The organism is Amycolatopsis sp. MEPSY49, assembly GCF_051337345.1.
Classification (GTDB): domain Bacteria; phylum Actinomycetota; class Actinomycetes; order Mycobacteriales; family Pseudonocardiaceae; genus Amycolatopsis.
Genome location: NZ_JBDLYJ010000009.1, coordinates 338,426 through 391,850, shown reverse-complemented (window position 1 = coordinate 391,850; position 53,425 = coordinate 338,426). Strand labels below are relative to the sequence as shown.

The following is a 53,425-nucleotide window of genomic DNA, read 5'->3' as shown; positions in this document are numbered from 1 at the left end:
GGCCGCCGGCGGCAACAGCGCGTTCACCGCCGGCGTCGACTACCGCGCGCTGCTGGCCGGCAGCAGCCACGCCCGCCAGGTCCGGCCCCTCTACCGCGCGGCCGGCCTCGACCTCGACGCCGACCTCGCGACGCTCACCCGCGACGCCGACATCCGGCCGGACCCGCAAGCCGTGCGCACCCTCGCGCGCACGTCCGCGGTGACCGGCCGGCTGCGCGTCCCGACGCTGGACATCCACACGATCGCCGACCAGCTCGTGCCGGTGGAGCAGGAAGACTGGTACGGCAAGCAGGTGCACCGCGCGGGCGCCGGTGCCCTGCTGCGCCAGGCCTACGTCGGCGCGACCGGGCACTGCGCGTTCCGGACGTCGGAGACGGTCGCGGCCTTGCACGCGCTCGAGTCGCGGATCGAGACCGGGCGGTGGGGCGATGCCACGGAGCCGCGCCGCCTCAACGAAGCCGCCGGCGGCACCGGCCGGTACGTGCGGTTCGAGCCGCCGTCGCTGACCGGTGCCCGCCGGTAGGGCTACGACCGCAGGACGACCGCGGCGACGTCGAGGCCGAGCTGCCGGCCGGCTTCGTGGTCGAGCCGGGTGTGGACGCCGGCGACGATCCGGCTGAGCGCGGCTTCGTCGGCGGCGTCCTGGAACGTGGCGAACCGCCGGACCACCCCGGGCAGCGCTTCGGACGTGACGGACAGGGGCCACCGCGGCCCGAACTCCTGGCGCAGCACCAACGCGCCCGCCTGCGAGACGACGCTGTGCGCGCCCGGGTACGCCGGGTCGGCCGGGGTGGTGGCGAGGCTCGACCAGTCCGGAATGCCGTCCGTCGCGGGGTTCCCGTCGGCGCCGGCGAGGCGGATCGCGGTGATCGGCCGCCAGATCCGGTAGTGGTACTTGGCTTCGTAGAACGCGATCACGGCGTCGGCGAAGGCCAGGTTCAGCCGCGCGAACACCCGCGCCGCGACGACCAGGCCGCCCCGGGAACCGCCGACGACGGACTGCGCGATCTCGTTCCAGTAATTCCAGATCGGGGCCGCCCAGAACCTCGCTTGCGCGGTCTCGTCGGCGGTGCGGGTGGTGCTGGTGTCCCGTCCGGCCGCGGCCACTTCGCGCAGTGCCTTCGCGTACCGGGTGCCGGTCAGCGCGGGGTAGGGGCCGGGCCGGAACCGGTCGGCGCGGTCGAGCACGAACGGCGTCACGGCGGCCCAATGGGTGAACGCGCCGGGCGCGAACGCGGGCGGTGCCGGCCGGTACTGCCCCGGCGCGGTGCCCGGGGGTATCGCCGGCGGGACCGCGGCCGAGCCGTCGTTCGCCCGCAGGCCCAGCAGCAGGCGGGCGACGAGCCCGCCGGCCCGCGCGCCGGCCGCCCGGCCCGCCGGGTGCACGCGGGCCAGCTGGCCCGCCAGCAGGTTCGCGAACTCGCCCGCGCGACTGGGGTACAGCGCGGCCAGCACGTCATGGGCGGCTTGCGCCGCCGCCGCTTCCGGGTCCGCCGCGCCCGGGACGTCGACGGTGAACAGGTAGGGCCGCCCGGTGCCGGTCGTCGCGACGACGGCGTCGTGCACCGCCGCGTGCAGCAACGCGAAGCTGCGGGTCGGGTGCACGGTCGCGGGTTGCAGGCCCGCGGTGCGGACGGTGGTCAGCAGCTCCCGGTTCCAGGCGAGGACGACGTCCGCGCCGCCCCGCCGGTCCGGGGCCGCGGCGACGGCGGGTGCCGGCAGGCCGGTGGTGGCGAGCACGGCGGCGGCCGCCCCGCCCGTGACGAGCAGGTGCCGTCGCGACATCGATGTGGTCATTTCTCTCCCCGGTTCCAGCGGATGGTCGCTTCCGGATACGGTCACCGGTTACGGCGTAACCCCGGTCCGTATCCCTCAGGTGGCGGGAGAATTCGGTAGGGGAGAAGGCGGGCGGTGCCGGTGGCACAGCGGTTCCGGCGCAAAAGCGCCGAACAGGACGAAGCGGCACCGAGACCGCGGCTGCACGCGGTCGGCGCGGACGGCTACCCGGACTGGGAGGCGGTCTACCGCGACAACGTCGATCGCCTGTACCGGTTGATGTTCTCGAAGGTGGGCAACCGGCCCGACGCGGAAGACCTCACCACCGAGGTGTTCCTGACGGCGCTGCGGCCGCTACGCGTCTCGGCGAGCGTCGGCGAGGTCCGGGCGTACCTGCTGGCCACCGCGCGGACGGTGCTGGCCGGGCACTGGCGGCGCACGCTCGGCCGGGAGATCACGACGCTCGACGAGGAGCGGGACGTCGCGGCGTTCGAAGCCGGTGCCATCGACCCGCGGACGCCGGCGCGCGCCGAGGCGATCCTCGCGCAGCTGCCCGAGCGGTACGGCCGCATCCTGCGGCTGCGGTTCCTGCAGGCGTGCTCGCTCAAGGAGGCGGCGGCCGAGCTGGACATCACCGTCGGCAACGCGAAAGTGCTGCAGCACCGCGCGTTGCGGCAGGCGGCCCAGGTGGCGGAAGGGATGGAGCCGTGACGACTCGAGGTGCCCGCCGGTTCGTCGAGGACCTGCTGCGGCGGCGCCGGCCGCGCCCGTTCACGGCCGGCCCGGGCGACGAGGCCGAGCTGCGGACCGCGGTGCTGCTGCGCGCCGCCCGGCCGGGTGCCGGGGCGGCGAGCGAGGAGTTCGTCGCCGGGCTGCACCGCAAGCTCGCCCAGGAGCTCGGCGACTCCGCACCGGCCGGCAACCGCCGCCGGTTCATCCAGGTGTCGTCGGCTGCCGCGGTGGCCGCCGCGGCGGGCGCGGGCGTGGAACACCTGGTGACGTCCGGGGGCGAACCGGCCGCCGATGACGTGCTCCGCCCGGAAAACGGTGAGTGGCGGACGGTCGCGGCCGCGCACGACCTGCCGGAAGGTGGCGTGCTGCCGTTCGACTTCGGCGCGGTGGCGGGATTCGTCCGGCGCTCGGGGGGCGAGGTGAGCGCGGTGTCGGCGACGTGCACGCATCTCGGCTGCCGGCTCGACCTGGACGCCCCCGCGCGGCGGCTCGACTGCCCGTGCCACCGGACGTCGTTCGCGGTGGACGGCGCGGTCCTCGTGCACCAGCTGCCGGTGACGCCGCCGCCGTTGCCGCACCTGGTGGTGCGCGAGGCCGGGGGAGTGGTCGAGGTGCTGGTCCCGCCCGCGGGGGCGTGACCCTCAGCGCAGGTACGAGGCCCCGTTGACGTCGAGGATCGCGCCCGAACTCCACGCCGCTTCCGGCGAGGCCAGGTGGACGATCGCGGCGGCGACGTCCTCGGCCGTCCCCACCCGGCCGAACGGGCTCTGCTCCCGCAGCTCGTCGCCACCCGGGCCGGCGAGCTTGGTCTCCTGGCGTTCGGTGGCGACGAACCCCGGCGCCACGGACGTCACCGAAATCCCGTGTGGCGCCAGGGCGATCGCCATCGACTGGCCGAACGCCTGCAGCGCCGCCTTGCTCGCGCCGTAGGCCGGGTGCTCGGGTTCGCCGCGGAACGCGCCGCGCGAGCCGACGTTGACGACGCTGCCCGGACGGCCCTGCTCGATCAGGTGCCGGGCCACCGCCCAGGTGACGTTCGCGGCGCCGAGCAGGTTGACCTCGACCGTGCGCCGCCACACCTCGACCCACTGGTCGTAGCCGACTTCGGCGACGGCGTGCCGCGTCTGCTCGGTCGGGGCCTGCGCGGCGTTGTTGACCAGCACGTCGACCCGGCCGAGCGCCGCGACCGCGTCGTCGGCGACCCGCCGCGCCGCCACCCGGTCGCCCAGGTCGCCGGCCAGGCACACGTGCCCGGATCCCTCGAGTTCGCGCAGCGTCGTCTCGGCGTCCTCGCGACGCGTGCCGTAATGGACGGCCACGCGGTAACCGCGGGCGGCGAACGCTTTCGCGGTGGCGCGGCCGATTCCGCGGGACCCGCCGGTCACGAGCACGCCCTTCACTCGCCGTCCTCCGCGATCAGGTCGAGCCGCGGGGTCTCGCCGGGGCCGACCGGGAACTGGGCGAGGAACGTGACGCCGTCGTCCTGCGCGTCGAAGCGGGCGATCCGGGTGGCTTCCGGTTCGTAGAACACGTCTCCGGGCCGCAGCAGCGTCTCGGCCTCGCCTTCGATCTGGTAGACGGCGGACCCGGTCTCGATGCTGCCGAAGACCGGTCCATTGTGGACGTGCAGGCCGGCGCCGAAGCCGGGCGCGATGGTGATCCGGCGGACCTCGACGAGCTCGACCAGCCGCGGCGCCGGCAGCCGCTGTTCCAGCACGAGCGTCCGGGTGACGGGCTCGGCCGGGACGGGCGCGGGTTCACCGCCGGCGACCGGGTCGCCGATCTCGGTAGCGGTGCCGTCGCCGGGGATCTCCTCGATGGCCAAGTGGGTCATCGCGGTCGTGTCGGTGGCGCCGTGCCAGTGCCACTCCCCGGCGGCGACGCGGACCGTGTCCCCGGGCCGGACCAGCTGGGCCGGGCCGCCGCGGCGCTGCACGTACCCGGTGCCTTCGGTGACGACGAGGACCTGGCCGAGCGGGTGCCGGTGCCAGCGGGTGCGGGCCCCGGGCGCGAACTGCACGCGGTCGACCCGCGTGCGCGACGGGCCTTCGGGGACGGCGAGCGACGTGACCCACGCGCTGCCGCTGATCGCGTCGGCGGGTGCGGCAGTGCTGGTCTGCGGGACGGGACGGACGTGCACGAAGGACTCCTCAGTGGACGGTGAGCAGGGCGAGGACACCGGAAACGGCCTGGTCGAAGGGTTCGGGCGCGTTCGCGGCGCGAGCGAGCACGTAACCGCCCTGCAGGACGGCGACGACGGTGGCGGCCAAGGCGGCGGGGTCCAGCCCAGCGGGCAGCTCACCCGCGGCCCGGCCTTCGCCGAGGACCTCGGCCAGCCGCGCGCGCAGGCGGGTGAGCGTCGCGTCGACCGGGGCGCGCAGCTCCGGATCGGCGACGATCTCGGGGTCCTGGGTGAGCCGGCCGATGGGGCAGCCGCGCAGCACTTCGCGCTCGCGACGCAGGTACGCGGTGATCCGCTCGACGGCGGTACCGGGGCCGCCCAGCTGTGCTTCGGCGGCGGCCAGCAGCTCGTCCGCGCTGCGTCGCACGGCTTCCAGCGCGAGCTCGCGCTTGCCGGAGAAGTGGTGGTACATGCTGCCCTGCCCGGCGCCGGCGCGCTGCTGGATGGCCTTCGGGCTGGTGCCGACGTACCCGCGTTCCCACAGCAGCTCGCGGGTGCTGTCGATGAGCTGGTCCCTGGTGTCCACGTCCGGCACTGTACATACTAGTAGGTACAGAAAGCCAGAGACTTCGTTGCCGACGCTGTCGCGGGCGGCTCAGTGGATGGGCCGAAGGAGGGGCCGCGGCTGCGAAAGAATCGCGCTGACCTGGCCGTCTTCCTGGGACGGCGTCAGGCCTGGACCCGGAGTCATCACCGTCTCGATGAGTGCCACGTCCTCGCCGCAGCGCAGGCAGGTCCCGGACTGCGCGACTTCGCCGTCGCAGCCCGCGTGGACGAACACGCGCCGCCGGCCGGACGGCGCGTAGTGCTCGTCGCCCCACGCCGACAGGGCGCGGACGACCGGCCAGAGCCCCCGGCCCTTCGCCGTCAGCTCGTACTCGCTGCGCTTGCCGGAGCCCGGCACGCGCGCCAGCACGCCTTCGCCGATGAGGAACTCCAGCCGTTCGGTCAGCACCGCGCGCGGGATGCCGAGGTGCTCGACGAAATCGCTGAAGCGGCGAACGCCGAACACCGCGTCGCGGACGATCAGCAGCGTCCAGCGCTCGCCGACGATCTCCAGCGCGCGGACCATCGAACAGGCCTGGTTCGTGTACTCGCGGGGCAGCGCCATGCGTCCAGTCTGCCACAGAAGAGTTCGTTCATCGAACCAATCGTGCTAGTCTCCGCGGCGAAAGAGTTCGGTCACTGAATCAACTGTGGGAGTCCGCATGGCCAGCCGCCCCGGAGCCGTCCTCGTCGCCTCCGGCGGCGGCACGCTGCTCGCGCTCTTCGTCTTCACCGCGCCGCTGTCGATCGTCCCGGCGGTGGCGGGCGGGCTCGGGGCCGGCGCGGTCGCGACGTCGTGGATCCTCAGCTCGATGAGCCTCGGGCTGGCCGTCGCGCTGCTGCCGGCCGGCGCGATCGGCGACGACTTCGGCCGGCGGCGTGTCTTCGTCGCCGGTGCCGTCGTGACGGCCGCCGGGTCGGTGCTGTGCGCGGTCGCGCCCGGGCCGCTGACGTTCATCGGCGGCCGCGTGGTCGAAGGCCTCGGCTCGGCCGCGCTGATCGCGTGCGGGCTCGCCGTGCTCGGCCCGGCGTTCCCGGACGCCGCCGGCCGCAGCCGCGCGACCGGCCTGTGGGGAGCCTGCCTGGGCGCGGGCATCGCGATCGGCCCGCTGGCCGGCGCGGCCCTCGACCACGGCTGGCGCGTGCTCTACGTCGTGATCGCGGGGTTGTCGCTCGGTGTCGCCGTGCTCGGCCGGGTCCTGCTGGCGGAGTCGGAGTCGGACCGCGCGCGGACGGTCGACCTGCCGGGCGCGCTGCTGCTCGGCGGCGGCCTCGCGGCGCTGCTGGCCGCGCTGACCGAAGGCCGGCAAGGCTGGACGGACCCCCTGGAACTGGCGTTGATCGCGGCGGCGGTCGGGCTGCTCACGGCGTTCTTCGCGCACCAGAACCGCTCCGGTGGCGGCATGCTCGACCCGGCGCTCTTCCGCCGCCCGGCCCTGGTGTCGGCGACGGCCGGCGCGTTCGTGGCGGGCGCCGGGGTCACCGCCCTCATGGCGTTTCTCTGCACGATGCTCGAAACCGGCCTGGCGCTGAGCCCGCTCGTGTCGGCGCTGGTGGTGCTCGCCTGGTCGGCGACGAGCGTGGTCTCGGCGGTGCTGACGCGCCGGCTCCCGGCGTCGTTCTCCGGCGGCGCGCGGCTGAGCGCCGGCTTGCTCGTGGTCGCGGCAGGGCTGGTGCCGCTCGCGTTCGTCACCCCGGGCTCGGGTCCGGCGTCCCTGCTGCCGGGCCTGGTGGTGGCCGGGTCCGGGACGGGCGTGGTGAACGCGTCCCTGGGGCGCGAAGCGGTGGCGAGTGTGCCGCCGCACCGGACCGGGATGGGCAGCGGCATCAACAACACGAGCCGCTACGTCGGCGCGGCGCTCGGCGTCACGGTGGTCAGCGTGCTGGCCGTCCACCCGTCCCCGGCCGGTCTGACCGCGGGGTGGAACGCCGCGGTCGTGGTCGGCATCGCGGTGTCGCTGGCCGGGGCGGCGGCGATCGCGGCGCTGACGGCCCGGGCGAAGCGCGTCACGCCGGCGGCGGTGTGAAGCGGTCGAGCATGGCGCGCAGCTCGGCCGCACCGACGTTCGCGCCGAAGGCTTCGGCGCCGGGCTCGAGGCGGACGCCTTCGGCCAGCGGGCCGGCGACGACCGGGTCGAAGCCCAAGGTGTCGACCAGGTCCGCCACCCGGGCCACGTCGGCCGGGTCGTCGCCCGCGAGCGCGATCGCCTTGCGGCCCGCGGTGCCCGGAGGCCGGGCTTCGTCTTCGAGGTCGTGGTAACCCATGTGGTTGAACGCCTTCACGACGTGCGCCCCCGCCAGGAAGGCCTGAACCGTTTCGCTGGTCGAGCGGCGCAAGTCGGCGCGGACGCCGTCGACCTCCCACCAGTAGTTCATCGCGTCGACGACGAGCTTGCCGGCGAGCGCCGCCGCCGGGATCGTCCGGTACTTGCCCAGCGGCAGCGCGAGCAGCACGACGTCCGCCTTCGCCGCCGCCTCCCCGGCGGGCACCGCGACCGCGCCGGGCGTGAGGACGTCGACGGTGAGCGCGATCTTCTCCGGTGCCCCGGAGCCGGCGACGAGCACGTCGTACCCGGCCGCGAGGGCGAGGCGCGCCAAGACCGTGCCGACCTTGCCCGCGCCGAGGATGCCGAGGATCATTCCGCCGCCGCGAGGAGGTCGCGCACCATCGGGATCACCTTGGCGCCGTACAGCTCGACCGCGCGCCGGCGCGCGCTCACCGGCTGGGCTCCCGCGGTGTAGATCAGGTCGAACCGGCCGACGCCCAGCTCCGCGACCGCGCGGGCGATCTTGCGGGCGACGGTCTCCGGCGACCCGATGTACAGCGAACCGTGCTCGATCTCGCGGTCGTACTCCTCGCGCCGGATCGGGGCCCAGCCCCGCAGCGCCCCGATCCGGTCGCGGATCACGCGGTAGTGCGGCCAGAACACTTCGCGCGCCTGCTCGTCGGTGTCGGCGACGAAGCCGGGGGAGTGCATGCCGACCGGGTGCGCGGTCGTCCCGAACTGCGCGGCCGCCTTGCGGTAGAGGTCGACGTACGGCGCGAACCGCCCGGGCGGCCCGCCGATGATCGCCAGCATCAGCGGCAGGCCGTGGCGGGCGGTGCGGATGACCGACTGCGGCGAACCACCGACGCCGACCCACGTGCTCAGCCGTCCGCTTTCGGTCTTCGGGTGGACGTCGGCGTCTTCCAGCGGCGGCCGCAGGGTTCCGTGCCAGGTCACCGGCTTCTCGTCGAGCAGCCGCACGAACAGGTCGAGCTTCTCCTCGAACAGCGCGTCGTAGTCGCTCAGGTCGTAGCCGAACAGCGGGAACGACTCGGTGAACGAACCCCGGCCGAGGATGACCTCGGCGCGCCCGTTCGAGAGGGCGTCGACCGTCGCGAAGCGCTGGAACACGCGGACCGGGTCGTCCGAGCTCAGCACCGTGACGCCCGACGACAGCCGGATCCGCGACGTGCGCGTGGCGATGCCGGCCAGCACGGTCTCGGGCGTGGAGATCGCGTACTCGGGCCGGTGGTGCTCGCCGAGCGCGAGCACGTCGACGCCGAGTTCGTCGGCGAGCACGGCCTCCTCGACCACCTGCCGGATGGCCGCGGCGGGGGAGAGCGGGCGCCCGGCGTCGTCCTCCGGGACGTCGCCGAAGGTGTCGAGCCCGAATTCCACATCAGTCACGAGAACTCCTTTGATTGACACGTCAATCATCCGCTCGATATGATTGACGTGTCAACCAGGAGGTGTGGTGACCCAGCCGACACGACGGCGGCGCGTGCTGCCGACCACGGAGGAGCTGCGCGTCTGGCGCGGGTTCATCGAGACCGCCGAGGCGCTGCGTGCCGAGCTCGGCGCGCGCCTGCAGGCCGAGTCCGGGCTATCGCCCGGCGACTATGCGGTCCTGCTCGCCCTCAGCGAGGCTCCGGAGCGGCGGCTGCGGTCCTCGCAGCTCGCCGACGACGTCGGCTGGGAGCGCAGCCGCCTGTCGCACCACCTCGGCCGGATGGAGAAGCGCGGCCTGATCCGGCGGGAGGAGTGCCGGACGGACAACCGGGGCGCCGAGGTCGTGCTGACACCGGAAGGCGACGCGGCGTTCCGCGCGTCGACGGTCCCGCACCTGACCGCGGTGCGCGAGCTGTTCGTGGACGCGCTGACCCCGGAGCAGCTCGCCGCGGCCGGCGAGGTCGCGGCGGCGCTCCGGGCCAACCTCGGCTAGAGCCCGTAGCTCTTGCCGATGATGTCGCGCTGGATCTCGCTCGTCCCGCCGTACACAGTGGACACCACGGTCGACCGCAGCAGGCGTTCCATGCCGTACTCGGTCGCGTACCCGTAGCCGCCCAGCATCTGCATGCCGTCGAGGGCCATCGCCTTCGCGAACTCCGTCGCCTTGAGCTTCGCCATGGACGCCTCGCGCGGCAGCGGTTTGCCGGCCGCCGCGTCGATCTTGCGGGCGACGTCGTGCACCAGCAGGCGGGTGCACTCGAGTTCGGTGGCGTGGTCGGCGATCCGGTGCCGCAGCGCCTGGAACGAGCCGACCGGACGCCCGAACTGCCGCCGCTCCTTGACGTAGGACACCGTGTCGTCGAACGCGCGGCGCGCGGTGCCGAGCATCAGGGCCGCCAGGATCATCCGTTCCAGGTTGAGCCCCGCCATCAGCTGGCGCCAGCCCTGCCCGACCTCGCCGACCACCGCGTCCCCGGGCAGCGCGCAGCCGGTGAAGTAGAGGTCGTTCACCTCGCGCCCGCCCATCGTGTCGATGCCGTGCACCGCCAGGCCGTCGACGCCCGCGGGCACCGAGAACATCGTCAGGCCGTCGTGCTTGCCGCCGTCGGCGGACGTGCGCGCGACCAGCAGGATGTGCTGGGCGATGTGGGCGTTGGAGCACCACGTCTTCTGGCCGTCGACGACCCAGCCGTCGTCGTGGCGGACCGCCTTGCACGCCAGCGCCCCGACGTCGGAGCCGGCGCCGGGCTCGGACATCGAAACGGCGAGAACGTCACCGCGGAGGAAGGCGCCGAGCACCTCGTGCTTGCGCTCCTCGGCGGCGAACTTCTCGTAGGACGCCGCGGTGATCACCGACGTCGCGAACCCGCCGATCGGCGCCTGGTGGTAGGCCGTGGTCTCCAGGAACAGGACCAGGTCGAGCATGCCCTGGCCGGCGCCGCCGTACTCGGCCGGCACGGCGACGCCGAGCCAGCCCAGGCCGGCCATCTTGCGGTACAGCGCGTCGTTGTGCGGGTTCCGGCCGTCTTCGGTGAGCTCCAGCCACTTCTCGCGGGTGCCCACCTCCCGGCGGCAGAAGTCGTCGACGGCGGCGACGAAGTCGCGCTGTTCGGTGGTCAGGCTCACGGACGCTCCCGGCGGTCGGAGAGATACAAAGCAACCTGCTTTGTATCTTCATATCCGGGGGTGGCTCAGGTGTCCAGCATCGGGACCAGGTAGCGGCGGGCCAGGTCGGCCAATTGCGCGTCGTCGTCGAGGTCGACGACGTGGCTCGGGATCGCGAGGAAGGACGCGGACACCCGGACCATCAGCTCGGCCACGACCTCGACGTCGAGCTCGGCGGACACGGTCCCGGCGTGCTGCTCCCGCCGCAGCTGGCCGGCCACGAACCGCTGCACGGTGGCCAGTGTCCGGCCGCCGTCGGTGATCATGGACGAGGCGAGCAGCCCCGGTTCGGCGGCGATCAGCCCGCCGATCAGCGGGTTGCCGCGGATGGCGCGCAGCGAGCTGACGAAACCGAGGACGACCCGGTCGGCGACGGTCTCGGCCTGCGTGATCTCGGCGAGGAACCGGTCGAAGTAGCGGCGGTACTCCCGGCGCACGACGTGCTCGACCAGCGTGTCCTTCGTGGCGAAGCGCCGGTAGACGGTGATGCGCGACAACCCGGCCCGCTTGGCGACGTCCTCCATGGTGGACCGCTGGATGCCCAGTCGGCAGAACTGCTCGTAGGCCGCGTCGAGCACGCGGACGCGGATCTCGTCGGCGTCGCCGACCTGCTCGAGTGCGTCGGTGTAGGCGCGCTCCAGGAGCGACTCCGCGCCCGGCGCGGAGGTGAACGGCGACACCACGGGTTCCACGGCCACCTCCTGATCCTTCCAGCCTAGGTCTTGTGGGTCGCGGCACGACATGCTCTGATACAGAGTGCCAGTTCGCGTATCTGAGTATCACTTCTGATCTCGACTCCTGAGGAGCAGCGATGGCCGAATTGACCCGCCGAACCGCGTTGAAGCGAGGCGGAGCACTGGGAGTGGTGGGCGCGGCGATGTGGACGTGGCCGGCCGAGGCGTCGGTCGCCCGCACCGGGACGGGCGCGGATCCCCGCTGGGTGTGGGACCCGGAGGCCGACGCGCTGCTCGCGTCGGTGATCGACCGCGGCGACGTGCCGGCGGTGAACGCGGCGCTGCGGACGTGGCAGAAGAACGACCAGCCCCTGCCCGGCGGCCTGCCCGCGGACGTGCGCGACTTCGTCGAGCGGGCGCGGCAGCTGCCGTCGTGGGCAGACCACGGCAAGCTCGCGACGTCGTTCGCGTTCACCGAGAAGCGCGGGCTCTACCTGGGCGTGCTGTACGGCCTGGCGAGCGGGATGATCAGCACGGTCATCCCGCACGAGGCCCGCGCGGTGTACTACTCCAAGGGCGGCGCGGCGATGAAGGACCGCATCTCCAAGACCGCCAAGCTCGGCTACGACATCATGACGCGCAACGCCTTCGAGCCCACCGGCGAGATGATCGTGACGTGCGTGAAGACCCGGCTGGTCCACGCGGCGGTGCGCCACCTGCTGCCGCGGTCCCCGCAGTGGACGGGCACGGCCGACCAGACGATCCCGATCAGCCAGCGCGACCTGCTGGTGACGTGGCACAGCCTCCCGACGACCGTGATGAAGAAGCTGGTCGAGTGGCAGGTCCCGATCCCGCGCGCGGAGTCCGAGGGGTACCTGCATTCATGGCAGCTCACCGGGCACCTGCTCGGCATCATGGACGAGTACCTCCCGGCGTCCTGGGCGGAGGCGAACTCCCAGGCCGACCAGGTGCTGACGCCGGTACTGGCCCCGACGGACGAGGGCATCGAGCTGGCGGAAATCCTGCTGAACCTCGGGTCCACGGTGGACGGTGGCCTGCTGAGCACGCACGTCCTGGGCGCGTTCACGAGGTTCATGCTGGGCGACCGGATAGCGAACTGGCTGCACATCCCCCGCGAGCCGGTGTGGGACCCGCTGCTGAACGTGGCATGGGGTCCGTTCATCGCGGTCCGCGAGGGGCTGCTGCCGTTCCCCCTGGCCCCGGCGGCGTACTGGACGTTGGACGAGTTCCTCCGCCAGGCGGCGCTGCTGTTCCTGTCGGAGGGACGGCCGATCAGCATCGAGATCCCGGAGACCAACCGGCCGTCCTGACCGGTTCCGCTCAGAGGCCGCAGGCTTTCGTGAGCGCGGAGACCCGGTCGGTCTTCTGCCGCACCCAGTCGGCCGGGCCCGTGACGAGGTCGTCGACCGTCGTGTGCCGGAGGGTTTCCGACAGGGAGCCGATCGCGTCGGCGACGGTGGTGTTCGCCGCGCGCTCGGCCAGGCCGGCCAGTTCGTCGCCCGCCGCGTGGGCGCGGTCGGCCGCCGCCTGCGGGTCGGTGAGGTCCGGGGGCACCGTGGCGATCCGCACGGCTTCGGTGCACACGCTCACCGTCGAGGCGGCGTCGCCGACGCGGCCCGCCGTTTCGGCGGCCGCGCCGCACGCGGTGAGGCTCAGTACCAGGCCGGTGCCGATGGCGGCCGCCGTCAGTCGTTTCGTCGAACGCATTGCGAGGATTCCTTTCGTCAGGACGAGCGGACCGCGGCGCGGGTCCGAACCAAACTGGCGACGACGGCCGTCGCGAGGATCGCGCCCACCACCGCCAACGACAGGCCCGTCGGGATCTTCCAGACCTCCAGCAGCAGCATCTTCGCGCCCACCCAGACCAGCACCAGCGCCAAGCCGAGCTTCAGGTAGACGAACCGGTGCATCAGGTCCGCCAGCAGGAAGTACAACGCGCGCAGGCCCAGGATCGCGAACGCGTTGGACGTGAACACCAGGAACGGCTCCTGCGTCACCGCGAAGATCGCCGGGATCGAGTCGACCGCGAACACCACGTCGGTCACCTCGATCAGCACCAGCACGGCCAGCAGCGGCGTCGCCACCCAGCGGCCGGCTTCGCGGACCAGGAACCTGCCGCCGTGGTGGACGTCCGTCGACGGGACGAGCCGGCGGAACACGCGCAGGACCACGTTCTGCTCGTAGTCCGCGGGTCCCGCGCGGTGCAGCGCCATCCGGATGCCGGTCAGGACCAGGAAAGCGCCGAACACGTAAAGGATCCAGGCGAAACTCGCCAGCAGCGCGGAGCCGGCCGCGATGAACACCGCCCGGAACACCAATGCGCCGAGGACGCCGTAGAACAGGATCCGGTGCTGGTGTTCGCGCGGCACGGCGAAGTAGCCGAAGATGATCGCGAACACGAAGACGTTGTCCACCGCCAGGGACTTTTCGATCACGTACCCGGCGAAGTACTGGCCCGCGAACTCCGCGCCCCAGACCCACCAGACGACGGCGCCGAACGCGACGCCCAGCGCCACCCACACGCCCGACCACGTCAGCGCTTCGCGGACGCCGACGACGTGCGCCTTGCGGTGGGCGAACAGGTCGACCGCGAGCATGAGCAGGATGACGCCCAGCACGGCGGCCCAGGCCCAGAAGGGGACGGTCACGGCACACTCCTCCGGTTCGGTGCGAACCGGAGGTCTTCCCGGCCACCGCGAGGTGGCGCCGGCACCGGGTCTGCGCCGGGGCAGCCGTACTGACGATGCCGGACCGGGGCGGGTACTCCCCTCCGTCCACTCCAGAATGACGAACTGGGCTTCGTCTGTCAAGTTTGGACGGCTAAACTGCCGTATGGCTTCGTGGACGTTCCTGAGCAACCACGCGCACGTCCTGCTGTGCCTGGCCGAGGACCCGGACCACCGGCTGCACGACATCGCCGAGCGCGTCGGCATCACCGAACGCGGCGTGCAGCTGATCCTCGCGGACCTGATCGCGGACGGCTACGTCGAACGCGAGCGCGTCGGCCGCCGCAACCACTACACGATCCACCCCGAAGGCCGCCTGCGGCACCCGCTGGAGGCCCACCACCGGGTGGCCGAGCTGGTGGCGGCGCTGGGGCACCCGCCCCCGCCGGTTGACCGCTGATCGCCCGCGGGTCCACGCTGGCCGGCGGGAAGGTGATGCCGATGCCGGAAACCCACGACGACCCGCCGCGGCCGGTCGAACCCCAGGGCCGCGCGGCCGGCCTCCCGTACGACTGGCGGCGCCCGACCGCCGCGCGGATCCGGGCCCGGATCTGGAACCCCGGCGATCGGCGGCTCTGGACGCCGAAGACGTTCGGCTGGGGCTACGACCTCAACTTCTACTGGGTCGCCCACCCTCGACGCTACCTGCGGGCCCGCCGGCGCTGAACCCTCAGCTCAGCAACGGCAACGAGAGCCGGAAACACGCGCCTTCGCCGACCGCCGTCTCCAGTTCGACGTCGCCGCCGTGGGCGCGGGCGAGCGACCGGGCGATCGACAGCCCCAGGCCCGCGTCCGCGCCGCCGGAGCGGGTGCGGGACCGGTCGGCGCGGTAGAAGCGGTTGAACGCCTTTTCCGCCTGCGCGGCCGTCATGCCCGGACCCTCGTCGGCCACCTCCAGGACCGCGCGGCCCGCCGCCGTGCCGACGCCGATGCGGACGCTCGTGCCCGGTGGCGTGTGCGCGGCCGCGTTGCCCACCAGGTTCGTGACCACCTGCCGGAGCCGGGCTTCGTCCGCGTCGACCGGGGCCGGGCCCGGCGGTCCGTCGCCGCCCGGACCGGTGAGGGTGACCGTGCGGGACGGGTCGAGCGCGCGCAGGTCGTGGCGCGCGTCGCCGGCGAGGGTGCGCAGGTCCATCGGGGCCCGGTCGAGCTGTTCCTCGGGTGCTCCGTCGAGCTGGGCGAGCAGCAGCAGATCCTCGGTGAGCGCGGTGAGCCGGGTGGCTTCCCGGTCGATCCGGCGCATCGCTTCGTCCACATCGGACGGTCCGGGCAGCGCGCCCATCCGGTAGAGCTCGGTGGACCCCTTGATGCCGAACAGCGGCGTGCGCAGCTCGTGGCTGACGTCCGCGACGAACGCGCGCATCCGCGCCTCCGACGCCGCCCGGGCGGCGAACGCGTCCTCGAGCTGGCCGAGCATGGTGTTGAGCGATGCCGCGAGGTGCCCGATCTCCGTGCCGGGCGGCGCGAGGACCGGGACGCGGCGGGTGAGGTCGCCGCCGGCGATCGCGGCCGCCGTGTGCTCGATCCGGCGCAGCGGGCGCAGGCCCCGGCCCAGGGCGAACCAGCCGGCCGCGGTCAGCACGACGAGCAGTGCGGCCCCGGTGACCAGGCTGCTCACCCGCAGCTGGGCGATCGTGGCGTCGGCTTCGGCGAGCGGGGCGGCCGAAACCACCGTCCCGCCCCAGCGGACGGCCGGGCGCGCGACGGCCCGCCAGCGTTCCGAGCCGTCGGCGGCGCGCAGGTCGACGCCGCTCCCGTCGGTGGGGACCGTGCGCAGCGCGTCGAGCGGCGGCAACGCCGACCCCGGTACTCGGGAGGAGTGCAGGCCGCCCACCACCGCGCCACCGGCGTCCAGGTAGACGACGTACGGCGTGCCGAACAGGTCGAGCGCGGGGTCGAGGAGATCCGGCCGGACGGCGGGGTTCCCGGCCGGGGGCGGGCTCGCCGCGAGGGAGATGAGCTCGGTCATCGAGCGCAGCTGGCCGTCGAGGCGGTCGAGCTGGAAGCGTTCCAGCCGGTCGGCGACGAGCGCGCTGACGAGGGTCAGGCCGGCCAGCAGCAGACCCGTGGTGAGCAGCAGCAGCCGCGCCCGCAGCGACAGCCGCTTCACCGCCGGGGCTCGCGCAGCACGTAGCCCACGCCGTGCACGGTGTGGATCAGCTTGGGTTCCTCGGTGTTGACCTTGCGCCGCAGGTAGGAGATGTAGGTGTCGACGATGCTGGCGTCGCCGCCGAAGTCCTCGCGCCACACGCGGTCGAGGATCTGCGCCTTGGACACGACCCGGCCGGCGTTCTCCATCAGGTAGCGCAGCAGCCGGAACTCGGTGTCGGACACGCGGACGGGCCGGCCCGCGCGCGTCACCTGCCGGCCGTCGGCGTCGAGGGCGAGGGTGCCCACGGTCAGCACGGCGGCCGGGTGCCCGGCGGTCCGGCGGAGGATCGCCCGGATCCGCGCGATCAGCTCCGCCAGGTCGAAGGGCTTGGTGACGTAGTCGTCGGCGCCGAGGGACAGGCCGGTGACCTTGTCGGCCTGTCCGTCGCGCGCGGTGAGGAAGAGGACGGGCACCGGCCGGTGCTGCTCGCGCAGCCGCCGGACCACTTCGAAGCCGTCCGTGTCCGGCAGCATGACGTCGAGCAGCACCAGGTCGGGCGGTTCTGCGGTGGCCGCGGCGACGGCTTCGCCCGCCGTCGCCGCGGAGGTCACCCGGAAACCGGCGAACCGGAGCGCGGCGGAGAGCAGCTCGCGGACGGTGGGCTCGTCGTCCACCACCAGCAGCCGGGTCATCTCGTCCATGCCCGCGAGGATACGGAGACCGCGGACGAGCAGGTTGCCCGCGAACCCGGCGACGGCCCCGCCCGCGGCCCCGGCGGCGAGGGCGAGGAGCGGGTTGGCGGCGAGTTGCGCGCCGAGGACGGGGACCGAGAAGCCGAACGCGGTCACCGAGAGGTCGACGGAGAACCGCGAGAGGAGGGCTGTGACGCCGAGGACGACCCCGACGACCGCGGCGAGCTCCGCGGCCTGACGCAGGGGTGGGCGGGGCCGGCGGACGGCGACGGCGATGCCGCAGCCGAGCAGCACCGCGCCGGCGATCCAGTGGGTGGCCGGGAAGCTGGTGTCCGGGGCGCAGGAGAGCAGGCCGGTGGTGTCGAGGTGCCAGGGGACGCCGAGGCCGGTCAGCACGGCGGCGGGGATCAGCTGGGGGAGGAGGAGCAGGACGGCGCCGGCCGCGGCGGCACCGCCGAGCGCGCCCGCGGCGATCAGGCAGACCGCGGTGATCCCGGCCAGCGGCCAGCGCAGGGCGCGCAGGGTTGTTGCCACGGAAGGGAAACGCGCGATCAGCCAGCAGGCCGCGACGACCACGAGGGCAAAGACCAGGGCGCCGGCGACGGTGGGCCCGACGGCCACGGAGAACGCGGCTTCCAGGTGGGCGGGGGAGGGTGGGCCGCCTTGGGTGGGAAGGCCGGAGCCAAGGCCGCTCGGCCAGGGCTGGCTCACCCCGGTGGAAGGCCCGGCGCCAACCCCACCCGGCAAGATCTGGCTCACGGCCGAGGAAGAGCTGGCGCCAAGCCCGCCCGGCCAGGGCTGGTTCACCCCTCCGGAAAGGCCGGAGCCAAACCCACCCGGCAACGCATCACGCACTCCCGCCGAAGAGCCCGGAAACGGCAGCCGCGTCGAAGCGCAGCCTCGCGCCGCGCCGACCCCACCCGGCAAACCCACCTTTCCCCCTGCCCACAACGCAATCCCGCCCAACACCCCCGCAAAAGCCACCCCCGCCACCGCACCGCGCACGAGCAACCCCTCACGACGCCGCAGCACCAGCCACCCCAGAACCACCGCCCCCGCAAGGGAAACCCCGAGCGGAATCCCGCGCAGCCCACCCTCCACCCCGACCGGCAGCCCACCGACCGTCGCCCCTTGGAGGTCGACCGACCCACCCGCGGCCAACGCGACCACCGCGGCCGTCACGGAACGATCCACCCCGAGCAGCAGCAACCCCGCCGCCGCCACACCGGCCATCGCGAGCAGCGCCGCGGCCGCCGCCACCAGACCGCGGACCACCTCTCGCATCACACGTCCCGGCGGCGGAAGACCACGAACGCCACCGCCAGCACCGCGGCCACCCCGACGCACATCCCGCCCAGGTTCAGCCACGGGTGCGGGAAGTCCGGGTCGGGCACCGTCTTCAGGACCGCGGACGCCCCGAGCGTCGGCCAGTAGAAGAACAACCCGCGGACCCACGCCGGGAACAGGCCCGCGAGCGCCGGGACCAGGAAGACGATCCCGACGAGCGTCGCCAGCGCGCCCGCCGTCGCCCGCATCATCGTGCCGAGCCCGACCGCCAGCAGGGCGATTGCCGCCAGGTAGAGCCCGCCGCCCGTCACGGCGGACAGCGCGCCGGGGTCGCCGAGCGACGCCCGCGGCAGGTCCTGCGCACCCAACACAGCCTGGCCCAGGAAGAAGGCGGCGAACATCAGCACCTGCCCCGCAAGCACGGCGACGGCGACGGCCACCACGACCTTGGCCGCCAGCAGCCGGTTGCGGCGGGGCGTGGCGATCAGGGACGTCCCGATCAGCCCGGTCGCGTGCTCGCCGGTGACGACCAGGATGCCCAGCACCCCGATGATCAGCTGCGCCACGATGTACGACGTCAGGCTGCGGTTGGTCGGGTCCCAGGCCTGCGGATCCTCGGCGTACGCCTTGCCGGCGGCGTTCATCGCCAGCGCCGTGATGCCGAGCCCGGCCGCGAACAGGCACGCCAGCGTGTACCAGGTCGACCGCAGGCTGCGGAGCTTGATCCACTCGGCGTGGACGGACTGGGCGAAGCTCACGCGCTCGCTCCTTCGTACTCGACGCTGTCGCGGGTCAAATCCATGAAGGCGTCTTCGAGCGAGACGCGCTGCGGGGTGAGTTCGGCGAGCGCGACGCCGTGGTATGCCGCGAGCTTGCCGATCTCCCCGCTCGTCAGGCCGGAGACCACGAGCGAGGCTTCGGCGCCTTCCCGCACGCTGGCCCCGGCGGTGGCGAGCAGCCGCGCGAAACCGGCGTCGGGCGTGCGGACGAGCACGGTTCCTTCGCCGCGCACGAGTTCGCTGACGGCGGTGTCGGCGACGAGCCGGCCGCGGCCGATCACGACCAGGTGGTCGGCGGTCTGCGCCATCTCGCTCATCAGGTGGCTGGACACCAGCACGGCCCGGCCCTCGCGGGCCAGGGAACGCATGAAGTCGCGGATCCACCGGATGCCCTCGGGGTCGAGCCCGTTCACCGGCTCGTCGAAGATCAGCACGCGCGGGTCGCCGAGCAGCGCCGCCGCGATGCCGAGACGCTGCCGCATGCCGAGGGAGAACCCGGCGGTGCGCTTGCCCGCCACGCTCTCCAGCCCGGTCCGGGCGAGCACTTCGCCGACCCGGCGCCGCGGGAGGCCGTTGCTCACCGCGAGGGCCAGCAGGTGGTCGTATGCTTTCCGGCCGCCGTGGACGGCGCCCGCGTCGAGCAGCGCCCCGACTTCGGTCAGCGGCACGGGGAGGTCGTGGTAGCGGCGCCCGCCGATCGTGGCGGACCCGCGCGTCGGCGCCGCGAGGCCGAGGATCAGCTTCATGGTCGTGGACTTGCCCGCGCCGTTCGGGCCGAGGAATCCGGTGACCTGCCCGGGTTCGACGGTGAACGACAGGTCGTCCACGACGGTGTCGGGGCCGTACCGCTTGGTCAGGCCGCGCACTTCGATGGTGGTCATGACGGCGAGCCTGGCCCGGCCGCCTGGCCGGTTCCTGGGAGGTTCTGGGAAAACCCTGGGAGTTCGCGCGGCCGGGAGCGGGTTCGCCCGCCGCTTCCCCGGAAATCGATCCCGGCCGGGTCAGTCCCGGGTGGCGCGGGCCCGCAGGTGCGCCCGTTCGCCGTGCCGGCCGAAGAGGATGAGCAGCTCGACGGCCTGCCCGTCGGCACTGCCGAGCCAGTGGGGGAGCGTCGTGTCGAACTCCGCGGCCTCGCCCGCCGGCAGCACCAGGTCGTGCTCGCCGAGGACCAGCCGCAGCTTCCCGTGGAGCACGTAGAGCCACTCGTGGCCGTCGTGGGTCTGGTGCACCGGCTCCGGTGGTCGGTCGCTGCTGGGGATGAGCATCTTGTACGCCTGCATGCCGCCCGGCCGCCGGGACAGCGGCACGAACGTCATGCCGTAGCGGTGGATCGGCGCGAGGTGCACGCGCGGGTCGCCGGTGCGGGGCGCGCCGACGAGGTCGTCGAGCGGGACGCGGTAGGCGCGGGCCAGCGGCAGCAGCAGTTCCAGGCTGGCCCGCCGCTGCCCGCTCTCCAGCCGCGACAGCGTGCTCTCCGACACCCCGGTGGTGCCGGCGACCTCGGCCAGCGTCAGCCCGCGGGTGCGGCGCAGGGCCCGCAGCCGGGGGCCGACCGCGTGCAGGACGTCCTCGATGTCGTCACTCACCCGGCCATCTTGCCGAAACCGCAAGAAAGCCTGCCACTCCGGCACGGCCACGCCACGGTGGAGCCATGACCGCCACGGAATTCTGGGACGCCCACTACGCGACCCCGCGCGCCGCACCCCGCCCGAACGTCCGGCTCACCGAAGCCGTCGCCGACCTGACGCCCGGCACCGCGCTCGACCTCGGCAGCGGCGCCGGCGGCGACACGCTGTGGCTCGCCCGCCGCGGCTGGCACGTGACGGCGGCCGACATCTCCGGCGTCGCGACCGGCCGCCTGGCCGAGCGCGCCGGCGAACTCGGGCTCGGGGACCGGGTCACCGCCGAGCGGCACGACCTGGCCGAAACGTTCCCCGCGGGCCGCTTCGACCTCGTCTCGGCGCACTACCTGCACACGTCCTTCGCGTTCCCGCGCGCCCGCGTGCTACGTCAGGCCGCGCACGCGCTGGCGCCGGGCGGCCGGCTGCTGGTCGTCGACCACGGGTCCGTCGCGCCGTGGTCGTGGGACCAGGAGGCCCGGTTCACCTCCCCGCGCGAAGTGGCCGAATCGCTCGAGCTCGACGCCGGCGAGTGGACCGTCGAGCGCGCCGAAGCCCTGTCCCGCCAAGCCACCGGACCCGGCGGCCAGATCGCCGAAGTCGTCGACCACCTGCTGCTGATCCGCCGAACCCGCTGACCGTCCGAGGAGGACACTCCATGCCCCGCCGACGCGACACCCCGCCCCCGCGGACCGGACCCGCCGAGAAGGACGTGCTGCGCGGGTTCCTCGACCAACTGCGCGCCGCCGTGGCGGCCAAGGCCGAGGGCGTACCGGAACCGCAGGTCCGGACGCCCGGCGTGCCGTCGGGCACGTCCTTGCTGGGCTTGGTCCGGCACCTGACCCACGTCGAACGCTTCACGTTCCTCGGCGAGCGCACGGCCGACTGGCCGGCCACGTTCCGGCCGCGTCCGGACGAGACGGCCGCCGCGCTCCTGGCGGGCTACCGCGCGGCGGTCGCCGAGTCCAACGCGGTGATCGACGCGTGCGCCGACCTGACCGAGCCGGTGGCGCGGCCCAAGGGGACACCGCCGTCGATGCGCTGGGCCCTGGTCCACATGATCGAGGAGACCGGCCGCCACGCCGGCCACGCCGACATCCTGCGCGAGCTGATCGACGGGTCGACGGGCCGGTGACCGGGTTCGCGCCGCCCGATGTGCGACAGTGGCGGGATGAGCGGCCCGAACCACCACCGGCCGGCCTCGGTCGCGGAGCTCGCGCGGAGTCCCGCGTGGACGGTGACCGGGTCACGCGGACGCTGGAGCACCGCCGAGCGCGTCCTCGCCCTCGGCGGCAACCGCTGGGTCGTCGGGCTGACCCCGACGGCGCACGGCGCGACGGCCCTGATGCTGTGGTGCGACGACGACGTGGTCGCCCACCGGCGTGGTCCGGAGGCGGCGCTGTGCGAGACCGCGCTGCGGTGGGTGGCCAACCTGCTGGCCGGCCGCCCGTGGGACGGGCGCTGAACTTCACGCTCCTTCGCGGCGGGCGGCGCGTTCGATGGCGGGGACGGCGATGTCGTCGACGATCGCGGCCAGGTCATCGTCGGTCGGCCGGTGGTGGCGCACCACCAGGTCGTGGCGCAGCAGCGCGGCCGGCGCGTCCACCACGTGCGCCGGGACCGCCCCCGGGCCGATCTCGCCGCGTTTCGCGGCCCGCTCGACGATCGTGGCGAGCAGGTCCGGGACGACCTCGAGGTCTTCGGTGGGCAGGTGGTCCAGCTCGCCGGCCAGGCCGTTCATGATCGACGCGCCCACCAGGTCGTAGCGGTCGCGCCACCAGCGCAGCGCGGCGATCAGGTCGTCGCGGAGGCGGCCGGTGTCCGGCGGGGCGTCCACCGGGGGCAGGTGCGCGCGCACCGCGGCGAGGACGAGCCGCGCCCGGCTCGGCCACCGCCGGTACAGCACCGGCCGGCTGGTCCCCGCGCGCTGCGCGACCGCGTCGACCGTGAAGCCCGCGTAGCCGACGCTGTGGAGTTCTTCCCAGGCCGCGTCGAGCAACGCCCGCTCCAGCTCGGGACCCCGGCGTCTCCGCCGCACGGCGTCATCGGTCATCGGCACCCCCTAGACACATTGTGTATCTTATCCTAGCCTCGATAATAAGATGCACACTGTTTCTTACTGGAGGGCGCATGGTCCGGCTCGCCCTGGTGCTCGTGCTCGGCGCGATCGCGCCGCTGCTCGACGCGACGATCGCCGGCGTCGCGCTGCCGACGCTCGCCCGCGAGTTCGCGGCCGGTACCGCCGCCGTCGGCTGGGTCAGCACCGCCTACCTGCTCGCGGCGGCCGTCACCATCGCGGCGAGCGGGTGGCTGAGCGAGCGGTTCGGGACGAAACGGGTCTGGCTGACCGCGCTGGCCGTCTTCGCCGCCGGGTCCGCGGGCGCCGGCGTGGCCGGGGATCTCGGCAGCCTGATCGCGTTCCGCGCGGTGCAGGGCGTGGGCGCCGGGCTCGTCCAGCCGGTGATCTTGACGATCCTGGTGCGGACGGCCGGACCGGAGCAGCTGGGCCGGGTGCTGGCGATCGTCACGGCCGTGACCGTGCTCGTGCCGATCCTCGGGCCGGTCGCCGGCGGCCTGATCCTGGCCGGCGGGGACTGGCGGTGGATCTTCTTCGTCAACGTCCCGCTGTGCGTGCTCGCCGTCGTCGCCGCGGGATTCGTCGTCCCGGCCGAGGCGCCGTCCCGCCCGCCGCGGTTCGACGCGCCGGGGCTCGCGCTCCTGGCCCCGGCGCTGGCCGGCGTGCTGTACGGGCTTTCGCGGGCCGCGACCACGGCCGGGTTCGCGGACGCGCGGGTGCTCGTCCCGCTGGCGGGTGGCCTGCTGCTGCTCGGCGTGTACGTCGTGCGCGCGCTTCGCGGTGATCACCCGCTGGTCGATCTCCGGCTGTTCCGGATCCCGTCGTTCGCCGCCGCGGGCGGGGTGCAGTTCCTCGCCGGATTGTCCTTATACGGCGCGATGTTCCTGCTGCCGTTGTACTACCAGCAGGTCCGCGGGCAGGACGCGCTGGCCGCGGGCCTGCTCCTCGCGCCGCAAGGGCTGGGGTCCCTGCTGGTGCGGCCCCTGGGCGGCGTCGTCGACCGCGCCGGCGCCGCGCGCGTGGCCGTCACCGGCGTGCTGGTGTGCGCGCTGGCCACGGTGCCGTTCGCCGCGGCCGGGCCGCGCACGAGTCCGCTGCTGCTCGGCGGCGCGCTGCTCGTGCGGGGCGCCGGGCTGAGCGCGGCCAACATCGCCGTCATGGCCGGGGCTTTCCGGGACGTCCCGCGCGCCGCGGTGTCCGGCGCCAGCACCGTGACGCGGGTGCTGCAGCAGACCGGCGGCTCCCTCGGCACGGCGGTGCTCGCGGTCGTCCTGGCGGCGCACGCGGGCTCGGTGACGTCGGCGTTCCACGCGGCGTTCGCGTGGTCGGTCGCGTTGACCGCCCTCGCGCTGCTCCCGGCGTTCCTGGTGGGTGGCCGGGGTGTCCGCGCGGACGCGAAGGGGTAGTCCCCTCGCGAACGTGCTGTCGGTGGAAGGTGGCTTGCGTGCCGGAATGGGTGGAAGCGGGACTGTGGGGTCTCGTCGGCGGGATCGCGCTGGTGCTGGGCGCCGCCGTCGCGTGGTGGGTGCGCGTGTCGCGGCGCGTCGTCGCCGGGATCATGGCCTTCGGGGCCGGGGTGCTCATCTCCGCGCTGGCCTTCGACCTCGTCGACGAGGCCCAGCGGGCCGGCGGGCTCGGGCCGACCGCGGGCGGTTTCCTCGGCGGCGCGGTCGTGTACGTCGCGATCAACGTCGTCCTCGCGCGCCGCGGAGCCCGGCACCGCAAGCGCTCCGGTGCCCAGCAACCGTCCGAACAGGACAGTTCCGGCAGCGGTGCGGCGATTGCCGTGGGCGCCCTGCTCGACGGCGTGCCGGAGTCGGTCGTGCTGGGCGTGTCCCTGCTCGGCGGCGGGGGAGTCGGGCTGACGGTGCTGGCGGCGGTGTTCATCTCGAACGTCCCGGAAGGACTGTCCAGCGCGGCGGGGATGAAGACGGCCGGCCGCGGCGCCCGCTACGTCTTCGGGGTGTGGAGCGGAATCGCGCTCGCCAGCGGGGCGGCCGCGTTGCTGGGCAACGTCCTCCTGCGCACCGCCTCGCCCGCGACGATCGCGGCGATCACGGCGGTGGCCGCCGGCGCGATCCTGGCCATGATCGCCGACACCATGATCCCGGAGGCCTTCGAACGCACCGAGCTGTACACGGGCCTGCTCGCCACGCTCGGCTTCCTGACGGCGTTCGTGATCGAGCACGCCGGCTGACGAACGAGCCCGGGCCCGCCGGCGGTGCGGCGGGCCCGGGGCCGGGTTCTAGCGGATGGTCTTGTTGGCGGCGAAGTAGGCGTTCGACGGCGTGAGGAACGACAGCACCACGCCGATGACGGCGACGACCACGCTGACGTAGCCGAGCACCGTGGACTGCCCGGCCAGCACCGAGATCAGCTGCAGGGCGGTGATCACCGTGAGCACGATCCGCGCCCAGTTCCGGCCGGCGCGCAGTTTGAACGCGAACAGCAGGTACAACGCGGCGATGATCACGGCGATCACGAGCGCGACGACCATCGTGACCGTCACGGCCTGGTCGATTTGCGCGTCGGTCAGCGAGCCGCCGCTTTGTCTGTTCGAATTCCGCAGCGTGTCGGCGATCGCGTCACGGCTTGCGAAGATCAGGAAGCCGCCGACGAGGCCGATGACAGTCGAAGCGATGAACGCCCAGAAAGCCCCTTCGACCGTGCTGGGCCGCGCCGGCGCGGCGGCGGGCTGCCCCGCCGCCGCGGATTCGGGATAGTTCGGATAGTTCGGTGATTCGGTCATAGAGATCGAATAGCACGCGCACGACCCGGCTGCAGAATGAACGGGCGTTTCCGGCGCGAAACCGTGATCTCGGAAGTCAGTGCCGGCGGCCGAGGGCCTCCCGTTTGACGAAACCGATCACCGCGGTCGCGACGAACAGCACCGCGCCGACGATGATCAGCCAGAAGAGGCCCTTGATGACGATGCCGAGGACGGCCAGGACGGCCCAGACCACCAGCAGCCCGATGAGAAGACCCATGTCAGCTCCCCTGTCGAAGGTCCCGGCCGGATACCCGCGCGCCGGGCTCGCTACACGCGGCAGCGCCGTCGCCAGTACGCCCAGGTGACGGCGGCGAGCAGCGGCGCCCAGAGCAGCAGCGGCAGGTAGCAGGCGACGAGCAGGGCGTGCCAGCCCGGGCCGGCGAACGTGACGGCCCCGAACCTGGGGAAGTCCCGGAACGCGTACGCCCAGATCACCGCGAGCGCCAGCGCTCCGAGGGCCGCCGGGACGATCGCCGCGGACGGCGCGACCCGGCGGCCGCCGAGCAGCGGGATCCACTGGGGAACGCGCTCGCCCCACGGCCGGACCAGGCCGAGCGTGAGCAGGGCCAGTGCTTCGGAGACGACGCTCAGGCCGACGATGTACGCGGCTTCGCCGAACCCGATGGCGTAGTAGGGGCGCAGCCCGAGGTCGGCGCCGCCGGCGAGGAAGAGCCGCCAGATCCCGGACGGCAGGGTCACGAGCGGGACGGCGTGCGCGGCGACGACGGCCCACCGCTGCGGGCGGACGACGGATGGTGCGGTCATGCTCCCGACTCTGTCCGGTTCGCGGCGCCGTGACCTCCCGCCGGGGTATCAGCCGTCCCCTCGCTCGGGGGAGGCGCGCGCGTGCAGGGTCGCCTCCAGCTTGGCGAGCAGCCCGGTGAGCGTCGCGCGCTCGTCCCGGTTCAGCCCGCCGATCAGGTCCGCTTCGTGCTCGAGCAGCCGGCGCACGGTCGCCTCGATCAGGGCGTGCCCGGAGTCGGTGAGCTTGACCGCGACCGCGCGGCGCGACGCCGGTGAGGGCGCCCGCTCGACCAGCCCGGCCTGCTCGGCGCGGGCGATCCGCTGGGAGATCGCGCCCGCGGTGACCAGGGTGCGGCGCGTGATCTCGCGCGTCGTCAGCTCGTACGGCGGCCCGGCGCGCCGGATCACGCTCAGCAGGTCCAATGTCGACGAATCGATCCCCAGCTCGGCCAGCGTCCGGCGCCGGTCGTCGGCGAGGAGCTTGGCGATCCGCCAAGCGGGCGTGATGACCTCGATGGACTCGGTCCGCACGCCGGGCAGCTCGCGCTGCCAGGCCGCCGCGATGTCCGCCGCGGGCCAGCGCAGGATCGCTTCCATCGGGTAGCCGTCGTTGGACACCGTCGCCTCCGCGTTGCTACGTTTAGAGCTAAACATAGCAGAGGAGGAGTTTTCGTGAGTCGTATCGTGCTGGTCACCGGCGGCGGGAGCGGGCTCGGCAAGGCGGTCGCCGCCCGCTTCCGCGCGGCCGGGGACACCGTGGTCGTCACCGGCCGGGACGCCGGCCGCCTCGAGCGCGTGGCGAAAGAGCTCGACGTCCGCCCGATCCCGTGCGACGCCACCGATCCCGGGCAGGTGACCCGGCTGGCGGACGAGCTGGGCCCGGACCTCGACGTGGTCGTGAACATGGCGGGCGGCAACACCGATTTCGGCGGTGAGCAGGGCCCGGGGCTGGCGGGTGTGCTGTCGGCGTGGCGGGCGAACCTGGACGCCAACCTGCTCAGCGCCGTGCTGACGACGACCGCGGTGCTCGGCAAGCTGCGGCCGGGCGGGACGATCGTCAACGTCGGGTCGATCGGCGCCGAGTACGCCTCGGGTTCCTATGGGGCGGCGAAAGCGGCGCTGGCGGCGTGGACCGCCGGGCTGTCGTCCGAAGTCGGCCCGAAGGGGCTCACCGCGAACCTGGTTTCGCCCGGGTACATCGCCGAAACCGAGTTCTTCCAAGGACAATTGTCCGACCAGCGGCGGGAAGCGCTGATCGCGGCGACCCACAACGGCCGGGCCGGCCACCCCCGGGACATCGCGGAGACCACGTACTTCCTGGCCTCCGAAGGCGCCCGCCACATCACCGGCCAGACGCTGCACGTGAACGGCGGCGCGTTCACCACCCGCTGAAGTCCACTGTGGACGGGCGTCGGGCGGGCTCCCAGCCCAGGTCCGCGGAAATCGTCGCGGCGGCCCGCGCGGTGACCCGGCCGGCATCGTCGAGGCGCTCGCCGAGCCGGCCGACGGGCGCGGAGACGTTGAGGGCGGCGACGACCCGGCCGCGGAAGTCCCGCACCGGCGCCGAAACGCCGACCAGGCCCGGCTCGAATTCTTCGTGGACGCGCGCGTACCCGTCCCGGCGGGCTTCCTCGACCTTCGCCAACAACCGGGGCAGGGTGTCCACTTCGGACGGTTCGGGGAAGCGCACGTAGAGGTCGTCGGGGGAGGCGTCGAGCAGCAGCACGCGCCCGGCGGACGTGCGGCGGGCCGGGACCCCGCGGCCTTCCCAGCCGGGCGCGCGGAACGAGTGCCCGGACACCGAAAGCACGGTGAGCACCTCCTGCCCGCGCAGGACACAGAGGTGGGTGGTCTCTTCGAGGTCGGCCGACAGCTGCCGCATGACCGGCTCGGCGGCGCGGACGAGCCGGTCGTCGACGGTCCGGGCGACGAGCGAGAACAGCCGCCGGCCGAGCCGGTAGCCGAGCGTGTCGGGATCCCGTTCGACGACGCCTTCCTCGGCGAGCGCCTTGAGCGCCCGCGAGACCTGGCTCTTCTCCCGCCCGGTGAGCCGGGCGAGCCGGACAACGCCCAGCCCGCCGGCGCGCTGGGCTTCCGGGGAGGCGAGCGCTTCGAGGAGGTCCAGGTCGCGGCGGAGGCCGTGCCCCGGGTGGCGCGGGTCGTCGGGCATGCCGCGAACGTAGCAAGCCGCGGTTGGCGTGAGCGCAACGCGCGTTGCGATCTCCCGCCGCGGCTTGCCCGGCGTTTCCGGTGGCTCCTACCGTCGACCTGTGCGGATCACGGCCATCACCCTCGACCGGCTGCGACTGGAGCTGGACCCGCCGCTGCACGCGGCCTGGGACCCGGACCGGCGCCGGCACTTCGACGCCACGATCGTGCGGGTGCGCACCGACGACGGCGTCACCGGCATCGGCTCCGGCGACACCATGGCCGGCTTCGAGGCCGTCGAGCACCTGTTCCTCGGCGAGGACCCCCTCGACATCGTCCGGCACGTCCAGGCCATCGAGACGGCCAACTTCCACGGTGGCCGCTTCTGGCCTCTCGAAGCCGCGCTCTGGGACATCATCGGCCAGGTCGCGGGCCTGCCGGTGGCGACGCTGTTCGGGAACGCCACGCGCTCGCTGCCCGCGTACGCCTCCTCAGCGGAGCTGAGGCCGCCGGAGGAACGCGTCGAAACGGCGCTGCGCGCGCGGGAAGCCGGGTTCCGGGCGATGAAGATCCGCATCGCCCGCGACCGGGTGGCGGACGGCGTCGCCGCGGTGGCCGCCGTCCGCGACGCGCTCGGCCCGGGCTTCCGGATCATGGTGGACCTCAACCAGTCCTGGCGGATGGCCGGCGACACGAGCGCCGCCACCGACCTGGCGGACACCCGGCGACTGGTGCGCCGGCTGGCGGAACTGGACGTCTTCTGGGTCGAGGAACCGTTGCCCTACCCCGATCTCGCCGGCTTCCGGACGCTGCGGGCGGAGAACCCGGGAGTCCGGATCGCGGCGGGCGAGATGCACCACTCGGTGCCGGAGCTGCTGCGGTACCTCGAAGAGGACGTTCTCGACGTCTACCAGATGGACGTCGTGCTGGCCGTCGGCCTGCACCGCGCCCGGACGCTGGCCGAGCTCGCACGGCTCAAGCACCGCGCGTTCACCCCGCACAGCTGGACCAACGGCATCGGGGTGCTCGCCAACCTGCACGTCTCGGCCGGGGTCGGCGGCGGCCCGTACTTCGAGTTCCCGTGGGACCCGCCCGGCTGGACGCCCGAGCGCCGCGACTTCATGCTGGCGGAACCGCTGATGATCAGGCCGTCCGGCGACCTGGAGGTTCCCGCGCGGCCCGGGCTGGGCGTCGAACTCGACGAGGAGGCGGTGGACCGGTGGCGGATCTGACGCGCTGGACCGTGGAACCGGCCGGGCGGACCGAATACGGTCCCGGCGTCCTGGCCGAGCTGCCCGCCTTCGTCGACTCCCTGGGGCACGCGCGGGTGTTCGTGGTCACCGACCGCGGCCTGCGGGCGACCGGGATCGTCGGGCGCGTCGAGAAGCTCCTGACGGCGGCCGGGATCGAGCACGCCGTGCACGAGGACGTCGGCCCGAACCCGTCGACGGCGGAGCTGGACCGCGGGGCCGCGCGGCTGCGCGGGTTCGGCGTCGCGACCGTGCTGGCGCTCGGCGGCGGGTCGGCCCTGGACGCGGCCAAGGGCATCTCGCTGCTGGCCGGCAACCCGGGCGCGGCCGCCGCGGACGCGGACCGGCTGTGGGGCGCGGGCGACGGCCTGCCGCTGATCGCGGTGCCCACCACCGCGGGCACCGGCGCGGAGACCAACGGCTTCGGCGTCACCGAAGACCGGTGCACCCGCCGGAAGGTCTACATCGGACACTCGTCGGTGCGGCCGCGGATCGCCGTCCTCGACCCGGAACTCACCCTCGGCCTGCCCGCCGCGGTGACGGCCGCGACCGGGTTGGACGCCCTGGTCCACGGCATCGAGTCACTGGCGTCGCGCGGGTCGACGCCGTTCTCCGCGGCGTACGCGACGCGGGCGGTCGAACTGGTCGGGCACTGGCTCCCGGTGGCCTGCCGCGACGGCGGCGACCTGGCGGCGCGGTCCGGGCTGATGCTCGGCGCGCACCTGGCCGGGCACGCGCTGACGTTGTCCGGGCTCGGGCTGGTCCACGGGATCGGGCACGCGCTGACCGCGCACACGGGTACCCCGCACGGCGTCGCGCTGGCGGCGGTGCTGGAGGAGGTGATGGCGTTCAGCGAGCCGGCGTACGAAGCCACCGCTCGGGCGTTGCGCTCGCCGGCCGGGCCGGGTGCGGCGATCGAGGCGGTGCGCGGGATTTCCGGCGCCATCGGGATCAAGCGCCCGCTGCGCGAACTCGGCGTCACCCGCGGGGACATCCCGGCGATCGCGGCGGCCGCGGTCGCCGACGCCGTCACGAAGAACGCGCCGCGGCTGCCGTCGGAGGCGGAGGTCGTCGAGCTGCTGCACGGGGTTTACTGAACCGCTACGCGGCGAGGTCGGCCGCCACCGCGACCAGGTGGGGCGCCAGCGCGTCCGCGATCACCGCGTAGCCCGCCGACGAGGGGTGGAACCGGTCCGCCGAGAAGAGCGTGGTGTCGGCGGCGAACCGGGCGGTGAGCTGCGGGCCCGCGGTGGCCACGGCGCCGCCGGCCCGGATCGCGGCGTCCGCCTGGGCGTTCGCGTAGTGGCCGCTCGCCGCGGAGACCAGCTGCCGGTAGGGCCCAGGCACCCGAGACACGACGCCCAGGTCGGGGGCCGGCACGACGAGAACGCGGGCGCCGCCGCGGACGAGCCGGGCCACGGCGTCGTGCAGCTGCCGGGCCCCGACCGCCGGCGAGACGAACCCGGCCAGGTCGTTCGCCCCGATCACGATCAGCGCCAGATCGACGCCGTCACGCAGGGCGGCGCCGGCCTGGCGGTCCAGGTCGGCCGAGCGGGCGCCGGGCACGCCGTAACCCTGGAGCCGCACGACGTGGCCCTCGGCGCGCAGCCGCCGGGCGAGCCGCTGCCCGAGGGTGTCCTCGGGGCGTGAACTGCCGACGCCGGCGGCCAGCGAGTCGCCGAGGACGCAGAATCGGAGAATGCTCATCGTCTCCTACAACGTCCGCGCGGCGTGGTTGTTTCCCGGATGGTCCGCTTGACTAGGACGGTGGTCGTGCGGGTGCTGCTCGGGCTGGTGCTGGTCGTCGTGCTGGTGCTGGCGCTCGTGTGGGTCTTCCAGCGGCGCCTGATCTACCTGCCGGACACCACGCCGGTGCCCTCGGCCACGACGGTGCTGCCCGGCGCCGAGGACGTCCGGCTCCGCACCACTGACGGCCTCGACCTGGGCGCGTGGTTCGTCCGGCCCGCTCAGGGGGAACCGATCGCGACGGTGCTGGTGACGAACGGCAACGGCGGCAACCGGGCCGACCGGGCGCCGCTGGCGGCGGAGCTCGCGCGGGCGGGGCTGGCGGTGCTGGTGTTCGACTACCGCGGCTATGGCGGCAATCCCGGCGACCCCAGCGAGGAAGGACTGGCGCTCGACGTCCGCGCGGCGTGGCGTTTCCTGACCGAGGACCGGCGGGTGCCGCCCGGCCGGATCCTCTTCTACGGCGAGAGCCTCGGCTGCGCGGTGGTGGCGGAGCTGGCGCTGGAGCACCCGCCGGCCGGGCTGCTGCTGCGGTCGCCGTTCACCGAGCTGGCCGCCGTCGGCGCCGAGGTCTACCCGTACCTGCCGGTGCGGCTCCTGCTGCGCGACCGGTTCCCGGTGAAGGACGAGGTCGCCCGCCTGCGCGTCCCGACGGTGGTGGTCCTCGGCGGCCGCGACTCGATCGTCCCGCCGGCCCAGAGCCGCGAGGTCGCCGCGGCGGCCTCGGCGCGGCTGGTGGAGATCCCGGACGCCGACCACAACGACCCGGTCCTGCTCGACGGGCCCGAGCTCGTCGAGGCGGTGTTGTCGCTGGTGCCGCGCTAGGCGTTGGTGGTGACCCAGGTGGCGATCTGGGCGCGGTTGGCGCAGCCGAGCTTGGTCAGGATGTGCTGGACGTGGCTCTCCGCCGTCCGCTCGGAAATGTGCAGCAGCGCGGCGATCTGCTTGTTCGTCAGCCCGTCGGCCACGTGCGCGGCGACCTCGCGTTCGCGGCGGGTCAGCGGGCCCGGCGTGTCGCCGCGCAGGGCCGCCGCCAGCGCGTCGGCCGCCTGCCGGACCGGGGCCATGCCGAGCCGCTCGGCCGTCGCCGACACCGACGCGGCCAGGCCGAGCGCTTCGTCGACGTCGCCCGGGCGAGCGCGCCGCGCCAGCGTCTTGGCCAGCTCGAAGCGCGCCAGCGTCGCGTACGGCGGGGTGCCGGCTTCGTCGTTGGCCGCGATCGCGAGCCGGGACTCGCGCACGGCTTCGTCGAGCCGCCCGGCGGACGCGGCCGCGAGCGCGAGGTACCGGTGGACCGAGCCGGTGACGAGGATCGAGCCCGCGCCACCCGTGACGAACAAGCCGGCGTGCGGCCGCAGGATCGCCACGGCCCGCTCGACGGCCTCCGGCGGCCCGAACTCCGCGCCCAGCTCGACGGCCGCGGCGGCGACCGGCAGCGTCGCGGGCACCGGAACGGGCTCGGGAACCGCAGCGCGGCGGTAGAGCTCGTCCGCCCGGGCCCGCTCGCCGACCTGCAGCAGCCACGCCGCGTGCAGCTGGGCGACGAACGGCGGGGCGTTCTCGGTGAAGATGCGCTCCATCGCCGGCGTCACCAGGCCGGTCCGCCCGGTGAGCCCGACGACGGCCGCCAGCACGGTGATCGGCACCCCCTGCAACGACAGGTGCGCCCGGTCGGCGACGAGCGCGAAGCTCTGCTGCAACGCCTCGACGGCGTCGTCGAACCGGCCGCGCGCGATGGCGAGCGTGGCGGAACTGCGCAGGTGGTGCCAGCGCGCGAGCGGACGGCGGAGGCGTTCGGCCGGCAGCCGCAGCGCGTCGAGCTCCTGCTCGGCCTCCCCGAACCGGCCGAGCATGAGCAGCGCGTCGAACCGCCACAGGTGGCCCCACAGCAGCACGTCGGCGTCGTCGCGGTCCTCGCCGAGGGCGATCATGCGGTGGGCGAGCGCCAGCCGTTCGTGCACGCCGCCGGGGGCGGAGCGCACCATCTGCCGGGCCCGCAGCGCCGAGCAGAGCACGTCCGGGTCGCCGAGCCGGTCGGCGATCGCCAGCGCCTCGGCCGACGCGGCTTCGGCGTGGTCGCCGCCGAGGAACCCGGCTTCGCCCGCGTGCAGGGCGAGCAGCCGGGCGCGCAGCGGGTCGTCGCCCGGCGGCAGCTCGGCGAGCGCCTCGCGGGCGATCTTGGAGCCGTTGAAACTGCCCCACGGGTCGGACAGGCCTTCCATGGTCAACGCGATTTCGCCCAGCAGCGCCGGATCACCGGCCTCCCGCGCCGCGCCGGCCGCGGTTTCCAGCGCCCGGGAACCGCGTTCGATCTCGCCGCCGCGCAGGTGCGCGGCACCTTCGCGGCGCCCCAGCCGGGCCCGGTCGGCGGCGGACGCGGGGGCCGCGTCGAGCGCGCGCCGGTAGAGCTCGGCCGCGCGTTCCCAGGCGAGCTGGGCCAGCGCCTGGTCGCCGGCGCGTTCGGCCCACTCCGCCGCTTTCGCCGCGTCGCCGACGGGCAGCGATTCCAGCCAGTGGTGGGCGATTTCCGACGTCCGGGCCGGGGCCCGGCGCTCGAGCCAGGCCGCCATCCGGGCGTGCGCGGTCAGTCGCGCCGCGGTCGGCAGGGCCGCCGCCGCGGACTCCCGGATCAGGTCGTGCTTGAAGCTGCGCGCGGTGACGATGCCGGCTTCGGCGGCCTCGTCGAGGTCGGTCAGGACGTCGGCGGCTGCCCGGCCGGTGACCTCGGCGAGCGCGGCCGGGTCGACGTCCCGGCCGAGCACCGCGGCGGTCGCGACGAGCAGCCGGCACGGTTCGCTCAGCCGGGCCAGCCGCGCCCGGACGGTGTCCACGACGCCGTCCGGCAGCGCGTTTCCGCTGGCGCCGGCCAGCCGGGCCAGCTCGGCCACGAAGAAGGGGTTGCCGCCCGAGCGGCGGCTGACCAGCGTCGCGACGTCGACGGGGAGCCCACCGCGGCCGAGCTGCTCGACGACCTCGGCTTCGGTCAGGCCGGCCAGCCGGATCCGGGTCAGCACCGGCTCGCGGGCCAGCGCGGCGAGCGCGGTGGTGAGGGCTTCGCGGCCGGTCGTCTCGGTGTCCCGGTAGGTGGCGACGATCAGTACGGGCGCGCGGTCGAGGTCCCGGGCGAGGTGGACGAGCAGGGCGAGCGACGCGGCATCGGCCCACTGCAGGTCGTCGAGCACGGCGAGCAGGCCGTGTGGGGTGGCGGCCTCGCGCAGGCCGTCGGCGAAGGCTTCGAACGCTTGGAAGCGCGCCTCGGCGGAACCGTTCGCGTCGCCGGTCGGGAACGGCCGGTCCAGCGAGCGCGCCAGCTGCCGGAAGACCCAGTAGGGCGGGCTGCCTTCGTCGTCGCTGGCGCGTCCCCAGCCGACGGGGACGCCGGTGGCTTCGGCGTGCCGGGCGAATTCCCGGGCGAGGCTGGTCTTGCCGATGCCGGGTTCACCGACGACGAGCACGACCCGGCCCCGCCCGGCCCGCGCTTCCGCGAGGCCGGCGCGCAAGAGGGTCAGCTCGCCGGCCCGGCCGACGAAGCCCCGGCCGAGCTCCATGCGCCAGTACGATACGGCGGTTCAGCGGCTTCGGCGTGCTTTGCCAGGCCGGCGGGGGATACGGTCTGCCGCCGGGTCAGCGGGGCTCGCCCGGCCACCGGAACTTCGGCCCGGCCGGCCAGATCGGCGCCGGGAACCACGACGCCCGCGCCAATCCCTTCACCAGCGCCCGCCAGAACGCCTTCACGCCACCCACCTCCCTCGCGAACAGACCGCCCGGACCCGCAGCAACGCCCGCGGGTCGGCCAGCGGATCGCCGTCCACCGCCAGCAGGTCCGCGTCGAACCCCGGGGCCACCCGGCCCTTGCGGTGCGCCAGCCCGCACACGCCCGCCGCGACCGAGGTGATCGCCCGCAGCGCGTCCGCCGGGGACAGCCCGATCTGGCGCAGCATCAACGGCGCCCACGGCAGCACCCCGTGCGGCTTCACCGGTGCGATCCCCGCGTCCGTGCCCGCGACCACCCGTGCCCCCAGTTCCCGCAGCCGCCGGTAGTTCGCGATCACGCCCGGCATCCGGCGCGCGATCTCCTCGGGCGGCGCCAGGCCCTCCACCGGCACCATGCCGACCGTCGCCCCCACCGCCACCCCCTGGTCCACGACCGCGCGCAGCAGCTCCTCGGAGTGCTCGACACCCGTCGCCGTCCAGAACGTCACGTGTTCCATGCCGTCCACACCGGCCGCGAGGGCGTCGGCGATCGACGACGTGCCGTGCGCGTGCGCCGTGACCGGCAGCCCGTGGCGGTGGGCCTCGTCGACCGCCGCGCGCAGGACGTCCCGGTCGAACTGGGCGTCCTCCTGGCGCGTGCCCGGCGTCATCGTCCCGCCGCTCGCCATGATCTTGATGACGTCCGTCCCGCGTTCGACGTGCTCGCGCACCGCCGCCCGCACCCCCGCCTCGCTCGCCTCCGCGACGCCGCCGAGGAAGTGGCAGTGCCCGCCGGGACTGGTGATCGGCGGCCCGGCGGCGACCAGCGAAGGCTGGTCCGCGCGGTCTCGCAGCGCCAGGGACAGGTAGCCGCGGTCCCCGAGGTCGCGCACGGTGGTCACCCCGGCCCGCAGCGACGCCCGCCCGCCCTCGGCCATCGCGGCGAGCGCCTGCTCGTCGTCGCGGGCGGCCAGCCGCGCGACCGGCTCGGTGCTGGCGTCGAAGGCCAGGTGGACGTGGGTGTCGATCAGCCCGGGCAGCAGCGTCGCCCCGCCCAGGTCCACGACGTCGGCCCCGTCGGGCGCGGTCCCGCCGGACTCGACACCCAGGATCGTGGTGCCGTCCAGCACCACCAGCGGGTTCGCCACGAGTGCGGACCCCACGCCGTCGAACAGCCGAGCCGCGCGCACCGCCGTGAGCCGCCGCCGTTCGGTCACCAGAAGCTGTTTCGTCATGCGGCCACGATCGCCCGGATCCGCGGTCCGCACGTCCGGGCAACTACGGAGACGCGGTACGGAGATCCTTGACCTCCAGCATGCTCGAGGTCTTAGCGTCGCCGGTATGACCGAGACGACGCTCGCCGACGTGCGGCGGCCCCCGAGAGCGGTGCTTCCCGCGCTGCTGGGGGTCAGCACCATGACCATCATGGCCAGCGCCACGATCACCCCGGCGCTGCCCGGGATGGAACGGCACTTCGCCGCCGAGCCGCACGCCGAGCTGCTCGTGCGGCTCGTGCTGACCCTGCCGGGGCTGGCGATCATGGTGTCCGCGCCGCTGCTGGCCCGGCTCAGCGGCCGGACCGGCCGCGTCCCGGTGCTCGCCGCCTGCCTGGTGCTCTACACCGTCGGCGGCGGCTCCGGCCTCTTCCTCGACTCCCTGCCGGCGCTGCTCGCCGGGCGGGCCCTGCTCGGCGTCGGGATCGCGGGCGTCATGACGACGTCGACCGCGCTGCTCGCCGACCACCACCCGCCCGCCGAGCACGGACGCGTGCTGGGCCTCCAGGGCGCGGCGATGGGGTTCGGCGGCGTCGTCGCGCTGCTGCTGGGCGGGCTGCTCGCCGCGATCAGCTGGCGGGGGCCGTTCGCGGTCTACCTGCTCGCGGTGCCGCTGCTGGTCCTGGTGCTCCGGTTCGTCCCCGAGGCACCCGTTCAGACCGGCACCGAAGAGGTGCCGGGGTCTTCGCCGTGGACGCCGCGGCTGCTCGGGCTCTACGCGGTGATGTTCCTCGGCATCGTCGTGTTCTACACCGTGCCGACGCAGGCGCCGTTCTGGCTGGCCCAGGTCGGCGGCGCGGGCCCGGCGGTCGCGGGCGCGCTCATCGCCGCGGTCAACCTGGTGATGACGGTGGTGGGGCTGAACTTCCGCCGCCTGCGCGCCCGCTGGAGCTTCCCGCGGCTGGCGACGGCGATGTTCGCCGCGTTCGCGCTGGGGCTGGTCGTGATCGGCACGGCGGGCTCTCTTTGGACGGCCGCGCTCGGCATGGTGGTGGTCGGCTTCGGCATCGGCCTGCAGAACCCGACGGTCAACGGCTGGGTGGTGGCTTCGGTCGCCCCGGACGCGCGGACGAAGGCACTGGGCCTGCTGACGTCGGCGCTGTTCCTCGGCCAGTTCGCGTCCCCGCTGGTGGCCCAGCCGCTGATCGACGCCGCCGGGCTGGGCCGGACGTTCGTCTTCGCCGGCGTGCTCGCCGCGGTGATCGCGGGGATCCTGGCCGCGGCGCACGGGGTGCGCCGCGGCCGGGCCGTCAGCGGTTCACCGCGCTGACTTCGTCCTGAACCCGCGTCCGCACCGCGCTGTCGGCCGACAGTCGCGTTTGGACGGACGCCTTGCTCCGCACCGGGCCGGCGACCGGGTACACCTCGTCCTCGCCCAGCAGCGGGACCCCCGGGCACGTCGTGCTGCCGGGCCGGGAGTTCTTGGTGAGGAACACGTTCACCAGCCCGTCGACGCACGGGTTGCCCGCCAGCGCGTACTGCCCGTGGAACGGCGAGTCGTCGACCGACACCAGCGGGACCCGCGCCGCGCGCGCCGCCGCGGCTGCCTGCTCGTAGCCGGTCTGCGGGTCGAATTCACCTTGCACCACAAGGATGTTCGACGCCACCGAAGCGGGGACGTCCGGGAGTTCGTGCCGCGGCGCGTCCGACCAGAAGCCGCACGTCTCGCCGAGGCCGTAGGCCCAGCCGAACAGCGGGTACCGCGGACCCTGCTGGTCGCTGAGCCGCTTGTACCAGGCCGCCGACCGGGTGGGCTGGTCGCCGCACGCGACGGCGAAACGGGTGCCCGGCGCCTGGGTGTAGTCCGGCGCCGCCGCGGCTACGACGGCCGGGGTCACGGCGGCGGCCGGCACCCCGAACTCCTTGCGGGACGCCGCCTCCATCGCGTCGGCGAACGCCGGCGGGGGAGTGGCCGTGGTGCCGTCGAGCGCCGCCGCGCCCTGGAGGAAGACCAGCGCGCCGAGCAGCCACTGGATCTCGCTGCCGTTGCCGACGAAGATGCCGTCGAAGGTGTCGGGGGCGACGCCGTGGCTGCCGTAGTAAGCGCGGACGCGTTCCCACTTCGCCTTCACCTGCGCGGGGGTCGCGCCCAGCTGCGCGGCGAAGTTCCGGGCGAGCCACGGCACGTAGACGTCGTCGAACTGCCGCTGGTCGATCACCGGGAACGCCTCGAAGTCCGCCTGCAGCCGGCCTTCGAAGTTCACGCTGGAGTCGAGCACGGTCTTGCCGGTGTGCTCCGGGAACAGCGACGCGTACTTCGCGCCGAGCCAGGTGCCGTAGGAGTAGCCGAGGTAGTTCAGCTTCTCGTCACCGAGCAGCGCGCGGATCAGGTCCATGTCGTGCGCGGTCTGCCACGTCGTGACGTACGGCGCGACGGCGTCGCTCTGGCACGACTCGGCGATGGCGCGGGGACGCTTCTGGTGGTCGGCGATGCTCGCCGCCGACCGGTCACGGGCGTCCAGCGGCCCCTGCGGCAACCTGCCGACCGGGACCTGGCACTGGAAGCCCTTGTCGTCGGTGCCCGCGTGCCCGGTGCCGCGCGGGTCCATGCCGACGAAGTCGTACAGCTGGTGCACCGATGGCTCCAGCGCGGCGAGCGGCCCGGCCAGCGTGCTGCCCTGGCCGCCCGGCCCGCCGGGGTTCAGCAGGAGCGCGCCCTGCCGGTCACCGGTGGCGGCGGCGCGACTGATCTGCACCGTCAGGTCGGTGCCCGCGGCCGGGTTCGCCCAGTCGCGCGGCACGGTGACCAGCGCGCACTGCGTCGGCGCGTCGTCCGCGCCCGGCTTGAACGGGCAGTCGCCCCACTGGAGCTGCTGGGTCGTGTACGGCGTGAGCGGGTCCGCGGCCGCGGCGGGCACCGCCGCCGCGAAGAGGGCGGCCGTCGCGGCCGCCAGTCCTGTCCGGGAAATGCGCACCGGGAGTCCTTCCGTAGCCGGGTGGGGTGCGCCCGAGCCTGGCCCGGCGCCGGCGGCCGGTGATCAACCCGGGGGACGAACTCGCTGCCGCGAACTAAGCCCGGGGTATGAGACGGCTCAGCGCGCGCCGGCACGCGGGGATCGGGATCATGGGCTGATGACCCGTCCGGGAATCGGCGTCGTCGGCCGCCGCCTGGTGCAGTTCCTGCTCGACGAACTGCTCGTCTTCCTGCCGATGCTGCTGCTCGCGATCGCCGTGGTCTGGCTGTTCCACCCGAACGGCCCGGGCCTGCTGACGTTCCTGAAGGTCGTCCTCTACACGATGCTGGTGCTGGACTTCCTCGGTCTGATGTTCGTCAACGTGTGGTGGCCCTACCGCCACGGCGGGCAGACCCCGGCGATGCGCTGGCTGCGCCTGCGGATCCGGACCCTCGACGGCGGCCACCCGACGCTCGGCGCGTTCTTCGTCCGCGACCTGCTGATGGTGGTCGACGGCTTCGCGTGGGGGCTCGCCGGCATCGTGGTGATGCTGGTGTCGCGCCGGCGGCAGCGGTTCGGCGACATCGTGGCGCGCACCGTCGTCGAACGCGTCCCGAAGTCAGTGGACCAGGCCGCTTTCCCACGCCCAGATGGCGATTTCGGTGCGGTTGCGGGCCCCCAGCTTGCGTTTGACGGCGCCGATGTGGGTCTTGACCGTGGGCAGCGAAACCACGAGTGAGCGGCAGATCTCGTCGTTCGTCGCCCCGCGCGCCACGGCCTGCACGACGTCCAGTTCCCGGGGCGTGAGCGGGGTTTCGGGCGCGGGCCGGGACGTGCCGCGCGTGAAGTGCGCGAGCAGCCGGGTCGTGATCGCGGGGGAGACGAGCGCCTCGCCGTGGGCGGCCGCGTGCACGGCTTCGACGAGCAGATTCGGCCCGGCGTCCTTGAGCAGGAACCCGCAGGCGCCGGCGCGCAGGGCCGCGTGCACGTTCTCGTCGAGCCCGAACGTCGTCACCATCACCACGTGCAGCGGGTCCGGGACGTCCGGGCCGGCGAGCAGCTCCGTCGCGCGCAGCCCGTCGACGCCGGGCATCCGGATGTCCATCAGCGTGACGTCGGGGCGCAGCTCGCGGGCCAGCCGCACGGCCTGGTCGCCGTCGGCGGCCTCGCCGACGACCTCGATGTCCGGCTCGCCTTCGAGGATCAGCCGGAACCCCGCGCGGACCATCGCCTGGTCGTCGGCGATCAGCACTCGCGTCGGCAACCCGCTCTCCCCTCCCGCGGCGGTCAGCCCGGCCGCAGCGGCAGCCGCGCGACCACGCGCCAGCGCCGGCCCGCCGCCGGTCCCGCGTGCACCGTACCGCCCACCGCCGCGACCCGTTCCGCCATCCCGAGCAAGCCGTAGCCGCCCCGGCGGGCGGGCCGGGCGGCACCGTCGTTGACCACCTCGACGCGCAGTTCGCCGGGCGGCTCGTGGTGGACGAGCACCCGGACCTCGGCGGCGTCGGGCGCGTGCCGCCGGACGTTGGTGAGCGACTCGGTGAGCAGCCGGTGCGCGGTGGTCACGACCTCCGGGGCGACGGCGAGCTCACCGAGGTCCGGGCTGACGTCGAGGTGGATCCGGTCGTCGTCGGGCACCGCGCGGTCCACGGCGGTGGCGAGGTCGGCGGGCGGCACGAACAGGTCTTCGTCGCCGGTTCGCAGCGCGCCGACCAGCCGGCGCATCGCGGAAAGCGCCGTGGCGCCCGCGGTTTCGAGCTCGGCGAACGTCGCGGTGTCGCCGCCGGTGCGCTCGGCGACCCGGTGCGCGGCCTGGACGCGCACGACGATGCCGGTGATCTGGTGCGCCACCAGGTCGTGCAGCTCGCGGGCCAGCCGGAGCCGTTCGGCGGAGCGGAGTTCGAGGACGTCGACGCGGTGGCGGACGTCGGCGTCGCGCAGCACCAGGCCGCCGGCCAGCGCGCCGCCCCAGACCACCGCGGCGCCGGCGGCGTAGAGCGCGGCGGGGGAGCCGGTGCCGTAGCGCAGGATCGGGGCGAGCGTCGCCGCGCATCCGCCGAGCACGGCCTGGACGGCGGCCGCCCGCGGCGGGAGCCGGTGGCACGCGGCGCCGACCACCAGCGCGATCGCGAGGGTCTCGGCCGCGCCCGGCTGCGGCGCGAGCCGCGTGCCCGCGACGGCCAGCGCCGCCGCGATCCCCGAGCCCAGCAGCGAAAGCCCGGAGACGGCGGTGGCCAGCCCGGCGATGTGACCGGGGAACCGGCGGCGCAGCACGGCCAGCACCGCGACGACCGGGCCGGCGCCCGGCGCGAACTCGATCGCGACGGTGGTGAGCCCACCCTGGCCCGGCACGGCCCGGGCGGCGAAGACCATGTCGAGCACCACCAGGACGCCGAGCACGACCGCCTCGGCCACCAGCGGGCCGCGGCGGCCGGTCCACGGGATCCGGCTCGCGGAGGTCATCTGCCCGATGGTGCCGCACCCGGCGCCCCGGCGCTCCGCTCGCGCCCGGAGTTCGTACCTGGGTACGAGACGGCGGCGGAATCTCGTACCGCCGGTTGATCGATCGCCCGGGCGTTCCGGCGAGGCTGGGGAGCATGAACCGATTCGAGATGCGGGAGGACCGAGCGGTGGCCGACACCCGGCCCGGGAAGATCGAGGGGCTGCCGGGCTGGTACTTCGTGCTCGTCGGGCTGCTGGTCGCGTCCAACGACTTCAGCCTGCAGTTCAGCGACCGGTACCACTGGGTCGTCTTCCTGCCGATCGCGCTCGTCGCGGTGCACCTGACGCTGTGGTTCACGCTGCTGTCGCGGCGCCGCAAGTACCTGCGCGCGGTCTGGCGCAGCAAGCAGGCCCTGGTCCTCGTCGCCGTGCTCTTCACGCTGCGGCTGGGGCTCCAGTTCGGGCTGACCAAGCTCACCGACAGCGCCGCGCCGCTGCACAGCTACACGCACCTGATCCTCGGCCTCGTGATGCTCGTCGTCACCACGGCCGGGGCCTGGTTCGACCAGTGGCTGATCCTGCGGGTGGTCAACCGGGAGGCGTGACGCTGGTTCCGCGCACCAGGAGCCGGTGCGGGGCGACGATCGAGCGCGGCGGCCCGGGTTCGGCGGCCAAGCGGTCCAAGGCCAGCTCGGCGATGCGGTCCTTGTCCGGCGACACCGTCGTCAGGGCCGGGACGCTGAACCGGCCGTCCTCGATGTCGTCGAACCCCACCAGCGCCAGGTCTTCCGGCACGGCCACCCCGCGGTCGGCGGCCGCGCGCAGCGCGCCCAGGGCGAGTTCGTCGGTGAAGCAGAAGACGGCGTCGGGCGGCTCGGCCCGGTCGAGCAGCTCCAGCATCGCGCGGTGCCCGTCCGCGCGGTGCAGACGCCGGACGGGCACCGCCAGGTCCGGGTCGGCGGCCACGCCGGCTTCGGCGAGCGCCTGGTGGTATCCGGCGAGCCGCTGCCGGGCCGTCGCGTTGAGGGAGCGCGGCTGGATGCCCAGCGCGGCGATGCGCCGCCGCCCGGTGGCCAGGAGGTGCCTGGTGGCCTCGCGCGCGGCGGCGACGTTGTCGATCGCGACGTGGTCGACGCCGGCCGCGCCGTCGTGCTCGCCGAGCAGCACCAGCGGGACGGTGTCGGTGCGGGCGGCCAGCTCCGCGGGCGCCACCGCCCACGGGCTGAACAGGACGCCGTCGACGAGCTGGCTGCGCTGACCGTGCAGCAGCTGCTTTTCCCGCTCCGCGTCCCCGTCGGTCTGGTCGATGAGGACGGTCAGGCCGCGGCGTTCGGCGATCCGGACGGTCCGCGCGGCCAGCTCGGCGAAGTACGGCGAGTCGATTTCCGGGACGACCAGGGCCACCAGCCCGGTCCGGCCGCGCCGCAGCGTCCGGGCGGCCATGTTCGGCCGGTAGCCCAGCGCGTCGATGCTCGCCTGCACGCGCTCGCGGGTCGCCGGGGCCACGTAGCGGAAGCCGTTGACCACGTTGGACACGGTCCGCACCGACACCCCGGCGTGTTCGGCCACGTCCCGCAGTTTCGGGTTCACGCCCGCAGCGTACCTCTTGCAACGTGGCATGCCACGTTGCAAACTGAAGTCGCCACGCCGACGTGACGCCTTTGGAGGTCCTCATGACCACGAACCTGACTTCGCCGTTGACCGCTGCCGACGTCGAGTCCCTGACCGGCCGGCTGTACGAGGACGGCATCATCGGCCTGCCCCAGGCCTTCCCCCGCGAGTGGGTGGCCCGGCTCGGCGAAGACATCGACACGGCGTTCGCCGAGGCCCGCGCCCGGCCGGACGGCGCCGTCGGCCGCGGCCCGAACCGCTTCTACGTCGAGATCCACCCCGAGCAGCTGCGCGGCTTCGCCGACCTGGCCGCGCACCCGTGGATCACCGCGGTCGCCGAGTCCGTGCTGGGGCCGGACTACCGGATCGTCGAGGTCGGGTTCGACGTCCCGCTCGCCGGCGCGGTCGACCAGCCGTGGCACCGCGACTTCCCGATGCCGGAGGAAACGGCCCGGCACCGCCGGCTGAACTCGCTCGCCGTCAACGTGACCGCCGTCGACACCGAGCCGGACATGGGCCCGTTCGAGATCGCGCCCGGCACGCACTGGGACGACGGAACCGCGTTCGACCACGGCATGTTCCCGCCGCGCGAGGCGTACCCGCGCTACCGCGAGCTGGCCGTCCGCAAGTTCCCGCGGATGGGGGACATCTCGATCCGCTCGGCGCTGACCGTGCACCGCGGCACCGCGAACCACTCGGCGAAGTCGCGCCCGGTCCTGGTGCTCGGCCTCGACGCGCCGGGCGCGGGCAACGACGAGCGCCACGACACCGCCGTGACGCGCGAATACTGGGCGTCCCTGCCCGACTCCGTGCGCGCGCACCTGCACTGCCCGATCGTCGACACCCTCACGCCGATCACCCAGAAGCACACGATCGAGGGTCTGGTGATGGGCGAAGATTCCTGAACCGGATGTTTGCCGTCCCCGGCCCGGGGCACCAGAAAGCCATGACTGAAGCAGGGATCACCGAAGTGTCGGGCCGGGCCGGGGTCGTCGCGGGGCTGCGCCGCGTGCTGCTGGCGTTCGGAGTGGGGGGTGCGCTCGCGTGCCTCGCCTGGATGGCGCTGTGGCTGGCGATGCACGTGTAGGGAACTAAAACTCGTCCGACGCGGTCAGCTCGTGCTCCAGCGAGTCCGCCCGGGCGACGACCGACTTCAGCGGCCGCTCGAACTCGTGCTCGATGCTGAGGTCCTCCAGCGGCACGGTGTGCTTGAGCAGCGCCACGCCGTCCACGACCGCGGCGCCGCCGACGGCCGAGTTGCCGGCCAGTTCGAGCAGCCGGCGCAGGTCGATCTTGTCGGCCCAGCCGACCGGTGAGGAGATTTCCACCCACGAGCCGCCGTGCAGTTCCTCCACGTGGTGCGCGGTCACCTGCTGCGTGCGGCCGTCCGGGCCCTCCAAACGAAACCTGAGCCAGCCGTCGGTGTCCTCCAGGACCTCGTACCGCGTCCGAACGTAGTTGATCACATCGGTCCAGGTGGTCACCCGCTCCGCCTCTCCCTCGAGCCTGCTGCGCGGTCGCAGCATCTCATGAGCCCCTCCCTCAGATGATCCCGGCTTCGATGAGCTGCGGCCAGATTTCGCTCTGGTCGGCCACGGTGACGCCGTGCTTCTCGGCCTTCGTCAGTTTCGCGGCGCCGACGTCGGCACCGGTGATGAGCAGATCGGTGCTCGCCGAGACCGACGACGCGATGGTCGCGCCCGCCTTTTCGCACAGCCGCTGGAACGTCGGCCTGGGCACCTTCTCCCCGGACCGAGGGTCGCTGATCGAGCCGGTGACGACCACCGTCTTGCCCGCCAGGGGAGCGCCGGCCGCGACGACCGGCGGCAGGTCCTCCTCGCGGACGTCGAGCGAAACGCCGCGCTCGCGCAGCCGTTCGAGTTCGGGCTTGAGCCGCGTGAGGTGCTCGATCAGCGACGCGGCTACCTTGGGCCCGATGTCCTCGACGGCCACCAGCCCGTCGACTCCGGCGTCGAGGACGTCTTCGAGGGAGCCGAACCCGGCCCGGCACAGGCGGGCGGCGGTCCCTTCCGAGGCCATCGGGATGGCGAGTCCGATCAGCGCGCGGCGCAGCCCGACCGACCGGCTGCCGTCGATCGACTCGATCATGCGGGTGGCCGAGACCTCGCCGATGCGGTCGAACTCCAGCAGCCGCTCTTTCGTCAGCCGGTAGAAGTCGGACGGGTGTTCGAGGTCGCCGGATTCGGCCAGCCGCTCGATCCACACGCCACCGATCGCGTCGATGTCCGCCGCGGCCCGCGACGCCCAGTGGATCAGCCGCCGCACGGTCTGCGCGGGGCAGGCGACGTTGGTGCAGAACAGTTCCCGGCTGTTGCCCTGCTCGGTGAGCGGCTGCCCGCACGACGGGCACGCGCTCGGCGGCACGATCTCCCGCTCCGCGCCGGTGCGCTTCGACGCGTCGAGCACGCCGGCCACGAACGGGATGACGTCCCCGGCGCGGCGCACGAGCACGGTGTCGCCGATCTTGATCCCGCGCGCCTTGATGACCTCCTGGTTGGCCAAGGTCGCGCGGGTGACGGTGGTGCCGCCGACGAACACCGGCTCCAGCCACGCGACCGGGGCGATCTTGCCGGTCTTGCCGACGTCCCAGCGGACATCAACGAGCACGGTGGTCTTCTCCTCGGCGGCGAACTTGAAGGCGAGCGCGCCGCGCGGCGAGCTCGACCGGGTGCCGGCCGCCGCGTAGGCGTCCCGGTCGGCCAGGCGCAGGACGGCGCCGTCGAGGTCGTAGTCCAGTTCGTTGCGCCGCTGCTCGATCTCGCCGATCACCTCCTGCGCGGCCGCCGCGTCGGCGCACCGGCGCATGTCGGCCGCGGTGAAGCCGAGCGTCTGCAGCGCGCCGCCCAGGTCGGTGTCCGCGCTGTCGGGGTCGGTGTAGAGGTCGAAGGCGAAGAACCGCAGCCGCCGCTCGGCGACGGTGACCGGGTCCTTGGCCCGCAGCGTGCCGGCGGCGGCGTTGCGCGGGTTGATCAGCGGCTTGTCCGGGTGCGCCTCGTTGTAGGCGGCGAAGGTGGAGCGCAGCATGACGGCCTCGCCGCGCACCTCGACCCGGCCGGGGGCGTCGAGCCGCTCCGGGATGCCGTCGGTCAGCGCCCGGACCAGCACCGTGACGTCGTCGCCGGTCGTGCCGTCCCCGCGGGTGACGGCCCGCTGCAGCCGGCCCTCCTCGTAGACGACGGCGAGCGACAGGCCGTCGAGCTTCGGCATGACGACGACCGGCTGGCCGGGGAAGCGGTCGAAGAACGCCTCGACCTGCTCGGGTTTGGTGGCTTTTTCCAGGGAGAGCATCGGCCGCGAGTGCCGGATCGGCGCGTGCAGCACGGCGGGCGCGCCCACCTGGTCGAGCGGGTTCGGGTCCGGCGTCAGCTCCGGGTTCGCCTCGACGAGCCCCCGCAGCTCGTCCTCGACCGCGTCGTACTCGGCGTCCGCCACGACGGGCGAACCCCGGTAGTACGCGTCGCGGAGGACCACGATGCGATCGGCGAGTTCCTGAATGCGTTCCCGTGCTTCCACGGACAGGACATTACCGGGCAGCACCGACAAAAACGCTCAGCCGTCGCCGAAGCGGCCGCCGATCTCCTCGATCTCCGGCAGGCCCACCAGGTTCGCGAAGCCGGTCAGCCCGGGCAGGTCGCGGACCGCCCCGGCCGGGGTGCCGTCGGCGGCGATCCGGCCGAGGACCGCGCGCATCGCCTCGGTGGCCGCGAGCAGTGTCGAGATCGGACAGATCACCAGCCGGAACCCCAGCTCCCGCAGGCGGTCCCGGCCCAGCGGCGGCGTCTTGCCGCCCTCGGCCCAGTTGAACAGCAGCGGCACATCGCGGAAGACGTCCGCCACCCGTTCGATCTCCGCTTCGGACTGCAGCGCCTCGACGAACAGCATGTCCGCGCCCGCGTCCCGGTAGCGGCGGGCCCGGTCGATCGCCGCGTCGAGGCCCTCCACCGCGCGGGCGTCCGTACGGGCGATCAGCAGGAAGTCCGGGTCGTGCCGGGCGGCGACGGCGGCCCGGACCCGGTCGGCCATCGTTTCCGCCGGGATCACGCGTTTGCCTTCGAGGTGGCCGCAGCGCTTAGGCGCCACCTGGTCCTCGAGGTGGATCGCCGCGACGCCGGCGGCTTCGTACTCGCGGACCGTGCGGATGACGTTCAGCGCGTTGCCGTAACCGGTGTCCGCGTCGGCGATCACCGGCACCTCCACGGCCTGCCGGAGCCGGCCCGCCGCCTGCACCATCTCCGTCATGGTGAGCAGGCCGACGTCGGGCCGGCCGAGCAGCGACGCTGTCGTGCCGAAGCCGGTCATGTAGACGGCCGGGAACCCGGCGGCCTCGACCAGCCGGGCGCTGAGCGCGTCGAACGCGCCCGGTGCCACGACCGGCTCGTCGCCGGCCAGCAGCTCGCGCAGCCGTGCCGGTCCCGGAACGCGCGGAGCCAGCAGATCGGCCACGGCGATCACCTCCTGGCGGGGGCGTTCCCGAGCTGTCCCGGGGCCAACCGCACCCGCTCGAACACGATCTTCTCGTACGGGCCCGCCGTGCCCGTCTCGTACAGGACGCCGAGCGTGGCGGGGTCGGCCTGGACCAGGTCGGAGTAGGCGGCCGGCCCGCTGGTGAGCGTGGGGCCCGCGCGCCACGTGCGCCCGCGGTCGGTGCTCAGCCGCAGCTGCAGGACCGCGCGCGTGGCGGGGTCGGCCGGGCCCGAGTACACGAGCAGCCACGGGACGGTCGTCTGCAGGACGCTGCCCTCGACCTTCGGCCCGGACAGCGCCGGCTGCACCTGGTACGGCCGGACGAGCGTCTTCCCGCCGTCGGCGCTGTAGCCATCGACGCGGTGTTCGGCGGCGGAGCCCTGGTTGCGGCTGGAGAAGTAGAGGGTGCCGTCGGGCAGTTCGGTCGCCGTGGTCTCGTTCGCGGCGACGACGCCGTCGGTGCGGTCGTCAGTGAAGCCGATGTGCCAGGTGCGGCCGTCGTCGTCGCTGTAGAGGTCGTGGCCGCCGTAGTACTTCGCTTCGGTGCCGACGTCGGCCGAGCCGGCGGCCGGGGAGCCGGAGTGGTTGGCGGGCACGACGATCCGGCCCGCGTGCGGGCCGTGGCGCAGCAGGGTGGCGTGCCCGGGGCCGGTGGCGTACCACCGCCAGCCGGGCAGCTTCGCGTCGGCGGTGATGTCCTGAGCTTTGCTCCACGTGCGGCCGTTGTCGCGGCTGCGCAGCACGAAGACGCGGCGGGTGTCCTGCGCGGAGGCCTGCCCGGACATGATCTGCTTCTCCGACACGAGTCCGTTGTGGACGGTCAGCAGGACGAGGTCGCCGTCCCGGGCGAGCACCGGCGTCGGGTTGCCGGCGGTGGCGTCGCCGTTGCTGTCGACGACGGAGAGCGGTCCCCAGCTGCAGCCGCCGTCGCGCGAGGTGCGGGAGACGGTCTGGATGGCGCCGGAGTCCCCGGCGGAGTCGCGCCGCCCTTCGGCGAAGGCGACCAGCGCGCCGTTCGCGGCCCGGACGACCGCGGGGATGCGGAAGGTGTCGTAGCCCTCGGTGCCGGAGGTGAAGGGCACCGAGGAAGAGCAGCCGGGAGCGGCGGTGGCGGCGGGGGTGAAGGGCAGGCCCATGGTGGCGGCGGCCAGCAGGATCGTGCCGAGTCTGCGCATCGGGGACACCGGGTTCGACCTCCTCGTCGAGGTAGGACATGGGATGTCTGACGTCCTATGTCCGGAGAACTTAGGCAGGCGGTGCGCGATCGTCAAGGGTTGCGTGGCGCGCCGGGTCGGTTACCGGTGACGAGCCTGGCTTGGCCGGCCGCGGTTGCGCCCCGGACTCGGCTGTCGGGAGGGGCGGGGTGGCTGTCGGCGCCGACCGGGCTCGGGTGGCTCAGCTGCTCGGGCCGGGGAGGCCCGACCGGCGGCTGCGGGGGTGCCGCCCGCCTCGACTGGCCCAGCCAGCCGGCCCAGCCAGTCGGCCGAGGCGGCCTAGCCGGCCGGCCCAGCCAGCCAGTCAGCCGAGCCGGCCGAGGCGAAGGGCTCCTCGGCTACTGCCGCCGCGCCGCGCAGTGGCGGCGGTGAATCCGGCGCGGCCGACCATGGCCGCGCGTCGGAGCCGGGCGGGTGGGTCGCCCGAAAGGCCGGGCGGGCTCGGCCGCTCAGGCCGCCGGCGAGAACCGGCCGATCGCCGCGTTCCTACCGCCGGCGGGCTCCGCACGGGCCGAAGTATCGGCACTCGACCAGTGCGCGCACGTCGTGCGCCCGCGCGAGGGGCTCCAGCTCGTCCACCATCGCCGTGAGCGTCACGAGGTCCACGTGGCCCGTCCCGGTCAGCGGGAACAGCCGCTCCCGCGTGTCGTGCTTCGGGCACCCGCTGCCGCGCAGGTTGCCCGCCGGAAGCACGCCGAACACCACTTCGCCCTCGTCGCCGAACGTGAAGTAGCACTGCAGGACCATCGGCGTCGTGTCGCCGACCTCGTTGGTGCGCCGGCCGCCGAAGCTGGCCGGGTACGACCAGCCCGCCGTCGCGTCGTCCAGGAACTTCACGTCGGCCGGGCCGGTGTCGCCGTCGAGCCGCCAGCCCCGGGCCAGCAGGTGGTCGTGCACCTCGAGCTGGCGGGCGATGAGCAGCGTCGCGGTCATGCCCTCCAGTGTGGCCCACGCCGCCGTCCACGATCGGGTGACCTACCGATGGGGCTGGTTCGCGGCGCCCGGGACTGATAAGCCTCTGCGCGTGACGATGGACCTGCACAGCATCAACCCGTGGGAAGTGTCGTTCCTGCGCGAAGAGGTCGGCGGTTACTTCGCCAACGGCGTCGAGCTCGCGCCCGGCGCGACCGTCCTGGACGTCGGGGCCAACGTCGGCGTCTTCTCCGCCGCCGTCTACGAACGGCTGGGCGGTGACGTGCGCATCTACGCGTTCGAACCGCTGCCGCCGCTGTTCGAGAAGCTGGCGCGCAACGCCGAGGACTTCTTCGCGGGTCACCTGAAAGCGCTGCCCTTCGGGCTCTCGGCCAGCGAGGACGAGCTCGACTTCAGCTACTTCCCGGGCGCGACGATCTTCTCGTCGTCGTGGCGCGACGAGGGCAACGTCGAGGCCGAGCGCCGCCGGGTCACGGCCAGCATCGTCGAGATGATCCGCCGGGGCGGCCTCGGCCCGGCGGCCCGCCGGGTGCCGGCGCCCGTCCTGCGCGGGCTCGTCGGCCGCAAGCTGCGGGTGATGCGGGAGCTGGAGACGCACCGCGTCCGCGTACGGCCGCTGTCGCCGGTGCTCGACGAGGAGGGCATCGACCGCGTCGACCTGCTGAAGGTCGACGTCGAGGGCGCCGAGCTGGAAGTCCTGCGGGGCATCGAAGACCGCCACTGGCCGCTCATCCGCCAAGCGGTCGTCGAGGTGGAACGGTGGTCGGCCAACCGGGACCGCGTCCAAGACGTGTTCGCCACGCGCGGCTTCGCGGTCGAGGCGGTGCAGGACCCGGTCCAGCGGGCGGCCGACATCGGAATGGTGTTCGCGCTGCGGTAAGCGGTTGCCTTGACGCGGGCGGCACTGTTTAGCGTCGCCCTCCGTGAAGTTCGGAATCAGCTACAGCACCCCGCACCTCGGCGTCGACCCCGCCGCGCTTCTGCGCGTCGCAAAAGACGCCGAAGAACTCGGTTTCGAGTCGCTCTACCTCCCGGAACACATCGCCCTGCAACCCGGCACGACGATCGGGACGATGGCGTTGGACCCGACGCTGCCCTACGGTGATCCGCTCGAGTGCCTGTCCTTCGTCGCCGCCGGGACACGGCGGATCCTGCTCGGCACCGGCGTCCTGCTGCTGCCGTACCACCACCCGGTCGTGCTGGCCAAAAGGCTGGCGACCCTCGACCTGCTGTCCGGCGGGCGCCTGCGGCTGCTCACCGTCGGTGTCGGCGCGCTGCCCGGAGAGGCCGCCGCGGCCGGGGTCGACTTCGCGACCCGGGGCCGCCGGGCCGACGAGGCGATCGACGTCCTGCGGCTGCTCTGGGAGGGCGACGAGACCGGCGTCAGCCACGACGGCGAGTTCTTCCGCTTCGACGACGTCTGCAGCTTCCCCAAGCCGACCGGCCGGCTGCCGATCCACGTCGGCGGCTCGAGCCCGGCCGCCGCGCGCCGGGCCGGGCGGCGCGGCGACGGCTACTTCCCGGGCGGCCGGCTCACCCCGGACGAGCGCCGCCGTCAGCTCGACCTCGCGCGGGCGTCCGCGGCTGACGCCGGCCGCGACCCGGATGCCTTGCAATACACGCGATGGGGCTCGCTCGGAATGTCCGAAGTGGACGTCGAGCACCTCGCGAACGAGGGCGTGACCAGGCTCGTCGTGAGCCCGACGACCGCCGACCCGGTCGCCCAGCGCGAGGAGCTGGCGGCGTTCGCCGAGCGGTTCGCCCTGGTTCGTCCGGTTGGGCCAGGCGAGTGACGACCATGGAGTCGTAAATTTTCTGATCGGTGTCAAGTTCTTGCGTGACGGCGCTCACTTGTTGCATGCTCGGGTGGCTCTGAGTCCCCTCCCCGCCGTCTCGAAGAAGAGAAGACGCCATGACTCGAACGCGCCTGTCCCGGCTCGTCGCCGGATTCCTCGCCATGGGGCTGTCCGCCGCCGGGCTCTCCCTCGCCTCCGCGGCGAGCGCGCCACCAGGCCCGGAAGCCCAGCCCGCCGCGCTCGCCGACGTGCCCCTGACCAGGACGGTGTCGGCGAGCAGCGCGCTGCCCGGCTACCCCGTCGCCAACGCCGTCGACGGGAACCAGGCCACCTACTGGGAGTCCGCGAACAACGCGTTCCCGCAGTGGATCCAGGCCGACCTCGGCTCCGTCAAGACGCTCTCGCGGATCGTGCTGAAACTGCCCGCCACGTGGGAATCCCGCACCGAGACCCTCGCCGTGCGCGGCAGCACCGACGGCACGGCGTTCACCGACCTCGCCGCCGCCACCGGGTACGCCTTCGCGGCCGGCACCGGCACTGTGACGATCCCGGTGACCGCCTCGACCCGGTACGTCCGGCTGAACGTCACCGCGAACACCCGGTGGCCCGCGGCCCAGCTCTCGGAGTTCGAGCTGTACGGGCCGGACTCGGGCGACACGCAGGCGCCGACCGCGCCCGCGAACCTCGTGCTCACCGAGCCGGGTGCCGGCCAGGTCAAGCTCGGCTGGTCCGCCTCGACCGACGACGTCGGCGTCACCGGCTACACCGTCTACCGCGAGGGCACGCCCGTCACCACGGTCACCGGCACCGACTTCACCGAGACGCGGCCCGCCGGCACGCGCGTCGAATACTTCGTGCGGGCCAAGGACGCCGCCGGGCACGAGTCCGCCGACAGCAACCACGTCGTGCGCCAAGGCACCCAGGCCGGCCAGAACCTCGCGGCGGGCAAGCCGATCGAAGCCTCCTCGAGCGTCTTCTCCTTCGTCGCCGCCAATGCGAACGACGGCAACACCGGCACCTATTGGGAAGCTTCCGGTCAGCCGGGCACGCTGACCGTCAAGCTCGGTGCCGACGCCGACCTCGACCAGGTCGTCGTGAAGCTCAACCCGGACCCGGTCTGGGGCGCGCGGACGCAGGCCTTCGAGGTCCTCGGCCGCGACCAGGGCGCCACGGCGTTCACCACCCTCGAGGCCGGCGCCGACTACCGCTTCGACCCGGCGGCCAACCAGAACACCGTGACCATCCCCGTCAGCGGGCGGGCGGCCGACGTCCGGCTCCGGTTCACCGCCAACTCCGGCGCGCCCGGCGGGCAGGTTGCGGAGTTCCAGGTGTTCGGCACGCCGGCGCCGAACCCGGACCTGGTAGTCACGGGCACGACATGGACCCCGGCCACCCCGACGGAGACCAGCCAGGTCGCGGTCTCGGCGACCGTGAAGAACGCGGGCACCGCGGCCGCGGCCGCCACGACCGCCACCGTCAGCCTTGGCGGGACGGTCGTCGGCACCGCGGCCGTCGGCGCCCTCGCCGCCGGCGCGTCGACGACGGTGACGGTGAACGCCGGCACCCGCCCGCAGGGCACCTACAGCGTGTCCGCCACGGCCGACCCCACCAACACGGTGGTCGAGCAGGACGACACCAACAACACGTTCACCTCGCCGACGCCGCTGGTGATCGCCCAGGCGCCGGGCCCGGACCTCGAGGTCACCGGCATCACGTCCAACCCGGCGAACCCGGCGGCGGGCGCGGCGGTGTCGTTCACGGTCGCGGTGCACAACCGCGGCACCAGCGGCTCCGGCACGTCGGTGACCCGGCTGACCGCCGGCGCCACCACCCTGACCGGC

At 73.8% G+C, this 53,425-nt stretch carries 59 protein-coding genes and 1 pseudogene (2 of these 60 cut by a window edge); 25 read left to right on the top strand and 35 right to left on the bottom strand.

Annotated elements, in window-relative coordinates:
* On the top strand, positions 1–523 hold the 3' portion of the coding sequence (locus ABFJ78_RS35025) for an alpha/beta hydrolase (RefSeq protein WP_436391398.1). 785 nt of this gene lie to the left of the window's left edge; only the last 523 of its 1,308 coding nucleotides appear in the window; its start codon lies off the left edge, out of view; it ends in the stop codon at positions 521–523.
* Between the two features lie 2 nt (positions 524–525).
* Here ABFJ78_RS35025 and ABFJ78_RS35020 read toward each other — a convergent pair whose 3' ends face one another.
* On the bottom strand, positions 526–1,797 hold the full coding sequence (locus ABFJ78_RS35020; protein WP_436391396.1) for a vanadium-dependent haloperoxidase: 1,272 nt from the start codon (positions 1,795–1,797) through the stop codon (positions 526–528).
* A 114-nt stretch (positions 1,798–1,911) separates the two neighbouring features.
* On the opposite strand from ABFJ78_RS35020, the gene ABFJ78_RS35015 reads away from it, so the two are divergent.
* Together ABFJ78_RS35015 and ABFJ78_RS35010 are read left to right on the top strand one after the other, a co-directional pair.
* Positions 1,912–2,487, top strand: coding sequence for an RNA polymerase sigma factor (locus ABFJ78_RS35015; protein ID WP_436391394.1), 576 nt, complete (start codon positions 1,912–1,914; stop codon positions 2,485–2,487).
* Positions 2,484–3,146 carry a ubiquinol-cytochrome c reductase iron-sulfur subunit gene (locus ABFJ78_RS35010; protein WP_436391392.1) on the top strand — a complete coding sequence of 221 codons (663 nt, stop codon included), beginning with the start codon at positions 2,484–2,486 and terminating at the stop codon, positions 3,144–3,146. The genes ABFJ78_RS35015 and ABFJ78_RS35010 overlap by 4 nt, the downstream gene beginning before the upstream one ends.
* 3 nt (positions 3,147–3,149) lie before the next feature.
* Here the strand turns inward: ABFJ78_RS35010 and ABFJ78_RS35005 are convergent, their stop codons facing one another.
* The 4 genes from ABFJ78_RS35005 to ABFJ78_RS34990 all read right to left on the bottom strand — a co-directional run bounded on the left by ABFJ78_RS35005 (position 3,150) and on the right by ABFJ78_RS34990 (position 5,801).
* Positions 3,150–3,908 (bottom strand): SDR family NAD(P)-dependent oxidoreductase, encoded by a 759-nt coding sequence (locus tag ABFJ78_RS35005; RefSeq protein ID WP_436391391.1) that lies wholly within the window; start codon positions 3,906–3,908, stop codon positions 3,150–3,152.
* Positions 3,905–4,648 (bottom strand): cupin domain-containing protein, encoded by a 744-nt coding sequence (locus tag ABFJ78_RS35000; RefSeq protein ID WP_436391389.1) that lies wholly within the window; start codon positions 4,646–4,648, stop codon positions 3,905–3,907. The genes ABFJ78_RS35005 and ABFJ78_RS35000 overlap by 4 nt, the downstream gene beginning before the upstream one ends.
* 10 nt (positions 4,649–4,658) lie before the next feature.
* Positions 4,659–5,216, bottom strand: a complete 558-nt coding sequence (locus ABFJ78_RS34995) for a TetR/AcrR family transcriptional regulator (RefSeq protein ID WP_436391387.1) — start codon at positions 5,214–5,216, stop codon at positions 4,659–4,661.
* A gap of 69 nt (positions 5,217–5,285) precedes the next feature.
* On the bottom strand, positions 5,286–5,801 hold the full coding sequence (locus tag ABFJ78_RS34990; RefSeq protein WP_436391385.1) for a winged helix-turn-helix transcriptional regulator: 516 nt from the start codon (positions 5,799–5,801) through the stop codon (positions 5,286–5,288).
* A 97-nt stretch (positions 5,802–5,898) separates the two neighbouring features.
* Between ABFJ78_RS34990 and ABFJ78_RS34985 the strand changes: the two genes are divergently transcribed.
* The gene (locus ABFJ78_RS34985) at positions 5,899–7,263 is read left to right on the top strand and encodes an MFS transporter (protein WP_436391383.1); all 1,365 of its coding nucleotides are present in this window, start codon (positions 5,899–5,901) and stop codon (positions 7,261–7,263) included.
* On the opposite strand, the gene ABFJ78_RS34980 is transcribed toward ABFJ78_RS34985, so the two are convergent.
* Positions 7,244–7,876, bottom strand: a complete 633-nt coding sequence (locus tag ABFJ78_RS34980; RefSeq protein WP_436391381.1) for an NADPH-dependent F420 reductase — start codon at positions 7,874–7,876, stop codon at positions 7,244–7,246. The two genes, ABFJ78_RS34985 and ABFJ78_RS34980, sit on opposite strands and share 20 nt — an antisense overlap.
* Positions 7,873–8,910 carry an LLM class flavin-dependent oxidoreductase gene (locus ABFJ78_RS34975; RefSeq protein WP_436391379.1) on the bottom strand — a complete coding sequence of 346 codons (1,038 nt, stop codon included), beginning with the start codon at positions 8,908–8,910 and terminating at the stop codon, positions 7,873–7,875. Before ABFJ78_RS34975 ends, ABFJ78_RS34980 begins: the two co-directional genes overlap by 4 nt.
* Before the next feature lie 67 nt (positions 8,911–8,977).
* Here ABFJ78_RS34975 and ABFJ78_RS34970 point away from each other — a divergent pair, with 67 nt between their 5' ends.
* A complete protein-coding gene (locus ABFJ78_RS34970) occupies positions 8,978–9,445 on the top strand; it encodes a MarR family winged helix-turn-helix transcriptional regulator (protein WP_436391377.1) in 468 nt (155 codons plus the stop codon).
* Here the strand turns inward: ABFJ78_RS34970 and ABFJ78_RS34965 are convergent.
* A complete protein-coding gene (locus ABFJ78_RS34965) occupies positions 9,442–10,578 on the bottom strand; it encodes an acyl-CoA dehydrogenase family protein (protein ID WP_436391375.1) in 1,137 nt (378 codons plus the stop codon). The genes ABFJ78_RS34970 and ABFJ78_RS34965 overlap by 4 nt on opposite strands.
* A 65-nt stretch (positions 10,579–10,643) precedes the next feature.
* Positions 10,644–11,315, bottom strand: a complete 672-nt coding sequence (locus ABFJ78_RS34960) for a TetR/AcrR family transcriptional regulator (protein WP_436391373.1) — start codon at positions 11,313–11,315, stop codon at positions 10,644–10,646.
* Between the two features lie 113 nt (positions 11,316–11,428).
* Here ABFJ78_RS34960 and ABFJ78_RS34955 point away from each other — a divergent pair, with 113 nt between their 5' ends.
* Complete coding sequence (locus ABFJ78_RS34955) at positions 11,429–12,622, top strand: oxygenase MpaB family protein (RefSeq protein WP_436391371.1); 1,194 nt, start codon at positions 11,429–11,431, stop codon at positions 12,620–12,622.
* 10 nt (positions 12,623–12,632) lie between these two features.
* On the opposite strand, the gene ABFJ78_RS34950 is transcribed toward ABFJ78_RS34955, so the two are convergent.
* Positions 12,633–13,019: a bacteriophage spanin2 family protein gene (locus tag ABFJ78_RS34950; protein ID WP_436391369.1), complete on the bottom strand. Its 387-nt coding sequence runs from the start codon at positions 13,017–13,019 to the stop codon at positions 12,633–12,635.
* Positions 13,020–13,036: 17 nt separating this feature from the next.
* Positions 13,037–13,960, bottom strand: a complete 924-nt coding sequence (locus ABFJ78_RS34945; protein ID WP_436391367.1) for a TerC family protein — start codon at positions 13,958–13,960, stop codon at positions 13,037–13,039.
* Positions 13,961–14,144: 184 nt separating this feature from the next.
* Between ABFJ78_RS34945 and ABFJ78_RS34940 the strand changes: the two genes are divergently transcribed.
* Positions 14,145–14,438, top strand: a complete 294-nt coding sequence (locus ABFJ78_RS34940) for a helix-turn-helix transcriptional regulator (protein WP_436391365.1) — start codon at positions 14,145–14,147, stop codon at positions 14,436–14,438.
* 41 nt (positions 14,439–14,479) lie between these two features.
* Positions 14,480–14,704, top strand: coding sequence for a DUF5808 domain-containing protein (locus ABFJ78_RS34935; protein ID WP_436391363.1), 225 nt, complete (start codon positions 14,480–14,482; stop codon positions 14,702–14,704).
* A gap of 4 nt (positions 14,705–14,708) precedes the next feature.
* Here the strand turns inward: ABFJ78_RS34935 and ABFJ78_RS34930 are convergent, their stop codons facing one another.
* From ABFJ78_RS34930 to ABFJ78_RS34905, 6 genes and pseudogenes are all read right to left on the bottom strand, one after another.
* Entirely contained in the window at positions 14,709–16,148 is a 1,440-nt protein-coding gene (locus ABFJ78_RS34930; protein ID WP_436391361.1) for an ATP-binding protein, read from the bottom strand.
* Positions 16,145–16,831, bottom strand: coding sequence for a response regulator transcription factor (locus ABFJ78_RS34925; RefSeq protein WP_436391486.1), 687 nt, complete (start codon positions 16,829–16,831; stop codon positions 16,145–16,147). Before ABFJ78_RS34925 ends, ABFJ78_RS34930 begins: the two co-directional genes overlap by 4 nt.
* Before the next feature lie 354 nt (positions 16,832–17,185).
* Positions 17,186–18,106, bottom strand: a pseudogene (locus ABFJ78_RS34920) (hypothetical protein); the annotation flags it as partial.
* Positions 18,106–18,867: an ABC transporter permease gene (locus tag ABFJ78_RS34915; protein ID WP_436391359.1), complete on the bottom strand. Its 762-nt coding sequence runs from the start codon at positions 18,865–18,867 to the stop codon at positions 18,106–18,108. The gene ABFJ78_RS34915 and the pseudogene ABFJ78_RS34920, both read right to left, overlap by 1 nt.
* Positions 18,864–19,769, bottom strand: a complete 906-nt coding sequence (locus tag ABFJ78_RS34910) for an ABC transporter ATP-binding protein (protein ID WP_436391357.1) — start codon at positions 19,767–19,769, stop codon at positions 18,864–18,866. The genes ABFJ78_RS34915 and ABFJ78_RS34910 overlap by 4 nt, the downstream gene beginning before the upstream one ends.
* Before the next feature lie 120 nt (positions 19,770–19,889).
* The gene (locus ABFJ78_RS34905) at positions 19,890–20,474 is read right to left on the bottom strand and encodes a helix-turn-helix domain-containing protein (RefSeq protein ID WP_436391355.1); all 585 of its coding nucleotides are present in this window, start codon (positions 20,472–20,474) and stop codon (positions 19,890–19,892) included.
* Positions 20,475–20,539: 65 nt separating this feature from the next.
* Here ABFJ78_RS34905 and ABFJ78_RS34900 point away from each other — a divergent pair, with 65 nt between their 5' ends.
* From ABFJ78_RS34900 to ABFJ78_RS34890, 3 genes are read left to right on the top strand one after another with little or no spacing between them, the layout of a single operon-like run.
* Positions 20,540–21,145 (top strand): SAM-dependent methyltransferase, encoded by a 606-nt coding sequence (locus tag ABFJ78_RS34900; RefSeq protein ID WP_436391353.1) that lies wholly within the window; start codon positions 20,540–20,542, stop codon positions 21,143–21,145.
* A gap of 20 nt (positions 21,146–21,165) precedes the next feature.
* Positions 21,166–21,642, top strand: a complete 477-nt coding sequence (locus tag ABFJ78_RS34895; RefSeq protein WP_436391351.1) for a DinB family protein — start codon at positions 21,166–21,168, stop codon at positions 21,640–21,642.
* A gap of 36 nt (positions 21,643–21,678) precedes the next feature.
* On the top strand, positions 21,679–21,972 hold the full coding sequence (locus ABFJ78_RS34890; protein WP_436391349.1) for a hypothetical protein: 294 nt from the start codon (positions 21,679–21,681) through the stop codon (positions 21,970–21,972).
* Between the two features lie 3 nt (positions 21,973–21,975).
* Here ABFJ78_RS34890 and ABFJ78_RS34885 read toward each other — a convergent pair whose 3' ends face one another.
* Positions 21,976–22,560, bottom strand: a complete 585-nt coding sequence (locus ABFJ78_RS34885) for a TetR/AcrR family transcriptional regulator (RefSeq protein ID WP_436391348.1) — start codon at positions 22,558–22,560, stop codon at positions 21,976–21,978.
* Positions 22,561–22,637: 77 nt separating this feature from the next.
* On the opposite strand from ABFJ78_RS34885, the gene ABFJ78_RS34880 reads away from it, so the two are divergent.
* Both ABFJ78_RS34880 and ABFJ78_RS34875 read left to right on the top strand, forming a co-directional pair.
* Positions 22,638–23,990, top strand: a complete 1,353-nt coding sequence (locus ABFJ78_RS34880; protein WP_436391347.1) for a DHA2 family efflux MFS transporter permease subunit — start codon at positions 22,638–22,640, stop codon at positions 23,988–23,990.
* Positions 23,991–24,028: 38 nt separating this feature from the next.
* Positions 24,029–24,781, top strand: a complete 753-nt coding sequence (locus ABFJ78_RS34875; RefSeq protein ID WP_436391346.1) for a ZIP family metal transporter — start codon at positions 24,029–24,031, stop codon at positions 24,779–24,781.
* A gap of 48 nt (positions 24,782–24,829) precedes the next feature.
* Here the strand turns inward: ABFJ78_RS34875 and ABFJ78_RS34870 are convergent, their stop codons facing one another.
* The 4 genes from ABFJ78_RS34870 to ABFJ78_RS34855 form a co-directional block, all read right to left on the bottom strand.
* Positions 24,830–25,333 carry a hypothetical protein gene (locus ABFJ78_RS34870; RefSeq protein ID WP_436391345.1) on the bottom strand — a complete coding sequence of 168 codons (504 nt, stop codon included), beginning with the start codon at positions 25,331–25,333 and terminating at the stop codon, positions 24,830–24,832.
* 76 nt (positions 25,334–25,409) lie between these two features.
* Positions 25,410–25,571 carry a hypothetical protein gene (locus ABFJ78_RS34865; protein WP_436391344.1) on the bottom strand — a complete coding sequence of 54 codons (162 nt, stop codon included), beginning with the start codon at positions 25,569–25,571 and terminating at the stop codon, positions 25,410–25,412.
* Between the two features lie 50 nt (positions 25,572–25,621).
* Positions 25,622–26,119 (bottom strand): hypothetical protein, encoded by a 498-nt coding sequence (locus ABFJ78_RS34860; RefSeq protein ID WP_436391343.1) that lies wholly within the window; start codon positions 26,117–26,119, stop codon positions 25,622–25,624.
* 48 nt (positions 26,120–26,167) lie between these two features.
* Positions 26,168–26,716: a MarR family winged helix-turn-helix transcriptional regulator gene (locus ABFJ78_RS34855; protein ID WP_436391342.1), complete on the bottom strand. Its 549-nt coding sequence runs from the start codon at positions 26,714–26,716 to the stop codon at positions 26,168–26,170.
* A gap of 54 nt (positions 26,717–26,770) precedes the next feature.
* On the opposite strand from ABFJ78_RS34855, the gene ABFJ78_RS34850 reads away from it, so the two are divergent.
* Positions 26,771–27,490, top strand: a complete 720-nt coding sequence (locus tag ABFJ78_RS34850) for an SDR family NAD(P)-dependent oxidoreductase (RefSeq protein ID WP_436391341.1) — start codon at positions 26,771–26,773, stop codon at positions 27,488–27,490.
* On the opposite strand, the gene ABFJ78_RS34845 is transcribed toward ABFJ78_RS34850, so the two are convergent.
* The gene (locus ABFJ78_RS34845) at positions 27,477–28,268 is read right to left on the bottom strand and encodes an IclR family transcriptional regulator (RefSeq protein ID WP_436391339.1); all 792 of its coding nucleotides are present in this window, start codon (positions 28,266–28,268) and stop codon (positions 27,477–27,479) included. The genes ABFJ78_RS34850 and ABFJ78_RS34845 overlap by 14 nt on opposite strands.
* Positions 28,269–28,368: 100 nt before the next feature.
* On the opposite strand from ABFJ78_RS34845, the gene ABFJ78_RS34840 reads away from it, so the two are divergent.
* Together ABFJ78_RS34840 and ABFJ78_RS34835 are read left to right on the top strand one after the other, a co-directional pair.
* Positions 28,369–29,478 (top strand): mandelate racemase/muconate lactonizing enzyme family protein, encoded by a 1,110-nt coding sequence (locus ABFJ78_RS34840; RefSeq protein ID WP_436391337.1) that lies wholly within the window; start codon positions 28,369–28,371, stop codon positions 29,476–29,478.
* Positions 29,466–30,593 carry an iron-containing alcohol dehydrogenase family protein gene (locus ABFJ78_RS34835; RefSeq protein ID WP_436391335.1) on the top strand — a complete coding sequence of 376 codons (1,128 nt, stop codon included), beginning with the start codon at positions 29,466–29,468 and terminating at the stop codon, positions 30,591–30,593. Before ABFJ78_RS34840 ends, ABFJ78_RS34835 begins: the two co-directional genes overlap by 13 nt.
* Before the next feature lie 4 nt (positions 30,594–30,597).
* On the opposite strand, the gene ABFJ78_RS34830 is transcribed toward ABFJ78_RS34835, so the two are convergent.
* On the bottom strand, positions 30,598–31,203 hold the full coding sequence (locus ABFJ78_RS34830) for an SGNH/GDSL hydrolase family protein (RefSeq protein WP_436391333.1): 606 nt from the start codon (positions 31,201–31,203) through the stop codon (positions 30,598–30,600).
* 48 nt (positions 31,204–31,251) lie between these two features.
* Here ABFJ78_RS34830 and ABFJ78_RS34825 point away from each other — a divergent pair, with 48 nt between their 5' ends.
* Entirely contained in the window at positions 31,252–32,067 is an 816-nt protein-coding gene (locus tag ABFJ78_RS34825) for an alpha/beta hydrolase (protein ID WP_436391331.1), read from the top strand.
* Here ABFJ78_RS34825 and ABFJ78_RS34820 read toward each other — a convergent pair.
* Complete coding sequence (locus tag ABFJ78_RS34820) at positions 32,064–34,790, bottom strand: ATP-binding protein (protein WP_436391329.1); 2,727 nt, start codon at positions 34,788–34,790, stop codon at positions 32,064–32,066. The genes ABFJ78_RS34825 and ABFJ78_RS34820 overlap by 4 nt on opposite strands.
* A 183-nt stretch (positions 34,791–34,973) precedes the next feature.
* A complete protein-coding gene (locus ABFJ78_RS34815) occupies positions 34,974–36,170 on the bottom strand; it encodes an amidohydrolase family protein (RefSeq protein WP_436391327.1) in 1,197 nt (398 codons plus the stop codon).
* 106 nt (positions 36,171–36,276) lie between these two features.
* Between ABFJ78_RS34815 and ABFJ78_RS34810 the strand changes: the two genes are divergently transcribed.
* The gene (locus ABFJ78_RS34810) at positions 36,277–37,479 is read left to right on the top strand and encodes an MFS transporter (RefSeq protein ID WP_436391325.1); all 1,203 of its coding nucleotides are present in this window, start codon (positions 36,277–36,279) and stop codon (positions 37,477–37,479) included.
* Here the strand turns inward: ABFJ78_RS34810 and ABFJ78_RS34805 are convergent.
* Positions 37,460–39,124, bottom strand: coding sequence for an alpha/beta fold hydrolase (locus ABFJ78_RS34805; protein WP_436391323.1), 1,665 nt, complete (start codon positions 39,122–39,124; stop codon positions 37,460–37,462). The two genes, ABFJ78_RS34810 and ABFJ78_RS34805, sit on opposite strands and share 20 nt — an antisense overlap.
* Before the next feature lie 157 nt (positions 39,125–39,281).
* On the opposite strand from ABFJ78_RS34805, the gene ABFJ78_RS34800 reads away from it, so the two are divergent.
* A complete protein-coding gene (locus tag ABFJ78_RS34800; RefSeq protein ID WP_436391321.1) occupies positions 39,282–39,842 on the top strand; it encodes an RDD family protein in 561 nt (186 codons plus the stop codon).
* Here the strand turns inward: ABFJ78_RS34800 and ABFJ78_RS34795 are convergent.
* Together ABFJ78_RS34795 and ABFJ78_RS34790 are read right to left on the bottom strand one after the other, a co-directional pair.
* A complete protein-coding gene (locus ABFJ78_RS34795; protein ID WP_436391319.1) occupies positions 39,723–40,367 on the bottom strand; it encodes a response regulator in 645 nt (214 codons plus the stop codon). The two genes, ABFJ78_RS34800 and ABFJ78_RS34795, sit on opposite strands and share 120 nt — an antisense overlap.
* Positions 40,368–40,390: 23 nt before the next feature.
* Positions 40,391–41,566 (bottom strand): sensor histidine kinase, encoded by a 1,176-nt coding sequence (locus ABFJ78_RS34790; protein WP_436391318.1) that lies wholly within the window; start codon positions 41,564–41,566, stop codon positions 40,391–40,393.
* A gap of 134 nt (positions 41,567–41,700) precedes the next feature.
* Here ABFJ78_RS34790 and ABFJ78_RS34785 point away from each other — a divergent pair, with 134 nt between their 5' ends.
* Positions 41,701–42,150 carry a hypothetical protein gene (locus tag ABFJ78_RS34785; protein ID WP_436391316.1) on the top strand — a complete coding sequence of 150 codons (450 nt, stop codon included), beginning with the start codon at positions 41,701–41,703 and terminating at the stop codon, positions 42,148–42,150.
* On the opposite strand, the gene ABFJ78_RS34780 is transcribed toward ABFJ78_RS34785, so the two are convergent.
* Positions 42,134–43,135, bottom strand: a complete 1,002-nt coding sequence (locus tag ABFJ78_RS34780) for a LacI family DNA-binding transcriptional regulator (protein ID WP_436391314.1) — start codon at positions 43,133–43,135, stop codon at positions 42,134–42,136. The genes ABFJ78_RS34785 and ABFJ78_RS34780 overlap by 17 nt on opposite strands.
* An 83-nt stretch (positions 43,136–43,218) precedes the next feature.
* Between ABFJ78_RS34780 and ABFJ78_RS34775 the strand changes: the two genes are divergently transcribed.
* Both ABFJ78_RS34775 and ABFJ78_RS34770 read left to right on the top strand, forming a co-directional pair.
* On the top strand, positions 43,219–44,061 hold the full coding sequence (locus ABFJ78_RS34775) for a phytanoyl-CoA dioxygenase family protein (RefSeq protein ID WP_436391312.1): 843 nt from the start codon (positions 43,219–43,221) through the stop codon (positions 44,059–44,061).
* 41 nt (positions 44,062–44,102) lie between these two features.
* Positions 44,103–44,243 carry a hypothetical protein gene (locus ABFJ78_RS34770; RefSeq protein WP_167379510.1) on the top strand — a complete coding sequence of 47 codons (141 nt, stop codon included), beginning with the start codon at positions 44,103–44,105 and terminating at the stop codon, positions 44,241–44,243.
* A gap of 4 nt (positions 44,244–44,247) precedes the next feature.
* On the opposite strand, the gene ABFJ78_RS34765 is transcribed toward ABFJ78_RS34770, so the two are convergent.
* From ABFJ78_RS34765 to ABFJ78_RS34745, 5 genes are all read right to left on the bottom strand, one after another.
* Positions 44,248–44,640: a hypothetical protein gene (locus tag ABFJ78_RS34765; RefSeq protein ID WP_364454198.1), complete on the bottom strand. Its 393-nt coding sequence runs from the start codon at positions 44,638–44,640 to the stop codon at positions 44,248–44,250.
* Positions 44,641–44,698: 58 nt separating this feature from the next.
* On the bottom strand, positions 44,699–46,690 hold the full coding sequence (gene ligA / locus ABFJ78_RS34760; protein ID WP_436391310.1) for an NAD-dependent DNA ligase LigA: 1,992 nt from the start codon (positions 46,688–46,690) through the stop codon (positions 44,699–44,701).
* 36 nt (positions 46,691–46,726) lie between these two features.
* The gene (locus ABFJ78_RS34755; RefSeq protein ID WP_436391308.1) at positions 46,727–47,620 is read right to left on the bottom strand and encodes an isocitrate lyase/PEP mutase family protein; all 894 of its coding nucleotides are present in this window, start codon (positions 47,618–47,620) and stop codon (positions 46,727–46,729) included.
* A gap of 5 nt (positions 47,621–47,625) precedes the next feature.
* On the bottom strand, positions 47,626–48,816 hold the full coding sequence (locus ABFJ78_RS34750) for a sialidase family protein (RefSeq protein ID WP_436391306.1): 1,191 nt from the start codon (positions 48,814–48,816) through the stop codon (positions 47,626–47,628).
* Between the two features lie 525 nt (positions 48,817–49,341).
* The gene (locus ABFJ78_RS34745) at positions 49,342–49,788 is read right to left on the bottom strand and encodes a hypothetical protein (protein WP_436391304.1); all 447 of its coding nucleotides are present in this window, start codon (positions 49,786–49,788) and stop codon (positions 49,342–49,344) included.
* Between ABFJ78_RS34745 and ABFJ78_RS34740 the strand changes: the two genes are divergently transcribed.
* The 3 genes from ABFJ78_RS34740 to ABFJ78_RS34730 all read left to right on the top strand — a co-directional run.
* Positions 49,787–50,668 (top strand): FkbM family methyltransferase, encoded by an 882-nt coding sequence (locus ABFJ78_RS34740; RefSeq protein ID WP_436391302.1) that lies wholly within the window; start codon positions 49,787–49,789, stop codon positions 50,666–50,668. The genes ABFJ78_RS34745 and ABFJ78_RS34740 overlap by 2 nt on opposite strands.
* A 43-nt stretch (positions 50,669–50,711) precedes the next feature.
* Positions 50,712–51,581: a TIGR03619 family F420-dependent LLM class oxidoreductase gene (locus ABFJ78_RS34735; RefSeq protein ID WP_436391300.1), complete on the top strand. Its 870-nt coding sequence runs from the start codon at positions 50,712–50,714 to the stop codon at positions 51,579–51,581.
* Between the two features lie 119 nt (positions 51,582–51,700).
* Positions 51,701–53,425, top strand: partial view of a CARDB domain-containing protein gene (locus ABFJ78_RS34730; RefSeq protein WP_436391298.1) — the 5' portion only. Its footprint extends 1,959 nt past the window's final position; 1,725 of the gene's 3,684 nt are visible here — the first part of the coding sequence; it begins with the start codon at positions 51,701–51,703; its stop codon lies beyond the right edge, outside the window.

What these genes read in the sequence shown, in the direction of transcription:
- ABFJ78_RS35020 (WP_436391396.1), bottom strand. Translation starts at nt 1,797, where the DNA reads ATGACCACATCGATGTCGCGACGGCACCTGCTCGTCACGGGCGGGGCG.
- ABFJ78_RS34990 (WP_436391385.1), bottom strand. Translation starts at nt 5,801, where the DNA reads ATGGCGCTGCCCCGCGAGTACACGAACCAGGCCTGTTCGATGGTCCGC.
- ABFJ78_RS34985 (WP_436391383.1), top strand. Translation starts at nt 5,899, where the DNA reads ATGGCCAGCCGCCCCGGAGCCGTCCTCGTCGCCTCCGGCGGCGGCACG.
- ABFJ78_RS34980 (WP_436391381.1), bottom strand. Translation starts at nt 7,876, where the DNA reads ATGATCCTCGGCATCCTCGGCGCGGGCAAGGTCGGCACGGTCTTGGCG.
- ABFJ78_RS34955 (WP_436391371.1), top strand. Translation starts at nt 11,429, where the DNA reads ATGGCCGAATTGACCCGCCGAACCGCGTTGAAGCGAGGCGGAGCACTG.
- ABFJ78_RS34950 (WP_436391369.1), bottom strand. Translation starts at nt 13,019, where the DNA reads ATGCGTTCGACGAAACGACTGACGGCGGCCGCCATCGGCACCGGCCTG.
- ABFJ78_RS34940 (WP_436391365.1), top strand. Translation starts at nt 14,145, where the DNA reads ATGGCTTCGTGGACGTTCCTGAGCAACCACGCGCACGTCCTGCTGTGC.
- ABFJ78_RS34935 (WP_436391363.1), top strand. Translation starts at nt 14,480, where the DNA reads ATGCCGGAAACCCACGACGACCCGCCGCGGCCGGTCGAACCCCAGGGC.
- ABFJ78_RS34925 (WP_436391486.1), bottom strand. Translation starts at nt 16,831, where the DNA reads ATGGACGAGATGACCCGGCTGCTGGTGGTGGACGACGAGCCCACCGTC.
- ABFJ78_RS34910 (WP_436391357.1), bottom strand. Translation starts at nt 19,769, where the DNA reads ATGACCACCATCGAAGTGCGCGGCCTGACCAAGCGGTACGGCCCCGAC.
- ABFJ78_RS34900 (WP_436391353.1), top strand. Translation starts at nt 20,540, where the DNA reads ATGACCGCCACGGAATTCTGGGACGCCCACTACGCGACCCCGCGCGCC.
- ABFJ78_RS34895 (WP_436391351.1), top strand. Translation starts at nt 21,166, where the DNA reads ATGCCCCGCCGACGCGACACCCCGCCCCCGCGGACCGGACCCGCCGAG.
- ABFJ78_RS34890 (WP_436391349.1), top strand. Translation starts at nt 21,679, where the DNA reads ATGAGCGGCCCGAACCACCACCGGCCGGCCTCGGTCGCGGAGCTCGCG.
- ABFJ78_RS34885 (WP_436391348.1), bottom strand. Translation starts at nt 22,560, where the DNA reads ATGACCGATGACGCCGTGCGGCGGAGACGCCGGGGTCCCGAGCTGGAG.
- ABFJ78_RS34880 (WP_436391347.1), top strand. Translation starts at nt 22,638, where the DNA reads ATGGTCCGGCTCGCCCTGGTGCTCGTGCTCGGCGCGATCGCGCCGCTG.
- ABFJ78_RS34870 (WP_436391345.1), bottom strand. Translation starts at nt 25,333, where the DNA reads ATGACCGAATCACCGAACTATCCGAACTATCCCGAATCCGCGGCGGCG.
- ABFJ78_RS34865 (WP_436391344.1), bottom strand. Translation starts at nt 25,571, where the DNA reads ATGGGTCTTCTCATCGGGCTGCTGGTGGTCTGGGCCGTCCTGGCCGTC.
- ABFJ78_RS34860 (WP_436391343.1), bottom strand. Translation starts at nt 26,119, where the DNA reads ATGACCGCACCATCCGTCGTCCGCCCGCAGCGGTGGGCCGTCGTCGCC.
- ABFJ78_RS34845 (WP_436391339.1), bottom strand. Translation starts at nt 28,268, where the DNA reads ATGCCCGACGACCCGCGCCACCCGGGGCACGGCCTCCGCCGCGACCTG.
- ABFJ78_RS34830 (WP_436391333.1), bottom strand. Translation starts at nt 31,203, where the DNA reads ATGAGCATTCTCCGATTCTGCGTCCTCGGCGACTCGCTGGCCGCCGGC.
- ABFJ78_RS34820 (WP_436391329.1), bottom strand. Translation starts at nt 34,790, where the DNA reads ATGGAGCTCGGCCGGGGCTTCGTCGGCCGGGCCGGCGAGCTGACCCTC.
- ABFJ78_RS34815 (WP_436391327.1), bottom strand. Translation starts at nt 36,170, where the DNA reads ATGACGAAACAGCTTCTGGTGACCGAACGGCGGCGGCTCACGGCGGTG.
- ABFJ78_RS34810 (WP_436391325.1), top strand. Translation starts at nt 36,277, where the DNA reads ATGACCGAGACGACGCTCGCCGACGTGCGGCGGCCCCCGAGAGCGGTG.
- ABFJ78_RS34800 (WP_436391321.1), top strand. Translation starts at nt 39,282, where the DNA reads ATGACCCGTCCGGGAATCGGCGTCGTCGGCCGCCGCCTGGTGCAGTTC.
- ABFJ78_RS34790 (WP_436391318.1), bottom strand. Translation starts at nt 41,566, where the DNA reads ATGACCTCCGCGAGCCGGATCCCGTGGACCGGCCGCCGCGGCCCGCTG.
- ABFJ78_RS34785 (WP_436391316.1), top strand. Translation starts at nt 41,701, where the DNA reads ATGAACCGATTCGAGATGCGGGAGGACCGAGCGGTGGCCGACACCCGG.
- ABFJ78_RS34775 (WP_436391312.1), top strand. Translation starts at nt 43,219, where the DNA reads ATGACCACGAACCTGACTTCGCCGTTGACCGCTGCCGACGTCGAGTCC.
- ABFJ78_RS34770 (WP_167379510.1), top strand. Translation starts at nt 44,103, where the DNA reads ATGACTGAAGCAGGGATCACCGAAGTGTCGGGCCGGGCCGGGGTCGTC.
- ABFJ78_RS34750 (WP_436391306.1), bottom strand. Translation starts at nt 48,816, where the DNA reads ATGCGCAGACTCGGCACGATCCTGCTGGCCGCCGCCACCATGGGCCTG.
- ABFJ78_RS34740 (WP_436391302.1), top strand. Translation starts at nt 49,787, where the DNA reads ATGCCCTCCAGTGTGGCCCACGCCGCCGTCCACGATCGGGTGACCTAC.
- ABFJ78_RS34745 (WP_436391304.1), bottom strand. Translation starts at nt 49,788, where the DNA reads ATGACCGCGACGCTGCTCATCGCCCGCCAGCTCGAGGTGCACGACCAC.